We start from the raw sequence: 54,616 nt of genomic DNA on the forward strand, positions 1-54,616 counted from the left end.
TGGTGCGAGAAGAACACCAGCGCACCCAGCATGGACAAATGCTGCACCCCCAGCATCTGCGCCACCACGGCGTTGGTGGGCGGCACGGTGGACAGCCACAAGGCGCCCATCGCAGCGGCGAACAGGCCCACGCTGAGTGGACTGAGCGGGGTCAGGATGAAGGCGATCATCACCACCGAGCGCAAGGTGTAGATGCCTGACAGGATCCAGGTCTTGCGGTACTTCTGCCCCAGGGCGCCCGCCACGTAGGTGCCGACCACGTTGAAAAGGCCGATCAGGGCCAGGGCCGTGGTGGCCACGGTGGGATCGAGTTGGTGGTCTTTGAGGTAGCTGGGCAGGTGCACGCCGATGAACGCCAACTGGAAACCGCACACGAAGTAGCCGCCGGTCAGCAGCAGGTAGCTGGGGTGCGTGAGGGCTTCGCGCAGGGCTTGGCCGGCGGTTTGCTTCAGTTCGGGATTCAGGATGTTGCGGGCGGTGGCCTCGGCACGCAGGGCTTGAGGGTCGTCGCGCAGGCCCCAGGCCAGGGGAATCAACAGCAGCGCGAAGCTGGCCAGCACCCACAGGGCTTGTTGCCAGCCCAGGTGGCTGATCAACAGGCTGGACACCGGCACCATCAGGAATTGTCCGAAAGACCCGGCCGCCGCCGTGATGCCCATGGCCCACGAGCGTTTCGCCGGGTCGACATGCCGCCCCAGCACGCCATAGACCACAGCGTAGGTGGAGCAGGCCTGGCCCAGGCCGACCAGCACGCCGGTGCTGAGCATGAACAGGGTCGGGGTGTCGGCCATGGCCATGCCAAGCAGGCCACAGCCGTACAGCAGGGCGCCCGCCCACAGCACCCAGAAGGCGCCACGTCGGTCGGCCCACCAGCCCACGATGGGGCCAGCGGCACCCCACACCAGGTTTTGCACGGCCATGGCCAGCGAAAACGACTCGCGGCTCCAGCCTCGCTCCATGATGATCGGCTGCAGCCACAAGCCAAAACCGTGGCGGATGCCCATGGACAAGGTGACGACCAGGGCGCCGCACAGCAGCAGCTGCTGCAAAGGCAGGCGGGAATCGTTGCGCATGAGGAGGGCGCCCGGCCAGGCGCGGTGGATTGAACAGGGGCGGGTCGGTCAGACCTGCATGTTCATGATATCCGTGTACGCCTGAACCAGCTTGTTGCGCACCTGAACCGCCGACTGAAAGCCCAATTGAGCCTTCTGCATGGAGATCATGGTTTGTTCCAGACTGACGGTGGGGTTGTCGAATTGCACTTCGCGCTGCATGGCGCTGGCCTGGTTCTGAGCTTGGCTGACCGAACCCAGGGCGCTGGAAAAAGCCGCCTGGAAACTGGATTTTTCAACGTTGCCGGCGCCGCCCAGGGCGTCCAGCCGTGTTTTGGCCTGAACGCGCTCGGCGATGTCGGACATGCCCGCTTTGGCAGCGGCCTGTGCGAAATCAAAAGGCTTAAGTTTCAGGTCCATGGTGCCGTTATCTCAGACAAGGCGTGATGCAGTTCACCACGATGCCAATACTAGGCGTCCATGCTTGATCCGAAGTTGGGAAGTGCCCGGTAAATCTGCGGCTGTTCCCGGCACTTTTGCCCGCTCTTCCTCCGAATAATGGACGTGTTCCGGCGGGTTTGCGGCATCGTATGGTTTCGATGCGCGACCCAACGCTTCGACCACACATGGAAGTCACAGTCGCACCAACTCAAGCTGTCATCGCATCGCCGAATCAGGTGATCGAACCCACGCCGCCGCTCAATTTTGTTCAGCGCGTGGGCGCTTTGCCCATGCAGCGCAAGTTGATGCTGGGGGGCGGCCTGGCGGCCATCGTTGCCATCTTCATTGCCATGGTGATGTGGGGCAAGCAGGGCGATTTCCGGGTGCTGTATGCCAATTTGTCCGACAAGGACGGCGGCGCGATCGTGGCCTCGCTGCAGCAGATGAACATTCCCTACAAGTACGCCGACGGCGGTGGTGCTATCCTGGTGCCAGCCGACAAGGTGCACGATGTGCGCCTGAAGCTGGCCTCTGCCGGTTTGCCCAAGGGCTCGGTGGTGGGTTTTGAATTGATGGAAACCCAGAAATTCGGCGTGACCCAGTTCCAGGAGCGCCTGAACTTCCAGCGCGGCCTGGAGGGCGAGCTGACCCGCTCGATCCAGACCTTGAACGGCGTGCAGAGTGCCCGTGTGCACCTGGCGCTGCCCAACCAGAACGGTTTCTTCCGCGAACAGCAAAAGCCCTCGGCCTCCGTGGTGCTGACCTTGTACCCTGGCCGCACCCTGGACCGTGGCCAGGTGGCAGGCATCGTGCACCTGGTGTCGTCCAGCGTGCCTGAGATGCCCACCAAGGCCGTGAGCGTGCTGGACCAGTCGGGCGGCCTGCTGTCAGGCCCCAATGATGGTGTGGATCAGGCAGGCCTGGACGCCCAGCAATTGCAGTACGTGCATCAGATCGAGGCCAACTACACGCAGCGCATCAAGGACATCCTGGAGCCAGTGCTGGGGCAGAACAACCTGCGCGCCCAGGTCACGGCCGATGTCGATTTCTCGCAGGTGGAATCGACCGCTGAAGAATACAAGCCCAACCAGGGCCAGGCGCCCGCTTCGGTGCGCAGCCAGCAAAGCACGGAGCAATCAGGTGGTGGCGCGGCCACGCCTTCGGGCGTGCCAGGCGCGGCCAGCAACCAGCCGCCGACCCCCGCCACGGCGCCGGTGAATGGCACGGCGCAAGCGTTGCAAGCAGGCCAGGGCGCCGGTGGCACCAACGGCACCAGCCGCCGCGAGGCCGTCACCAATTACGAAGTGGACAAGACCGTGCGTGTGACGCGCAATGCCACTGGCACGATCAAGCGCCTGAACGCCGCCGTGGTGCTGAACAGCCGCTCGGTCACCGATGCCAAGGGCAAGACCACGGTGCAGCCCATCAGCCAGGAAGAGCTCGACAAGTTGACGGCGCTGGTGCGCGAGACCATCGGCTTCAACGAGCAGCGTGGCGATTCGGTCAAGCTGATCAACACGCCTTTCCAGGTGGTGAAAGACGAGCCCGACAACACCCCGTTCTGGAAGAGCCCCGAGACGGTGGACCTGTTGCGCACGCTGGCCGTGCCGGGCGCCTTGACGCTGGCAGCGCTGATCGTGGTGTTTGGCGCGATCCGCCCGGCGATCAAGGCTGCCCAGCCTGTCGTGTCTGAAGAAGACAAACAACCCAAATTGAACGCGGTGGTCGATGACCTGCAAGAGCTGCCTGGCTTGCAGACGATCCCGCCCGGCATGGTGATGGGCCCGAACGGCCAGCTGTTGCCGGCCCTGGGCGCACCCACGGGTGATGCACGCCTGGAAGCGGCACGTCAGTTGGCGCGGGAGAACCCCGCGGCCATGGCCGGTGTGATGCGCGATTGGATGGCTGGTTAGCCAAGGACGGATGAACATGGATGACAAGGGACTCGAAGACGCCGCAATCTTGCTCATGTCACTGGGCGAGGAAGAGGCTGCCGAGGTCTTCAAACACCTGGAGCCCAAGGAAGTGCAGGGCCTGGGTGAAACGATCGCCAAACTCAAGTCGGTGCCGCGCGAGCGTGTCGAAAAGGTGCTGACGCGCTTTGCCGACGATTCGAACGACCTTGGTGTGCTGGTGCCCGACACCGACGAGTACATCAAGGCCGTGCTGCGCAAGGCCTTGGGCGACGAGAAAGCCAATCTGCTGATCGACCGGATCATCCAGGGCAGCGATGTCACGGGCATCGAAAGCCTGAAGTGGATGGACGCCCAGTCGGTGGCCGAACTGCTGCGCAACGAGCACCCGCAGATCGTGGCCGCCATCCTGGTTCACCTGGATCCGGACCAGTGTTCATCGGTGCTGAAGTCGTTCTCCGACCGCCACCGCAATGAGGTGATGGTGCGCATTGCCACGCTGGACGGCATCCAGCCGCAAGCCTTGAAGGACCTGAACGAAGTGCTGTCGCGCGTGCTGGCGGGTGGCACGCAGGTGCGCAAGTCCTCGTTGGGGGGCGTCAAGCCTGCGGCGGAAATCATCAACCTGATGGGCTCCAGCCTGGAGACCTCGGTGCTGGATTACATCCGCGAAAGCGACGCGGACCTGGCGCAGAAGATCATGGACAACATGTTCGTTTTCGACGACCTGGAGAAGCTGGACGACAAAGGCTTCCAGGCCCTGCTCAAGGAAGTGCAGACCGAGTCGCTCATCATCGCCCTCAAGGGTGCTTCGCCAGAGATCCGCGAGAAGGTGTTCAAGAACATGTCCAGCCGTGCCGCCGAAACGCTGCGCGAAGACCTGGAATCACGCGGCCCGGTCAAGTTGTCCGAGGTGGAAGGCGAGCAAAAGGAAATGCTCAAGATCGTGCGGCGCCTGGCCGACGAAGGCCAGATAGCCCTGGCCAGCGGAGGCGACGATGAGTACGTCTAAACCGGTGCCGCCGGGTGGTGGCAACAACAACGGTGGCAACGGCAATGGCGGCAATGTGCCGAACTCGTACACGCGCTTCATCCCGCGCGAAGAGCTGGGCTCCTTTGCCGCCTGGAACCCCCAAACATTTGAACAGCCCACGGCCGACAAAGGCGACCCTGCGGGCGAATCGGGTGTGCGCAAGCAGACATTTTCGGAGCGTGCCGCTGCCAGCGTGCCGCTGACGGTCAAGCCGACGGCCGGTGCCGGGACTGCGGCCAAACCCGCGCCTGCCAGCGCGAAACCTGCGGCCGCCACCGCCCGGCCTGCGCCCAAGCCCGCGCCCAAGGCCACGGTGACCAGCATCAAGCGCCAACCCCTGGTGGGCGGCATGCCCGGTGAAGAAGCCCCACCGCCCCCAGAGCCTCCTGCGCCACCAGAACCCACCCCGAATGTGGAAGAGCTGATCGACAAGGCCCACAAGTCGGGCTACCAGGACGGCTACCGCAATGGCCTGATCGCGCTGGAAAGCTACAAGCAGACCCAGGCGGCGCAACTGGCCGCTTACATGAATGACCAGATCGGCGCGCTGGCGTCTGATTTCCACCATCGCCTGGAATCGCTGGAGCAGCAACTGGCGGGCCGGATTGCCGGCGTGGCGCTGGAGCTGGCCCGCCAGGTGGTGCGCAGCGAACTGGACCAACGCCCCGAAGCCGTGCTGACCGTGGCCGAAGAAGCCCTGAGCGTGTTGCTGTCGTCCGCCAAACAGATCGTGGTGCGCTTGAACCCCGACGACAACGCGCTGGCACAAGGGTCTTTGACCGAAGTGTTGCAGGCGCGCGGCGCCCGTTTGTTGCCTGATTCAGCGGTGACGCGTGGCGGTTGCGTGGTCGAGTCCGACATTGCCGTGGTGGACGCCAGCGTGGAAGCGCGCTGGTTCCGCGCCGCCGCCGCGATGGGCAGCCAGACCGAATGGCATGGCGGGCACGAAGTGCCTTACACGCCCGTGGACAACGGTGACAGCACCGACATGGACGACGAACTGCCTTCCCCCGGAGATGCTGCATGAACATGCCCATTCGCGCCGCCGGCCAAGGTGTGGCCATGGACCGCTGGAACCGCTTCCTGGGTGACCTGGACGACTGCGCCAGCACCGCGATCCCGCTGGAGAATCAGGGCAAGCTGGTCCGCGTGGCCGGCCTGGTGCTGGAGGCCGCTGGCCTGCGTTTGCCGGTGGGGGCCGTTTGTGAAATCCATTCAGAAACCCGCCTGGAAGCCCAGCCCGTGCTGGCCGAAGTGGTGGGTTTCGCGGGCGACCGCGCCTACCTGATGCCAACCGCCGAAGCGCACGGTTTGTCCAGCGGCGCCCGCGTGGTGCCGCGCGCCATCCCCATCAACCCGCCATTGCTGGGCCGCCCCAATCACCCCTGGCGCCGCAGCGAAGACCGCACCCGCCACCTGCCCATCGGCAGTGGCCTGTTGGGCCGCGTGGTCAATGCCCATGGCGAACCCCTGGACCGCCACGGCCCCTTGAACCACGTCCGCAGCGAGCCCCTGGTGCGCCGCCCCATGAACGCCATGGAGCGCGACCCCGTTCGCTTGCCCCTGGACACCGGCGTGCGCGCCATCAACACCATGCTCACCGTGGGCCGTGGCCAGCGCATCGGCCTGTTCGCCGGCTCCGGTGTTGGTAAATCGGTGCTGCTGGGCATGATGGCCCGTTACACCCAGGCCGACGTCATCGTGGTGGGCCTGATCGGTGAACGCGGCCGTGAAGTCAAGGAATTCATCGAAGACATCCTGGGCGAAGACGGCCTGGCCCGCTCGGTGGTGGTGGCCGCACCTGCGGATGCACCCCCATTGACGCGCATGCAGGGCGCGAACTACGCTACCGCCGTGGCTGAACACTTTCGTGACCAGGGCCTGCATGTGCTGCTGCTGATGGATTCGCTCACCCGGTATGCCATGGCTCAGCGCGAAATCGCCCTGGCCATTGGCGAACCACCTGCCACGAAGGGCTATCCGCCCTCGTGCTTTGCCAAGCTGCCCCAACTGGTGGAGCGCAGCGGCAATGGCCTGAACGGCCACGGCTCGATCACCGCCTTCTACACCGTGCTGTCCGAAGGCGATGACCAGCAAGATCCCATCGCCGACGCGGCCCGCGCCATCCTGGACGGGCACATCGTGCTGTCGCGCGACCTGGCCGAGGCGGGGCACTTCCCGGCCATCGACATCGAAAAATCGGCTTCGCGCGTGATGAACAACGTGGCCAGCAGCGAGCACATCGATTCGTCGCGCCGCTTCCGGCAGCTGTGGTCCAAGTACAGCAAGGCGAAGGATCTGATCCAGCTGGGCGCCTACGTGCCCGGACACGACCGCGACCTGGACCAGGCCGTGAAACTGCATCCGGCCATGGTGGCCATGCTCCAACAAGACATGCACTTGCCCGCGCGCCTGGACGACAGCGTCGAGCAACTGCGTCACATCGTGAGCGACTGACATGAGCACCATCCAACCCCTGTTGATTTTGCTGGACTCGGCCGAGAAGGCCCGGGACGATGCCGTCTCGCAGATGGAAAACGCGCGCCGAGCCCACGAGGCCGCGCGCCAGCAAGCCCAGTCCCTGGCGGATTGGCGCAAGGAATACCAGCAGCGTTGGAGCAGCCAGTTCGCCAAGTCGGGTGGCATGGAAATCATGCGTTGCTACCAGGACTTCACCGCGCGCCTGGGCGATGCGGTGTCCGAGCAGGACAAGCGGGTTGATCAAGCGGCCCTGTTCATGGAGCAATGCCGCCTGCAGTTGATCGAACGTGAACGCAAGGTGGCCGCCGTCGGCCAGCTGATTGATCGGCGCCAGCTTGAATCGGCCCAGCGCGAACAGCGCCGTGACCAGAAAGCCACCGACGAACAGGCCGCGCGTGCTGGCCGAGGTGGTTCTTCGCCAATGGCTTCGTCCATGGGCTCGGCCACCAGCTTCGTGCCGACGTCTTACTGAATTGATGAATGATTTTGAAAGGTTGTGACATGAACGGTCCCCTCAATACCACCAACTCTGGCAAATCCGGCACCACCAACAGCGCGGCGACCGATTGGGCGGCGAAGTTGTCGTCCTCTTCCAACCAGGCGAGTGGCACCGATCAGGCCGCGATGCAGTCCGATTTCTCGCGCTGGATGGCGAAGGCTGCTGCGACCACACAGCAACCTGCGGCCACCGCTGCTCAGTTGTCGGCGAATGCCGCTGCGCCCGGCAAAGCCAGCGCAGGGCAGGGCAGCTCGTCCACCTCGGTGGAGGCACGCAATGCCCTGGCACGCGCCCAGGCCAATGCCGCGCAGGCCAAGCGCCAGGCCCCTGTCAACCATTCCGAAACGGCCCATGCGCCCAAGGCTGAAAAGCCCAAAACTGCATCGGCCGATGCCAACAAATCCGCCAAGACCGATGCCGCCAAGGCCAAGCCCAAAGAAGGCGCTGACCAGGCCGATCGCAGCAATGAGGCGGGCCGGGACCAAGCGTCTGTGGACGAAGGCAAAGGTGCGGCCACGCAGCGCGAAGTCGCCGCCAAGGACCAGCAACCGGCCGAAAGCGCCACGTCCAGCGATCCCTCGTCGATGTTGGCCTGGTTGGCCAGTCTGACGCACGGTGCGGCCAAAACGGCGACGCTGGGCGGTGATGCCCAGAAAGCCGGTGCCGATGCCAACGAAGCGCAATTGCAAGCCAAGGATGGCGCCATGCCGGTCGCCACCACGGGGCACGATGCCCTGGCGGCGATGAACACCGCCAACGACCCAGGCGCCATTGACGTCTCGACCCTGCAAGCCGCCGAAGGCCGCCTGGCCGTGGTGGATGGTGCGGCCGATTCATCGGCCAAGGGGGCGGACTTTGCCAGCACCTTGTCCACCGAAATGATGCGCGGCCTGGCTGGCAAAACCAGCGAAGCCAGCGCCACGGCTCAGACCAGCGCCACCCTGGCCCCAGCCGTCAACAGCCCCGAGTTTCCGCAAGCCCTGGCCGACCGTGTGGGCATGTGGGTGAACGCCATGGGTGAAGACGGCACGATGTCGGCCGAGCTGCACCTCAATCCCGCCGAAATGGGCCCCATCAGCGTGAAAATTTCACTGGATGGCCAGTCGGCGCAAGTTGATTTTGCGGCAGCCAACCTGGAGACCAGGCGTGCCATCGAGGCCAGCCTGCAAATGCTGTCTGCATCGTTGGACGAGGCGGGTCTCAAGCTCGGCGGATCGGGCGTGTCCGATCAATCGCCCCAGCAACAGTTCAACCAGGCCTCGGGTCAGCCTGGTGGCGCCCCGGCCTGGGGTGGTGGTGCGGCGGGTCTGGAGTCGTCCGGTGGTGAACCCCACGAAGGTCGCATGGCCACTGCGGCCGCCCGGGCAGGGCGACGGGGTGGCCTTGACCTGTATGCATAGGCCTGGGCCTGCCCTGTCCAGAATCGCGCGGATTTCACATCGCTTATCGGTTCTTCAGTTTTGGCCCTGACTTCCAATAATCCCATCATGCCCCTTTCGACTTTTTCAGGGTCGAAGGGCTTGAATTTCAGGAGATTTGCGAATGTCAGCTGCTTCCGCTGCGGCGCCTGCCGAAGGCGATGCCCCCAAGAAGGGGCCTAAAAAGCTCATCATCATCATCGTGGCCGTGCTGCTGCTGGTGGTGATTGGTGGCGGTGCGGCGGTCTTCGTGATGAAGAAGAACGCGGCTGCGGCTGCGGCCGCTGCCGAGGGTGAAGACGGCGAAGCCGCTGACACCTCGCACGCCAAAGCGGCGACCAAGCCCAAGAGCAAGGACGAGCACGCCGCCCCACCGGCCTTTGTGCCGCTGGATCCGTTCATCGTCAACCTGGCCGACAAGGAAACCGAACGCTTTGCGCAGATCGGCTTGACCTTGCAGGTGGACGATCCGAAGATGGCCGAGGAAATCAAGACCTACATGCCGGCCATCCGCAATGCGGTGCTGATGATCTTGTCGCACAAGACGTCTGATCAGTTGCTGACCCAGGAAGGCAAGGAAAAGCTGGCCGAGCAGATCCGCCGTGACGCCGCGCGCGCCATGGGCTACGAGATCGACGAGCCGGAAGACGAGGAAGCGGCCGCCGCCCAGGAAGACGAAGACGTGGCGCCCAAGAAGAAAAAGAAGAAGAAAAAGAAGGTTGAGCAGTACAACCCGATCGTCAAAGTCAACTACGCCAATTTCATCGTTCAGTGAGCCAACCGCAGTAGCCAGGCCATGAATCAGCAAATCCTCTCGCAAGACGAAGTTGACGCCCTCCTGCAAGGCATCACTGGTGAAAGCCAGAAGCTGGAGCAGGAAGACGTGCCCAAAGAGGGCATCCGCGACTACAACCTCGCGAATCAGGAACGCATTGTTCGCGGGCGCATGCCCACGATGGAAATCGTCAACGAGCGCTTTGCCCGCAACATCCGCATTGGCCTGTTCAACCTGATCCGCAAGTCCCCTGAGGTGTCGGTGGGTGGCATCAAGGTGCAGAAGTACAGCGCCTTCCTGCGCGAGATCGTGGTGCCCACCAACTTCAACATCATGGCCATCCGGCCCCTGCGTGGTTCGGGCCTGGTGGTGTGCGACCCCACGCTGGTCTTCGCGGTGATCGACTCCCTGTTTGGCGGCGCTGGCAAGTACCACACCCGCATCGAAGGGCGTGATTTCTCGCCCACCGAACAGCGCATCATTCTGCGGTTGATCGAGGTGGTTTCCGAAGAGTACAAAAAGGCCTGGCGCGGCATCTATCCCTTGGAGCTGGAATACCAGCGCTCGGAGATGCAGCCCCAGTTCGCCACCATTGCCACGCCCGCCGAGATCGTGGTGTGTTGCTCGTTCACGCTGGAAATCGGCGATGCCAGCGGCACCATCCACATCTGCATCCCTTACTCCACGCTGGAGCCGATCCGCGACATCCTGTTCTCGTCGATCCAGGGTGATTCGGCCGAACCCGACCGCCGCTGGGTGAAGTTGCTGACGCAGCAGATCCAGTCGGCCGAGGTGGAGCTGGTGGCCGAGATGGCCCATGCCCCCGCCACGGTGGAGCAACTGCTGGCACTCAAGCCCGGTGATTTCATCGAGCTGGACCTTGAAAAACTCATTGAAGCCAAGGTGGACGGTGTGCCCATCCTGGAGTGCTACTACGGCACTTCCAACGGCAAATACGCCTTGCGCATTGACAAGCTACTGACCTCGGCCAGCCATGGCTGGCTAGGAGACCAACATGTCTGACACTGAACCCGAAACGACTTCTCCCGACGCCGCCCCGAACGAAGAACAGGACGCGATGGCCGCGGAGTGGGAAGCTGCGCTGGCGCAGCAAAGCACTTCGGCCGCGTCCACCGATGACATCTTTGGATCGGCCAGCGAAGTGGCCAGCCCCGCCGCCCAAGGCACGCCAGCCGCCTTTGCCAATTTCGCTGCTGCCTCGTCCACCAACCCGGCGGGCAACGACATCAACATGATCCTGGACATCCCCGTGCAGTTGACGGTGGAGCTGGGGCGCACGCGCATTCCCATCAAGAACATCCTGCAATTGGCGCAGGGTTCGGTGGTGGAACTGGATGCGATGGCCGGTGAGCCCATGGACGTGCTGGTCAATGGCTTCCTGATCGCTCAGGGCGAAGTGGTGGTGGTGAACGACAAGTTCGGTATCCGCCTGACCGACATCGTGACCCCGTCCGAACGCATGCGCCGTCTGAGCCGCGGCAACTGACCAGATTAGAACAAGGAGACACACATGCAATCCACAGGAATGCTGATTTTCTGGTTCGTGTTCATCGTGGCCATGATCCCCTTGAGCTTGTACATGCTCAAAAAATCCGGCCTGGCCAAGAACCGCATTGGCGCGGGCGATGCCGTGCTCAAGACGGTGAGCCAGCTGTCACTGGGCCCCGGCCAGCGCCTCGTCACCGTCGAGCTGGGCGCGGGCGATCAAAAGACCTGGTTGGTGCTGGGCGTCACGGCACAAAGCATCACCGCCCTGCACAGCCTGCAACCCACGCAGGACAGCCAGGAGCAGGCAGAACGCGAGGGGACCGCGTCGACGTTCCCGATCTTGCTCAGGCGTGCATCCGACGTCGGTGAGCCCCCCAAGGTTTGACGAGCGACCGACCAGGACACCTCATGCATTTCTCGAAGCGATTGAAGGCCACGGCGGTGGCCCTGGGGCTGGCTGCGTGCTCCGTGGCCGCGATGGCCCAGACCATCCCCACACCCGGTGGCGGTTTGCCCTTGCTGATCGGGCAGGGCGCCGGTGGCACCAACTACTCGGTGCCCATCCAGACCTTGCTGTTCTTCACGGCGCTGAGTTTCTTGCCCGCGCTGCTGCTGATGATGACGGGCTTCACCCGCATCGTCATTGTGCTCAGCCTGATGCGCCAGGCCATTGGTGCGCAAGCCGCACCGCCCAACCAGGTTATCGTCGGCCTGTCGCTGTTCTTGACGCTTTTCGTCATGGGCCCCACGCTGGACAAGGTTTACAAGGACGCCTACGAGCCCTTCGCCGCCAACCAGATCAGCTTCAGCGATGCGCTGGACCGTGGTCAAGGCCCCATGCGCCAGTTCATGCTCAAGCAAACGCGTCAGTCCGACCTGGGCTTGTTCGTGCGCCTGGCCAAGATCGAAGGCGAGGTCAAGCCCGAGACCGTGCCCTTGCGCGTGCTGGTGCCGGCCTTCGTCACCAGTGAACTCAAGTCGGCCTTCCAGATCGGTTTCCTGATCTTCATCCCATTCCTGGTGATCGACATGATCGTGGCCAGTGTGCTGATGAGCTTGGGGATGATGATGTTGTCCCCGGTGATGGTGGCCTTGCCTTTCAAGCTCATGTTGTTCGTGTTGGCCGACGGCTGGAACCTGCTGCTGGGTTCGCTGGCCGCCAGCTTCGCGCAGTAGGGACCCAGGCCATGGATCCGCAACAAGTCCTGACCATAGGCCGTGATGGCCTGTTGACCTTGCTCACCGTGTGCGCCCCGATCCTGATGGTGGTGCTGGCCGTGGGCCTGATCGTCAGCATCTTTCAAGCCGCCACGCAGATCCATGAAGCGACCTTGTCCTTTGTGCCCAAGCTGCTGGCCGCTTTCGCCACACTGGGCATTGCTGGCCCGTGGATGCTCAGCACCCTGGTGGACTACATCCAGCAAGTCCTGCAGTCGATCCCGAACGTGGTGGGCTGAGCGTTGATCACCTTCAGCGAAGCCCAGGTGATGGCGTGGATCACGCCGTGGCTGTGGCCTTTCTTTCGCGTGATGGGCTTGTTCACCGCCGCTCCGATCTTGTCGATGCGCGCCATTCCCCGGCGCGTGCGCATGGGCCTGGGCGTGTTGATCGTGCTGGCCGCCCAGCCCAGCCTGCCCCCCATGCCCGTGGTGGCCTTGAACTCACCTGAAGCACTGATGGTATTGGCGCAGCAGGTGCTGATCGGCCTGACCATGGGCTTTGCCGCGCGCGTGGTGTTTGCCGCCATCGAGTTCGCCGGTGAAATCGTGGGCCTGCAGATGGGCTTGAACTTCGCCAGTTTCTTCGACCCCATGAGCGGTGGTCAGGCCACGGCCGTGAGTCGCTTTTACGGCACCTGCGCCGCCTGGTTGTTCGTCGTCATGAACGGCCACTTGCTGCTCACCGCTGCGGTGGTGCACAGCTTCAACACCTTCCCCGTGGCGCCCGAGCCACTGGCCTTTCTGAGCGTGATCCAGCCCCAGGTCTGGGGGGCAGAGATCTTCAAGATCGGGCTGTGGGTGTCACTGCCCGTGGTGGCCATGCTGTCCCTGGTCAACCTGGTGATGGGCTTGATCTCGCGCGTGGCACCGCAGATGAACATCTTCTCGATCGGCTTCCCGGTGACCCTGGGCGTGGGCCTGACCGGCTTGTGGCTGACCCTGCCGATGATGCAGATGCCGCTGACCATGGCGATCGAGCGCATGCTGGGCTACTTCCAGTAGCCCACCGTTGGCGCCTGCTCAAACCGGCCGGTTCTCGTTGGGGTTGCGCACGGGGCCCATCAAGCCCAGACCTTCCGCATAGGTGATGGTGTCGAAGGTGATGTCGTACTTGAGGGCAGCATTGACGATGGCGTCCAGCTTGCCGGCGGTGTCCAGCTTCTTGAGGTCGTTCTTCTCAAGGTAGAGCAATTCCAGCAACTCGTTGTAGACCGTGCCTTCGTCCAGCGGCAGCACGTAGAACATGGCGCCTTTGTAGGGCACCTGGTACTTCTTGCTCAGGTCCATGTTGTTGCAGAACAGGAAGTACTTGCCGCCTGCGGTGAGCGCGCTGCCGAGCACTTCGGCCACGTCCTTCAAATGCTCGAACGACAACAAGTAGCCCGCGAAGAACGGGATGGTGGTTTCGCCCGTCAAGGCCATCGCCATCACCTGGTCGCAGGTCAGCTCCGGTGGGCGGGCCTCGTCGGCCAGTTGCGCTGAAAAACGCAGGGCCAGCTCACCGCGAAAGCCAAATCGGCCCGGCTTGTGCGTGAGGCCCTTGAACACGGGGTTCTGCAGGTGTCGGCCCTTGTCCAGGCGGCCCAGGGCCGTTTGTTCGATGGGGGGCTGGTCGATGGTCACGCTCATGATGAGATCCTTCAGGGTCAACTCGGTCGGTCTTGGCGGATGAAATCCGCCGTCTTGAAAAATGCCTGCATGAGCTGCTCGCGCAACACCGCGTCAGGCACGACTTCCTGCAATGCGCCGCTCATGCAGAGCAGCCACGCATCTCGCTCGGGCACACCGATGTGAAAGGGCATGTGCCGCTGCCTCAGTCGGGGGTGGCCTCGCTGGGCTGAATACTCGCGGGGGCCCCCCAGCCATTCACTCAGGAACAGCTTGAAGATCCGTTTGGTCATGGCCAGATCGGGCTCGTGCATGGCGCGGATGCCCGCTGCCTGAGGCAACGTGTCCATCAATCGGTAGAAGGCATCGACCAGTTGACCAATGCCTTGCTCGCCACCGATTTGCTGGTAGTGCGGGTTGGCCGGGGGGGCGATGGTCGTGGGGTTCATGTGCCCCACCAATGCAATCGGCATACCAGTGTTCACGTGCGCCCACCGCTCCTATGAGGCGGGGTGGAAAGGGGGCTGGCGGCCCTCGTCGCACATGTGAAGTTCACGACGCGAATGATCTGTTTTGTCGGGTTCCGAACAAACAAATCAAAGGGCGTTGCGCAGCCTGTGAAAGCCATATTCATCAATGAAATCAATGGCTTGAGTGATTCGCCTCATGGTGGCACGGCAGTTGCGATACAGACCCTGCGCAGACCATGTCTGGCCAGAACGTGGCGATACGAAGACCTACAACGGCACCAAAGGCACATCAGGGTCGCGGCTTCGCAACCTGCTTTTAAACCTCAGCTTTTCTGGAGAACTGAAATGGCTTCATTGAGACAGATCGCCTTTTATGGCAAGGGTGGCATTGGCAAGTCCACCACCTCGCAAAACACCTTGGCTGCGCTGGCCCAGATGGGTCAGAAGATCCTCATCGTCGGCTGCGATCCCAAGGCCGACTCGACCCGCCTGATCTTGCACGCCAAGGCCCAGGACACCATCCTGTCGCTGGCCGCTGAAGCCGGTTCGGTGGAGGATCTGGAGTTGGAAGACGTCATGAAGGTGGGGTACCGCGACATCCGCTGCGTGGAATCCGGTGGTCCAGAGCCAGGTGTTGGTTGCGCTGGTCGCGGTGTGATCACCTCGATCAACTTCCTGGAAGAAAACGGCGCCTATGACGGCGTGGACTATGTCTCCTACGACGTGTTGGGCGACGTGGTGTGCGGCGGTTTCGCCATGCCCATCCGCGAAAACAAGGCCCAGGAAATCTACATCGTCATGTCCGGCGAAATGATGGCCATGTACGCCGCCAACAACATCTCTAAGGGCATCTTGAAGTATGCCAACTCGGGTGGTGTGCGCTTGGGTGGCCTGGTCTGCAACGAGCGCCAGACCGACAAGGAACTGGAGCTGGCCGAGTCCCTGGCCAAGATGCTGGGCTCACGCCTGATCCACTTCGTGCCGCGCGACAACATCGTGCAGCACGCCGAGTTGCGCCGCATGACCGTGCTGGAGTACGCGCCTGAATCCAAGCAGGCCGAAGAGTACCGCACGCTGGCCCAGAAGATTCATGCCAACGCCGGCAACGGCACCATCCCCACCCCCATCACGATGGATCAGCTGGAAGACCTGCTGATGGAGCACGGGATCATGAAGACGGTCGACGAAACACAAGTCGGCAAAGCCGCTGCCGAGCTGGCAGCGTAAGTAGGGAGGGGGGGCCGAGGGGGCCTCTCCCTCGGTCCATCCTGAAAGCACATAACGGAGTCCACCATGAGCATGACCGTTGAAGAACGCAAGGCCACCAACAAAGCCTTGATTGATGAAGTCCTGAAGGCCTATCCCGAAAAGATGGCCAAACGGCGCGCCAAGCACCTGGGTACCTTTGAAGAAGGCAAGCCCGATTGCGGCGTCAAGTCCAACATCAAGTCATTGCCAGGTGTGATGACGATCCGCGGTTGCGCTTATGCAGGCTCCAAAGGCGTGGTGTGGGGCCCGATCAAGGACATGATCCACATCTCGCACGGCCCGGTGGGCTGCGGCCAGTACAGCTGGGCGGCGCGCCGCAACTACTACATCGGTGTGACCGGTGTGGACACCTTCGTGACGATGCAGTTCACGTCCGACTTCCAGGAAAAAGACATCGTGTTCGGCGGTGACAAGAAGCTGGAAAAGATCGTTGACGAAATTCAAGAGCTGTTCCCGCTGAACAAAGGCATCTCGGTTCAATCGGAGTGCCCCATCGGCCTGATCGGTGACGACATCGAAGCCGTGTCCAAGAAGAAGTCCAAAGAGCACAACAACCACACCATCGTGCCGGTGCGTTGCGAAGGCTTCCGTGGCGTGTCCCAATCGTTGGGCCACCACATCGCCAACGACGCCATCCGCGACTGGGTGTTCGAGGGCAAGACCAAGAAGGAACACGAGTTCGAGGCCACCCCGTACGACGTGGCCATCATCGGTGACTACAACATCGGCGGCGACGCCTGGTCCAGCCGCATCCTGCTGGAAGAGATTGGCCTGCGCGTGATCGCACAGTGGTCGGGCGACGGCACCATCGCCGAGCTGGAAAACACCCCCAAGGCCAAGCTCAACGTGCTGCACTGCTACCGCTCGATGAACTACATCAGCCGGTACATGGAAGAAAAGTACGCCATTCCCTGGGTGGAATACAACTTCTTCGGCCCCACCATGATCGAGAAGTCCCTGCGTGAAATCGCCAGCCACTTCGACGACACCATCAAGGCCAAGGCCGAAGAAGTCATTGCGCGCTACAAGCCTTTGATGCAGGCCGTGATCGACAAGTACAAGCCCCGCCTGGAAGGCAAGACCGTGATGCTGTTCGTGGGTGGCCTGCGCCCCCGTCACGTGATCGGCGCGTATGAAGACCTGGGCATGAACGTGGTCGGCACCGGCTACGAGTTCGGCCACAACGACGACTACCAGCGCACCACGCACTACGTCAAAGACGGCACCCTGATCTATGACGACGTGACCGGCTACGAGTTCGAGCAGTTCGTCGAGAAGATCAAGCCTGACCTGATCGGCTCGGGCATCAAGGAAAAGTACGTGTTCCAGAAGATGGGCGTGCCCTTCCGCCAGATGCACAGCTGGGATTACTCCGGCCCGTACCACGGCTATGACGGCTTCGCGATCTTCGCGCGTGACATGGACATGGCCATCAGCAGCCCGATCTGGGGCCTGACCCGTGCGCCCTGGAAGGCACTCGCTGCCGCCTGACACCTGTAGACACTGACTGGAGAATCACCATGCCACAAAGCGCAGACAAGATCCTGGACCACGAGTTCCTGTTCCGCGAACCGGAATACGTGGACATGCTCGAGGGCAAGAAGGCCTTCGAGTTCAACCACCCAGACGACAAGATCAAGCAGATCGTCGAATGGACCAAGACCGAGGACTACAAGGAAAAGAACTTCGCCCGCGAAGCCTTGACCGTCAACCCCGCCAAGGCCTGCCAACCGCTTGGGGCGGTGTACGCCGCCAACGGCTTTGCCAAGACCCTGTCGTTTGTTCACGGCTCGCAAGGCTGCGTGGCGTACTACCGCTCGCACTTTTCGCGCCACTTCAAGGAGCCAACCTCCTGTGTTTCTTCGTCGATGACGGAAGACGCAGCCGTGTTCGGCGGCCTGAACAACATGGTCGATGGCCTGGCCAACACCTACAACCTCTACAAGCCAGAGATGATCGCCGTGTCGACCACCTGCATGGCCGAGGTGATTGGTGATGACCTGAACGCCTTCATCAAGACCTCGAAGGAAAAGGGCAGCGTGCCGGCGGAGTTCGACGTGCCCTTTGCACACACTCCGGCCTTTGTGGGCAGTCATGTCACGGGTTATGACAACGCCGTGCTGGGCATCTTGCAACACTTCTGGGATGGCAAGGCTGGCACCGTGCCTGCCCTGGAGCGCGTGCCCAACGACACGGTCAACTTCATCGGCGGCTTCGATGGCTTCGTGGTCGGCAACATGAAGGAGATCAAGCGCATCTTCGGCCTGTTCGGCATCGACTACAACATCATCTGTGACCCGTCCGAAGTGTGGAACACCCCCACCGACGGCGAGTTCCGCATGTACGAAGGCGGCACCACCAAGGAAGACGTCGTCCGCGGCCTGCACGCCAAGGCCACCATCGTCTTCCAGGAGTTCTGCAGCGAAAAGACCATCAAGTACCTCAAGACCAAGGGTCACGAGGTGGTGGTGCTGAACAGCCCCATCGGCGTGGCGGGCACCGACCAGTTCCTGATGGCCTTGTCCAAGGTCACCGGCAAGCCGATCCCGGCCGAGCTGGAGCTGGAGCGTGGTCAACTGGTCGACGCCATGGCCGACAGCCAGGCTCACCTGCACGGCAAGCGCTATGCCATGTATGGCGACCCTGACCAGATGCTGGGCATGACCCAGTTCCTGCTGGAGCTGGGCGCCGAGCCGGCCCACGTGCTGGCCACCAATGGCACGGACGAGTGGGCGAAGAAGGTGCAGGCCTTGTTTGACTCGTCGCCTTATGGCAAGGGTTGCAAGGTCTACCCCAAGCGCGACCTGTGGCACCTGCGCTCATTGCTGCACACCGAGCCGGTGGACTTCCTGATTGGCAACACCTACGGCAAGTACCTGGAGCGCGACACCAACGTGCCCCTGATCCGCATGGTGTTCCCGATCTTTGACCGCCACCACTACCACCGCTACCCCATCTGGGGTTACGACGGCGCGATGCGCGTGCTGATCACGCTGCTGGACGAGTACTTCGAAGCGCTCGATGCCAACACCATCGTGCCCGGCAAGACCGACTACTCGTACGACATCATCCGCTGATGTGAGGCCTCCGGTGGTGGGGCCTGGCCCGACCACCGGAGGATTGTCCAAACTGCAATTTGCGAGATCACCATGGCCAACGTGACCTTCACTTCCCCGAGCATGAAGAAGGACCTGACGGTGTATGCCATCGCTGGCGACACCAGCACCTTGCTGGCCCTGGCCAAGGCGAACAAGGTGCCTGTCGAGTTCGAGTGCGAGAACGGCGAATGCGGCTCCTGCCAGGTGCAGGTCAGCGTGCTGTCGGGCAATGCGCCTTACGGCGTCGCCTTGACCCAGAAAGAGAAGACGGTGCTCAAGCTGGCCGGCAAGATCACCGCTCAGCAGATTGAGGACGCCGAGACCAAGGACATGCCGCCACCTTGGCGCCTGGCCTGTCAGTTCATCGTCCGCAATGAAGACATCGTGGTGAGTTTCTGATCATGGCCGCCACCACCTATGTCAAAACCACCCAGGACGGCCGCCTGGTTGAGGTGATCGACGGCCAGCTTTGCCTGGGCGGACAGCCCGAAGCCGACACCCTGGTGCCCTTGATCGAGCACCCCAACCGCCAAGCCATTCAGAAAGCCGTGCCGGGCGCGACCCACATGGCTGGCCGTGTGCCTTTGCGCCATGACGAAGCCGCGATCGCACAGGGGGCCATGGACATCACGAAGCGCGCCTTCGTCAACGACCCGGTCGCCATTGCCGAGCGCTTTCGCAAAGTGATCTGGGCCAAGGCGCAGGCCGAAGGCGTGGAGTGAAGGGGCGGCCATGATCTACGTGCTTGAGATCCACGGACCCCAGGAAGCCCAAGCCTGGTTTGCCTTCGATGGGCACGACCTGCTGCGCAAGGTGCAGGCCCAGGATCCTTTGCAGCCGTGGGAAGTGTTTGACGAGATCTCACCGCGCGAGCTGATGGATCTCGTGCGAGACGGCCCCCTGGACGAAGCCGCCAGGCAGGCCTTTCCCGCCATTGCCGCGCTGGGCGATCAACACGGCTGGGACACCACCTTGTTCCGCGCCGACCACCTGCTGGGCGCGGGCATGTACCAGCCCGATCCGATCAAGGTGGAGCAGGCCTGCCTGGCCGCCCTGGACCAGCGCACGGGCATCCGCCGCGTGTACTGGACCGACCAACAGGCCATTGCCGCCATCGAAGGGCAAGAGCCCTTGTTCGAAGCCTTGGGCGGCTGGCGTGCGCGCCACGCCCTGAGAGAACAGTTGTTGTCCCTGGAAGTGCTGGCCGAAGACGTGTGAAGCGTCGCATCTGGAGTTGACCATGTCTGCATCGCTCAAGCAAAAGATCGCCGAAGTTTTTGACGAGCCTGGCTGCGACAAGAACGTTGGCAAAAGCGAGAAAGAGCGCAAGAAGGGCTGCACCAAGCAACTCTCGCCCGGCGCGGCCGCAGGCGGTTGCGCTTTTGACGGCGCCAAGATTGCCCTGCAGCCCATCGTGGACGTGGCCCACCTGGTGCACGGCCCCATCGCCTGCGAAGGCAACTCCTGGGACAACCGGCACAGCGCCTCGTCCGGATCGCAGCTCTACCGCACCGGCTTCACCACCGACATCAGTGAGCTGGACGTGATCTATGGCGGTGAAAAGCGCCTGTTCAAGTCCGTCCGCGAGATCATCGAGAAGTACGACCCACCGGCCGTTTTCGTCTACCAGACCTGCGTGACCGCGCTGATCGGCGATGACATCGAGGCTGTGTGCAAACGTGCCAGCGAGAAGTTCGGCAAGCCGGTGATCCCTGTCAACAGCCCCGGTTTTGCGGGCCCCAAGAACCTGGGCAACAAGCTGGGCGGCGAGTCCATCCTGGACTACGTCATCGGCACCGAAGAGCCCGCCTTCACCACGCCTTACGACATCAACATCATTGGCGAGTACAACCTCTCGGGCGAGTTGTGGCAGGTCAAACCTTTGCTCGATGCCCTGGGCGTGCGCATCCTGTCGTGCATCTCGGGCGATGGCCGCTATCACGAGGTGGCCAGCAGCCACCGCGCCAAGGTCAACATGATGGTGTGCTCCAAGTCGATGATCAACATCGCCACGCGCATGCAGCAAAAGTGGGACATCCCCTACTTTGAAGGTTCCTTCTACGGCATTGGCGACACCAGCGACACCCTGCGCCAAATCGCGCGCCTGCTGGTGCAGCGCGGCGCAGGGGCCGATTTGATTGACCGCACCGAGCGCCTCATCGAGGTCGAAGAAGCCCGTGCCTGGAAGCGGCTGGAGTACTACAAGGCGCGCCTGAAGGGTAAGCGCGTGCTGCTGATCACCGGTGGCGTCAAGAGCTGGTCGGTGGTGTCGGCCCTGCAAGAGGTGGGCATGGAGATCGTGGGCACCTCGGTCAAGAAGTCCACCAAGGAAGACAAGGAAAAGATCAAGGAGATCATGGGCGACGATGCCCACATGATCGACGACATGACCCCGCGTGAGATGTACAACATGCTGCGCGATGCCCGCGCCGACATCATGCTGTCAGGGGGGCGCTCGCAGTTCATCGCCCTGAAGGCGCGCATGCCCTGGCTGGACATCAACCAGGAACGCCACCACGCCTACGCAGGCTATGAAGGCATGGTCGGGTTGGTTGAAGAGATCGACAAGGCGCTCTACAACCCCGTGTGGCAGCAGGTTCGCATCCCCGCCCCGTGGGACGAAGCCGACGCCGGCCTGCTGGCCGTCTGAAGGAGCCCGCCATGGCCAAAACCCTCGAATCCAAAAAGGCCTGCACGGTCAACCCCTTGAAGATGAGCCAGCCCCTGGGCGCCAGCTACGCCTTCATGGGCCTGGACAACTGCATGCCCGTGATGCATGGCTCGCAAGGCTGCACCTCGTTTGGCCTGGTGCTGCTGGTGCGCCACTTCAAAGAGGCGATTCCCTTGCAGACCACGGCCATGAACGAAGTCACCACCATCATGGGTGGCTACGAGAACATCGAGGCTGCGCTGCTCAACATCCGCAAGCGCGCCGCGCCCGCCATCATCGCCATCTGCTCCACCGGCCTGACCGAGACCAAGGGCGACGATGTGGACGGCTACCTGGCCACGGCTCTGCAACGCAAGCCTGAGTTGCAGGACACCGCCCTGGTCTACGTGTCCACGCCCGACTACGTGGGCGCCTTTGAAGACGGCTGGCGCCACGCCGTGACCGGCATCATCAAAAGCGTGGTGGCCCCGGTCACGGGCGAGCAGGCCTTCATCGGGCAAGAGCGCGTGGCCAAACAGGTCAACCTGCTGCCCGGCAGCCACCTCACGCCAGGCGATTTGGACGAGTTGAAAGAGATCATCCAAGCCTTTGGCCTGAGCGTGATCACCTTGCCCGATGTGTCCGGCTCACTGGACGGGCACATCCCCGGCGACTGGCGCGGCACCACCCTGGGCGGCACCACGCTGGACGAAATCCGCAGCCTGGCCACGTCGGTCGCCACGCTGGCCATCGGCGAGCAGATGCGCGATGCGGCCTCGGCGCTGGAGGCGCTCACCGGCACGCCCTACCACCTGTTCGATCGGCTCACCGGCCTGGAGTGCAATGACCGCCTGCTGATGCTGCTGTCGGAGTTGAGCGGTCTGCCCGTGCCCGCCAAGTACCGCCGCCAGCGCAGCCAGTTGCTCGATGCCATGCTGGACGGCCACTTTTACCTGGGCGGCGTCAAGGTGGCCATTGGGGCCGAGCCCGACCTGATGTTCGCCGCCGGGTCGCTGCTGAATGAGATGGGCGCGCAGCTGAAGTGCTGCGTCACCACCACGCACTCGGCCGTGCTGGCGCAACTGCCCGCCGACACCGCCTTGCTGGGCGACCTGGAAGACCTGGAAAAAGGCGCCGCCGAGTGCGACCTGCTGATCACGCATTCGCATGGGCGTCAGGCCGCCGAGCGGCTGAACAAGCCCTTCTTGCGGCTGGGCTTTCCGATCTTTGACCGCATCGGCAACGCCCACCGCGTGATGGTGGGCTACCGCGGCACGCGCCAGTTCATCTTCGAAGTGGCCAATCTGATGATGGCCCACATCCCGCACGCAGACGAGGGCAGCTGGCCCTTGCCCGACATCGCCCAGCGCGTGGCCCGGCCCTTGGTGGCCGAGCCCGAGCTGACCTCGCCCCTGACCCTTGACGGAGTCGAACCATGAAAATTGCCTTCAGCACCCAGGATAAGCAGCGCGTGGACGCGCACTTCGGCTGGGCCAAAAACATCCTGGTCTACGACGTGACCCCGGCGGGCTACACCTTTGTCGAAAACTTCGAGTTCGGCGGCAAGCTGGAAGAAGACGGCGACGAGGACAAGCTGGCCCCCAAGCTGGAAGCCATCAAGGACTGCGCCATCTTGTACGTGGCGGCCATTGGCGGTTCGGCTGCGGCCCGCGTGGTCGCCACGAAGATCCACCCGATCAAGGTGCCCCAGCCCGAGCCCATCCTGGACATCCTTGAAAAGCTGCAAGACGTGCTCAAGGGCACGCCACCCCCCTGGTTGCGCAAGGCCCTGCAAAAGGGCACTGAGGCAGCTGCCCCCAACTTTGAAGACGAAGACGAGGTCAACCATGGCTGAAGCCACACTGGACGCGCCCACCACGCCATCGGACGAGGCCCTCATGGCCACGCCCTTCGTGAGCGAACTCATCAAGGTGCTGCGCGCGCAAGACACCCACGGCGCCTGGGAGGGCAAGTCGGACCTGGCCTTGCTGGGCCCCTACATCCTGACCGCCGAGCAGCGCCGCGAGTTGCCCATCATTGGCGACCCCGACCCCGAGATCCTGTGGCGCATGGAGCTGTTCTACAACGCCGTGGGCGTGGCCATTGAGCGCGAGACCGGCAATATGGTCAGCCCCATGATGAAGATGAGCCACGAAGGCTTTGGCCGCCTGGTGCTGTTGGCCGGCCGCCTGGTCGTCTTCAACAAGCAGTTGCGCGATGTGCACCGCTTCGGCTTTGCCTCGCTGGCCAAGCTGGCCGAGCAGGGCGGCAAGTTCCTGTCGGAGGGGATCGCCATGGTGCGCCAATACCCCGACGTGGCCAACTACGGCGCTTGATCGCAAGGAGACCCGCATGGATGCCGATGAACTCAAGCTCAGGATCAAGAAGCTGAACGCCCAGGCCACGCAGGCCAAGATGGACCTGCACGACCTGTCGGAAGACCTGCCCACCAACTGGGAAAACATCCTGAGCGTGGCCCAGCGTTGCCACGATGCCCACGCTGCCTTGACCGAGGCCCGCAAGGCCGCTGCCGCCGCGAGTACGCCATGAGCACTTTTTCCATCACCATGCCCAGCGGTGAAACCTGGGAGCCCCAATTTGTTCAGACGATCAACGAGGCCACCTGCATTGGCTGCGGCCGTTGCTTCAAGGTGTGCCCGCGTGGCGTGCTGGAGCTGGTGGGCCTGGACGACCAGGGCCAGCGCGTTGCCATAGCGTCAAGCGACGATGACGACGAAGAAGAATACGAAAAGAAGGTCATGACCATTGCGCACCAGGAGCTGTGCATTGGCTGCACGGCCTGCTCCAAGATCTGTCCGAAGAAGTGCTACACGCACGCCGCGGCCAGCGTTTGACCCCATTCATGGGTCATCATGGAGGCCCAGGTTTCAGGAGCGGGTGATGAACAGGCTGGTTTTGGCGGGCGTGCTGTCCCTCACGGTCTGGTCGGCGCAGGCCGATCAGGTGCAGGTGGCCGTGGCCGCCAACTTCGCCGGGCCCTTTCAAAAAATCACCGCCGACTTTGCGGCCGACACCGGCCACACCGCCGTGGCCATCGCCGGGTCCACGGGCAAGTTCTACACGCAGATCAAGTCGGGCGCGCCGTTCGAAGTGCTGCTGGCCGCCGACGACGAAACCCCCAAGAAGCTGGAAGACGAAGGCTTGGCCGTCAAGGGCCAGCGCTTCACCTACGCCAAGGGCACGCTGGTGCTGTGGAGTGCCAAGCCGGGCTTCGTAGATAACCAGGGCCAGGTCTTGAGCAAAGGCGCCTTCAACCACCTGGCGCTGGCCAACCCCAAGCTGGCCCCCTACGGTGCCGCGGCCGAGCAGGCCTTGAAGGCCTTGGGCCTGCACGACAGCCTGCTGCCCAAGTTTGTGCAGGGCGACAACATTGCCCAGACACAGCAGTTCATCGCCACCGGCAATGCCGAGCTGGGCTTTCTGGCGCTGTCCCAAGTGGCCCCGCCCGACAAGCCCGCCGTGGGCTCCTGGTGGGTGGTGCCAGCCAAGCTGTACGCCCCCATCCTGCAAGATGCCACCGTGCTCAAAAGAGGCGAGGGCAACCCGGCCGCCGCCGCCCTGATGAAGTACCTGCGCGGTGACAAGGCCCTGGCCGTGATCAAGGCCTACGGCTACGGGCTGTGATGCTGGACGCCGATGACCTGCAAGCCCTGAGGCTGACCGCCGAACTGGCCAGCGTCACCACCGCGCTGCTGCTGGTGCTGGGCACGCCCATCGCGTGGTGGCTGGCCCGCACGCGGTCGCGGCTCAAGGGCGCGGTGGCGGCGGTGGTGGCCTTGCCCCTGGTCCTGCCGCCCACGGTCATCGGCTTTTACCTTTTGATGCTGATGGGGCCCGAAGGGCCGGTGGGCCGCTTCACCAGCATGATGGGCTGGGGCCTGTTGCCCTTCACCTTCTGGGGGCTGGTGGTGGCCTCCATCCTGCATTCGCTGCCCTTCGTGGTCCAGCCACTGCACCAGGCGTTTGAAGCTTTGGGCAGGCGCCCGCTGGAGGTGGCCGCCACCTTGCGCGCCGGCCCCTGGGACCGCTTCATGACCGTGGCCCTGCCTCTGGCTCGGCCCGGCTTCCTGACGGCGGCGGTGCTGGGCTTTGCGCACACCGTGGGCGAGTTCGGGGTGGTGTTGATGATCGGCGGCAACATTCCCGGCGCCACGCGCGTGCTGTCGGTGGCCTTGTACGGGCACGTCGAGGCCATGGACTACGGCAAGGCGCATTTGCTGGCGGCGGGCCTGGCGGGCTTTGGCTTCGCGGTCATGTTCCTGCTGTACTTCTTGAACGGACGGTCCTTGCGCAGCCAGGGGGCGTCGCATGTCTGACATCCTGGTCGACCTCAAACTGGCCTACCCCGGCGGCTTTGCGCTAGACGTGTCGCTTCATTTGCCAGGGCAGGGCGTGAGCGTTCTGCTGGGCCCCTCGGGCTGCGGCAAAACCACCGTGCTGCGCGCCCTGGCCGGCCTCGAGCGGGCCCAAGGCGCGGTGCAAGTGAATGGCCAGGTCTGGCAAAACGGCCAGCAGTTCTTGCCCACCCACCAGCGGCCCATTGGCTACGTCTTTCAAGAGGCCAGCCTGTTTGCGCACCTCACGGTCCAGGGCAACCTTCTTTATGGCCTCCAGCGCACTCCCAAGACCGAGCGCCGGGTCACGATGGACGAGGCCGTGGACTTGCTGGGCATTGCCCACCTGCTGGACCGCCGGCCTGATCGCCTGTCGGGTGGCGAGCGCCAGCGTGTGGCCATTGCGCGGGCCCTGTTGACCAGCCCACGCATCCTGTTGATGGACGAGCCCTTGTCGGCGCTCGATGCGCAACGCAAGGCCGAGGTGCTGCCCTTTCTGGAGCGCCTGAACCAACAGTCCGGCGTGCCCCTGATCTACGTGACCCATGCCCTGGATGAGGCCGTGCGGTTGGCCGATCACCTGGTGCTGATGTCGGCCGGGCGGGTGGTGGCCAGTGGCGCTTCCTGCGACATGCTGGCCCGGCTGGACTTGCCTTTGAGCCAACTGGACGAAGCCAGCGTGATGCTGCCTGGCACGGTGGCCGAGCACGATGCCCGCTACGGGCAAAGCCGCATCGACGTGAGCGGTCTGCCGCTGTGGGTGGGCCTGCACCAGGCGCCTGTGGGGCAAGCCGTGCGTGTGCGCGTGCTGGCCCGCGACGTGAGCGTGGCCCTGAGCCACCGCGCTGACAGCAGCATCGTCAACATCCTGCCCGCCCACATTGAGGCCTTGCGCGACGACGGCCCCGACACGGTGACCTTGCAGCTTCGCCTTCAGTCGCCCGATGGTGTGGATGCCCGGCAGGCGCCCGTTCTGCTGGCCCGCATCACGCGCCGCTCTCGCGATGCCTTGAACCTGGTGTCAGGTCAGGCGGTGTTCGCGCAGATCAAGGGCGCGGCGCTGATTCGCTGACAGACAACTGCGCCGCTATCTGGCGCAAGGCGTTCTCGAACACGGCGACCGGTTGTCCACCGGAGATCAAGTGCTGGTCATTGATGATCACCGCAGGCACCGAGTGGACGCCGCTGTTGGTGTAAAGCGCTTCTTGCGCCCGCACCTCGTCGGTGAACTCGCCGCTGTTGAGGATGGCCTGTGCGCGTTGCTCGTCCAGCCCCGCCTCGCGGACCGAGGCCAGCAGCACCTCGGGCGATTCCATGCTTTGGCGGTCGCGGTGGCAGGCTTGCAGCAGCGATTTCTTCAGGGCCAGTTGCTGATCGGGATGCTCCTCACCCGCCCAGTGCAGCAGGCGGTGCGCGTTGAAGGTGTTGTAGATGCGGCCACGCCCGGCAGGGCTGAACTCGAAACCCACCTCGGCACCGCGCTGGCGAATCGTCTCGCGGATCTGGGCCTGCTGCTCGGGCGACGAACCGTACTTTTGCGTCAGGTGCTCGCCGATGTCCTGGCCGCCGGGCGGCATCTGCGGGTTCAACTCGAAGGGCTGAAACCGCAGGGTGGCCGAGACCTCGCCTTGAAGGTGCTGCAGGGCCTGTTCCAGGGCCGACAGCCCGATGGCGCACCAGGGGCAGGAGATGTCGGAGACAAAATCGATTTTGAGCGTGGTCATGTGCAGATCGTACCCACAGACCAATGACCCCATGCGGGCTGCGTCAATCCCGATCAGGCGCGCCGGGCGGGAAGAAGCTGCGGAAGGGCCGGGCCTCGTCCACCGCGCGGGCGAACGATGGGCGGGCCAACAAGAGCTGGCGGTAGGCCCGCGCATGACCCAACCTGCTGTCGATGGGGTGCACCCAGTCGGCGTAGAACATGGCGGGGGCCGCTGCGCAGTCGGCCAGGCTGAAGCCCGTGGTGCAGGCCCATTCGCGGTCGGCCATGCGCTGGTCCAGCCAGCGGTAGGCGTTGTCCAAAAGTGCCTTGGCATCGGCCACGGTCCGCGCATCGCGCTGCTCGGCGGGCCGCAGGTAGTCGCCCACGATGCGCTGCATGGGCGTCATCACGTAGTTGTCAAAAAAGCGGTCCATGAAGCGCACGTCCAGTGCGGCGTCCGGGTCGGTCGGGATCAGGCGCACGGGGCCCGGGTGGTGCAGGCTCAGGTGCTCGATGATGATGGTGGCTTCCATCAAGGTGCGCGGGTCATCGACCAGCACGGGCATGCGCTTGAGCGGCCACCGTTGTGCGAAATCGAGGGTGACCTCGTCGCTGCCATCCAGCAGGCGAACCGTGTGCGGCGTGGCGTTCTCGTACAGCGCGGTCAACACCTTCTGGCAGTAAGACGAGAAGGGGTGGGCGTACAGGGTCAGGCTCATGCGAATGGCTCCTTCATGTGGGGCAATCTGGTCACGGGGATTCTGGCATTGAACGCGGCGGACCTTCGTCGGGCACCTGCTCACGCTCATGCAGGCCGTAGTCGCGCATGACGCTGGCCACGCGCAGCCGGTAGTCGGCAAAGACGTGCTCTCGCCCCGCCTGTTGGGCGCCACGGTGCGATTCCGCCGTGCGCCAGCGCTGAATGGCAGCCTCGTCCTGCCAGAACGACAGCGACAACAACTTGCCCGGCTGGCTCAGGCTTTCAAAGCGCTCGATGCCAATGAAGCCTTCGATGTGGGCCAACTGAACGGCCAGGGCTGCCGCCATGTTGAGGTAGGTGGCGCGCTTATCGGGGTGGGGCTCCACCTCGAAGATCACGGCCATCATGATGATGCCTCGACGGCTTCCAGAAAGCTGCGCTCTTCTTTCAGGATGAAGCGGCGCTCTTGTGCGAAGGCGAAGTTGGCGCGGCCCTGTTCGTCGGATTTCAAGCGGGCGCGGTAGGTCTCGTAGGCCGCCAGCGAGTCAAAGCCAATCAGGCCCCAGGCCACGTGGTTGCTGCCTTCGTGCGGCAAGAAGTAGCCCAGCAGCTTGCCGCCGCAACGGGGAATGATGTGCCCCCATTGCTGGGCGTAGTGCTTGAACTGCTCGCGCTGAAACGGATCGATCTCGTAGCGGATGAAACAGGTGATCATGGTCGGCCCTGCCTGAGTTTGGGTGGATGAACACCCTCACGATAGGCGCTTGATGCCACCCAATGGTTCGACTAAGCTCGAACCATGAAAGACGGCCCCAACATTGCCCGCATTGCCGCCCTGATCGGCGACCACGCCCGCGCCGAGGTGCTGACCGCGCTGATGGCGGACCGGGCCTTGACGGCCACCGAACTGGCCGCCGTGGCCGGTGTCACCAAGCAGACCATCAGCACGCACCTGGCCAAGCTGGTGGACGCGGGCCTGATCGCGGTTGATGCTCAGGGCCGCCATCGCTACTTCCGTCTGGCGGACCACGACGTGGCGCAGTTATTGGAATCGCTGATGGGCGTGGCCTTCAGAACCGGCGCGGTGCGCGTGCGCTCCAGCCCCCGCGAGCCCGCGCTGCGCAAGGCCCGCGTTTGCTATGACCACCTGGCGGGCGAGTTGGCCGTGGCGGCGTATGAGGGCCTGGTGCTGCGGGGCGTTCTGTCGGGGGGCGAGGGTGGCCTGCAACTGACAGAGCAGGGCGCCGCGTGGTTTGAATCGTTTGGGGTGGATGTGGCGTCGGCGAGCTCGCAGCGCCGCGCCCTGTGTCGACCCTGCATGGACTGGGGCGAACGCCGCCATCACCTGGGCGGGGCGCTGGGTGCAGCGCTGTTGCAGCGGCTGTTTGAGCTGGGGTGGGCGCGGCGGGCGAAGGACTCCCGGGTGGTGAGCTTCACGCCAAAGGGGGAGCAGGGTTTAGGGGCTTGGTCAGAGGTTCTCAGATGAGCAGTCGTGCCGGTGCCCCAGAAAGCTCGGTGGTCGGCGAGCATCTGAACCCGGGCCGCAAGGCAAAAAGCCTTGCGGCCAAGGATGCTGAACCCCAAACGCAAGGCACTTCACCCTTGCACTTTGCCCATCTGAGGCCGAAACGCCGAGCTTTTAGCCTTGCGCGCAAGGGGCTGCATCCCCAACGGCGACTCTTTGAGCCTTGCTGCGCAAGCCTTTGAACCCCAAGTGCCGGGCGCCAGAGCCTTGGCTGCAAGAAGAAAAGGCTTGCGAGCAAAGCCCGCCCACCCGACGGCCCATGAAAAAAGCCTCGCGAACGGGGCTTAGGTGCCTTGCGAGCCGGGCTTCAAGCAGCTTGCACCGGGCTTTCCGTGGCGCGCGCCTTGCGCGTGAAGCGAACGGACAGGGTCAAAGCTCATACCTTGATCTCCAAGGATGCGATCAGACCGCGTTCAAGCCGGAAGTCGTACCTGAGATCGACCGGACTGCCGGGGAAGTTTCCTGCAACTCGGCTGGTGACGAGGTGGCGCCCGTCCTTCTGCTCTAGCGCGAACGGTTCACTCGTGTAGGTGTACTTGCTTGATGCATCAACCTTCCACGCCCTGATGGCGTCATGGCCGACGTGGGAGCGGCCCTCATCTTTCACGACAGCTTGTGCCGTGAAGCATCGGACGACGGCCTCTTGGTTCTGTTGGTCGGCCGCGAAGTAGGCGGCGATGGGTTCGGGGAGGATCAGGGCGGTCATGGTGACTAACTCTGTGGTGATGAAGTCATCAGGATGCGACCGCTGGAGAATTTAGTGAATAGCCTAGAATTTGAATGATCTATGTAGAGTTGGATACAGAATGCGCGGGTCCGAGTTTGCCAAACTGAAAGCCTTTGCTGCCGTGGTCGAGAGGGCAAGCTTTGCGCGCGCGGCCGAGCATTTGGGCCTTTCACCCTCGGCGCTGAGCCAGACCATCCGTCAGCTCGAAGCCCGGCTTGACGCCAAGTTGCTGAACCGCACCACGCGAAGCGTGGCACCAACGGCTGCCGGGGATCAGTTGTATGGCCGCATCGCTCCGTTGTTCCGCGAGATGGCAGACGCCGTTGCCGAGGTGAGTGCGGCTGCCGGCCAGACGAGCGGAATGTTGCGCATCAATACCCTGGGAATGGCTGCACGACAGATCATCGCGCCTCGGCTTGGCCGATTCCACCGTGCACATCCCGACGTGGCGCTGGACATCGTGGTTGACGACGGACTGAGCGACATTGTTGCGGGTCGCTTCGACGCCGGTATCCGCGTGGGCGGGCGGCTAGAGAAGGACATGATCGCCGTGCGCCTGACGCCGGACGTGAAAATGATCGTGGTGGCATCGCCCGACTACCTGTCGCATCGCGGCACGCCGCGTTCACCTGCCGACCTGCACAGCCATGCCTGTATCAACTGGCGCCTTCAGGTTGATGGTCGATCCCATCGCTGGGCGTTCGAGAAGAAGGGCAAGCGGATCGAGATGGCAGTGGAAGGCCCATTGGTCACCAACAACTCGGACGTCGGCGTTGAAGCGGCACTGCAGGGACTGGGCATTGCCTACGCCTTTGACCGCGAGCGCGTCGATGAGCATCTTGCCCAAGGGCGGCTGGTGCAGGTTCTGACAGATTGGTCGATCACGCGGCCAGGGCTGTTCCTTTACTACGCGAATCGGCGTCATTTGCAGCCAGCGCTGAGCGCTTTCATCGACTGCCTGTTGGATCGTGACTTGTCAGCCTCGGAGTCAGGTTACGCCCCGAGATGACTCCATATGCCGGCCATAGAGTGGGGTCATGCCCACTGCGCAAGTGGCACGAGGGATACCGTGACGTCCGCAAAGCAGCTCAAACAGGAAGTCATTCGGTTTCGAGTGATTGTCAGCAAGCGCTGTACAGCCGCCAGATGTTGTGGCCGCTCCAGGCTGTACTCTGTCATTGAGGTTGAGGAGCCGAGTGACCGCAAATTGTCGACTTCAGCCCGACTGGGTGGGGCACCGTACCTCGCTCCGCGTGGGCCCCCATCAGGCTAAAGCCAAACGCCCCGCCAGGTCGCGCCCACTTAACCAGGCGCCTTCTACCTTGCCACCATTCAACCAGTCACCACACATGCCTAACCGCGAACCGGCATCCCACCAGCACCCCAGCGTTAAGGCCGGCTCCGTGTCGGCATAGCGCCATCGGTGCGCTGTGGCCTGAACCTGCGCGGGCTGCGGCCCACCTAGGTCCGCAAAGGCCTGCAGCAACACAGGCATCACCTCGTCCGCCTCGCACTCGATGTGCGCCTCGCTCCATTGCGGGCTGGCGTGCAGCAACCAGGTCTCGGGGCCGGTGCGGCCCGGCTTGCTGCTGTCGCGCGCCACCCAGCGCAAAGGGCCGGTGTTGACGAAGGCGCCATCGAAGTCCAAGGCAACCGGGGCCTCGCACCGCACCATCACCGCCCAGCTGCCCCGCATGCGTTCACTGGCGGCCACTGCCGCACCTTCAGGCGCCACCAGGCTCATCAGCGGCACGGCTTGGGGCGCGGGAACAGCCAGCAGCACCGCACCATAGCGTTCGGCGTGCGTGCCATGCTCGGTTGAAGTCAGCGCCCAGCCATCGGCCTGGCGTTCCAGCCGCTGCACCGTGGTCTGCCAGCGCGTCAGGGCAGCAACTCCAGGCCCGTCCACCAACCGCTGCGCCAACCACCCGCAAGGCGAGGTCATGCGTGGCGTGCCCACAAAGCGCTCCAGCGGCGTGTCGGGCGTGGTCCAGTCCCGGCCATCAAAGCTGCGCAAGCGCGCATCCCATAAGGCGGCCACACCGGCTTGCTGCCAGCGCGCCACCTCGGCCCTGAAGGCCAGATCGCGTGCGGTGAAGTACTGCGCGCCGTGGTCGCACTGCCAGTGGCCCTGCGCGTCTTCGGCCTGCCGCGTGCTCATGCGGCCCGAGGGGCCTCGGCTTTTGTCGAACACGTGCACGGTGTGCCCGGCCTGGCGCAGCGCCTTGCCGCAAGACAGGCCAGCCATGCCGGCACCGATGATGGCGATGGGGGAAGACGTTGAATGGCTCATGACGGGGGCTATCTGTGGACTACCTTAGCCGCTGTGGATCCTTTGGAGCGACAAGCCGCCATTCTGGGAGGCAAACCGATGGGCCGCAACCGCTGCAGAGTTGCCGTCTGCCGTGCAAGGTCAGCTATAGGCTGACCGCGGACGTTGGCGCTTTGCTTTGCCAGGGACCGCTGTCACCAGAAACAGTCGTTGCCGGCCTATATCGTTCGGATGTGGCTGCCAGCCTGCAGCAAGTGCGCCGCGAATAGCGGATCAACAGCACGGTTCGTGGGCTAACATATCGTTTGGCCGTGGCGGAGGGGAGGAGCGTCCGACTCATTGAGGCCTACATCTCGGAGGTTAGATGCGTACAGCACTAATAGCAATTGGCGTGGACAAAACGGCAAGCGCCTTTCCGAAGCTCAACGCGGCCGCGCTAGGTGCGCAGCAGATGGCCAATTGGGCGAGTCAGCGAAACATCCCGTTCACCTTGTTGACCGATCAGGGTGGCAACAAGGTACGGCACGCTGACGTCTACGAAGCAGTAGACAAGTTCGTGAAGGATGGGGTCTACGACCAACTCATCCTCTACTTTTCTGGTCACGGTGTGCTGATGGCGCCTGACTGCGAGGCTTGGTTACTTTCGGGGGCGCCAGACAACCCGAACGAGGCCATCAACGTGGCTGGGTCGATTGCGAACGCGAGGACGTGTGGCATCGAACACATCGTTGTTTATTCGGATGCCTGCCGCTCCATTCCGACGCAATGGCGCAGCGCCATGCTGACACCGGGAACGGTGTTTCCAGTGCTGCAGCCGCGTGACCCATCACCTGAGGTCGATGCGTTCTATGCCACGCTGCCAGGGAATCCGGCGTTCGAAGTACCGCCGGATCAGGCATCAAAGGCGCATCGGGGTCTGCTCACCGATTGCCTTATCAAAGCCCTGGATGGGCAGATCGCTGACGTGATCGTCGATCAGAAAACTCATCGCGTGGTGCCAGCAAGACCTCTGAAGCTATACCTGACGAAGGCTATTCCGGCTGAGGCTGCCAAGGTTTCAATCAAGCTTTTGCAAAACCCGGACGCACGCGTTGAATCAGCGTTGCCGAAATACCTATCGGAGCTCGGGCGTAGACTTGGCGAGCCAGCGGCGCCCCCGTCCAAAAATTTGGCGGTTACCGATCTTCCACTAGGCTTGAAGCGGACCATCTACGAGATGCAGGAGCGGCTCTTAGCCCCTGGATGGCGGTCCCGAACAGTATCGCTGACTCAGATCGCGGACCCCGAGAACGTCGCAGCTTCAATAATTCGCATCCTTGACGCCAAGGGCCGGATAAGCTTCGAGACGAGAACCGGGTTTACGATTCGAGGAGCAGACGTCAAGAGCGCGCTGATCACTGGGACCACCTGCGATGTCTTCCTGGAAGACGGCACGGCACAGGTGCGCGTCCATGAGAAGTACGAGGATATGAACCACGCCAGCCGCACTGCGTTCATTCGCTTCTCTGACGGGTCGGGCGTAGTGCTGGCGGTTCTGCCTGGATACGTCGGGACGGTGGTGGTTGAGGAGGACCAGGTCGTGACGGTCAACTACACCCCGGCTCGCGGTACGAAAAACTACTTTGAATACGAGCACGTCGCTGATCAACTGGAACAACGACGGGCCTTCGTCGCTGTGGCTGCACGCAACGGGACCTTCCGTCTGGATAGGGCGAAGCAAGCCGCAGACTATCTAAGGGTGCTCAAGAAGGTTGATCCGACGCTGGGCATCTATGCGGCCTACGCGTATGCTCAGGTCGGGAATCTTGCGGGTATCCGCTCAGTGTTTCGCTACATGAGTTACGAGCCTGAGCCTGTGCCGTTTGACGTCGCGATGCTCGCCCTTCAATACGACGAGCAACCTGACCTGAACTACACCCCCGGGTTGCCAATGCTGACGCAGGGCTGGATGTCCCTCGGCCGTCTCGAACCTCTCATGCCCAAGCCTCTGAAAGCGGCTCGCCGGTACCTGAAACCATCGCTTTGGACGACCTTTACCAAAGAAGGCATGAACATCCTCGAAGGTGAACTTACGGGAGGTGAGTGATGAGACTGGTCCTGGTTCACGGGCGCGATCAACAGGGCAAAGATCGAGCGGAGTTGAAGCGCGCATGGCTAGCGGCGCTGGATATTGGCCTGAGCAACGCCGAGCTGCCTGCACTGAAGACCATGGACGTCGAGTTTCCGTACTACGGAGACGAACTGGAGCGGTTGGTCCAAGAAATTGATACTCCCCTTGTGAGCGACGTCCTAGCGAGGGGCGGGCTTACAGACGATCGCGCATCAGACTTCCGTGGCCGACTGCTTGAAGAGTTGGCCGCGTCTGCCGGCGTGACGCCCGCGCAAATCAATGCCAAGTACAGCGGAGCCGCGACCGAGAAAGGTCCGCTGAACTGGGAATGGGTGCAGGCCATCCTTCGTGCCTTGGACAACACGCCGATTGGCAGGTCGACCATCGACCGATTCACACGTGACGTGTATGTGTACCTGACCTATCCTGCCGTCCAGGCTGCGGTGAACAAGCTCGTGGAGAGCACGCTGACTGAAGAGCCGTGCGTTGTGGTCGCCCACTCCTTGGGCACCGTCGTCACGTACCGCTTGCTGCGAGACCCTGCATGCAGGGCCAAGGTGAAGCGGCTCATTACTTTGGGATCCCCGCTCGGCGTTAATGCAATCCGAGACCTTATCAAGCCGCCGGCCCTGGCCAATCCGGACGGGCTGACGGAATGGTTCAACGCTTACGACCCACGGGACGTCGTCGCATTGCGGCCACTGGATGAACAGACGTGGAAAATCCGTCCCCTGATCAAGAACAAGAGTGATGTCGACAACCATACGAAGAACCGACACGGGATCGGCGGCTATCTGGACGACGCGACCGTGGCACGTTGGATCTACGAGGCCACTGCCGCCTGACAGGCTTCACTGAACATCAACAGTATCGCGACAGCGTGAAACTCACAAAGTGGGGTGGCTGCGAAGTTGCTGCCGGTAGCACCTAAAGGTTGAGGTAGGCTATCAAGGCGCTCAGGACGGGACAACGGCAGCTGTGTTGGGCTTCTAGCGCGTTCTGGCTCGAGTCCTTCCGGCTACCGGTTGCGCGCAGTGCCGGGAGGAGCTCGGCATGCGTCAGACCTCGGCCAGAAACCTCATCGCAGCAGGCTTGGGCTGCTCGGCAGAAGTCGGCACCACCTACGGCTGCTTAAAACACGGGTTGCCGCCATTCACAGAACACCTGACGACCGGCAGCAATCGCTGCAGAGCTGCCGTCTGCCATGCAAGGATGTTGCCGCCAGCGATTATTTGACCACCCCTGCCAACTTTTGCTGACCATGAGGCTTCCTTCTGCAGCCCGCAGCAACCTTCAAGACGTCTGCTGTGTTGGCTGGTCACTGATTTCCGGTCAACCTGGTCAAACTGGCATCGGCATCAACAAACCGTGGACACCTTGAACAAGATTGCCGCCATCTTTGAACTCAAGGTCGGATTCACGCCAGCAACCACAAATCCGCGTTGATCAGCGCCGCATGCGGCCTGCAAGCAGCTACCAGCACCTCTATTCGGTAAATCTGGCGTATTTTTTGCTATGCACCAATTGATCGAGTTTGGGCTGCCCGGCTCATTTTGTTGGGCGCGTCACCAATCAAGTCTGGGACGAACATGCACCTCCATCATCGTCGAATCACCGTGCTGGCTGGCTTGCTTTTCGGCATCTCACCAAGTTACGCCGACTCGTACCTGATTAGTTCGGCCATCAACGACACGCCAGGCACCGTGCTTTTGGCGGGTGCGGTCATTTCCAGAGATGGGTGCTCCGCGCTTTCTGGCTGCGTGGCCTACAGCAGCGATACTTTCCAACTCGGTTCTGCCGGTGCCATCTCGCGGATGTCGCTCATGGCAATCGGCGTGCAGCGTGCCGGATCGGTGGTCGTGAACCAATACAGCGCGCTGAATTTCGTTCCCGCTTATGGCCAGGCAAGCGTGGGCTACACCGCTACGGGCAACCTGACTATCACCGGCTCCAGTGCAGTCAATGGCTTGGCCGGCATCACGGCTGGCGAAGGCCTGGTGCATGGCAACATCTTCATCGACGACGACAGCATCATCCGCTTCTCCGGCGTTCGCGGCGCCACCATCGGAGACCGAGGATCGGGGCGACTGGTGGTCTCCAGGCGCTCGGCCATTGAGAACATCAACGGTCTGACGGTTGGTGAGCAGGCCGGATCCTCTGGTGAAGTGGTAGTGACGTCCGGCAGCCTGGTAGCGTTCAAGTCCGGCAGCGGCGTGACGATCGGATACCAGGGCGCAGGCTCGCTCACCGTATCAGGCCGATCCCGGATCGATGGGGCAGGCACGGTGGTGGTAGGCACTCGCGCAACCGGCGCGCTGACACTATCGAGCGATAGCTCCATCGAGAATATGGGCAGTTTGATCCTTGGTGAGGAAATCCACGGTTCCGGCAGCGCATACCTGACTAGCGGCCGAATCACGATGCGGCCCTCATCCGCTCTCACGGTAGGACTCGCCGGCAGCGGCATGCTCCAATTGTCTTCCGGCAGCGAGCTGGACGCATCGGACGCGGTGATCCAGGCCGGCGTTCATCCCGGCGCCTTGGGTGACATCGTCAATCGATCAAGTGCTATCCGTGCGGCACGGCTGGAGCTCGGGAGCATGTCTGGTGGCACAGGAGGCTACGAACAAACCGATGGCAGGTTAATACTTGATGGAGGAAGCGGGCCGACCGTACTCGTTACACAAGGCATTTTTTCCGTCAACGGCAGCTTTGCCCTGACCGCTCGTAGCGGCACGCCCGGCGTCACGGCGGCCCTGGCCGCCATGGTTGGGCCGACGACGCGAGTGAGCCAGGCCAAGCTCCAGGGACTGGCCGATCTGACTGTGGATTCAAGCTGGGGCGCCACGGACCTTGGGCCGTCGCCGGCATGGGTGGTGGCGCGCCAGGTGGATGTCGGCGCGCGTCAAGTCACCCAGTTGGCCGATGGTCGTGTGGGCCTTGGCAACCTGTCCGTGAAACTCGATGCGCCGCAAGACGGCCGGCACTGGTCTCCCGAGATCTTGCGAACGGGATGCGGCGACTTCTCCTCCGGTCTTGGTGATTGCAGCGTTGAAATACTGAGCGCCCGTTCGGTTGCTTATGCGTCAAAGGTCTTGGCTGGCGCAGGGCCACTTCCAGATTTGCACAAGTCGGATGCGATGACTTCGGCCGCCATCCTTGATCGTAGTCAGACCTTCATCAAGGACAAGCGGACCCTGGTGGGCGTTGATCTGTCAGCACGCGTCTACCAACAAGGAGGCCCAAGGACCTTGCAGCGGGAGATTGCCAGCCTTGACCTGGATGGACTGCGAGCTTATGCCTACGAGACTTCATACGGCGTTGGTAGCGGCGACATCACGGTCGTCATACGGGGCACCGAGTTTTCCGACGGGAGAAATTGGGCTGCGAACGCCGGATTCTCCGGGATCCGCACTGGGACGCAGTTGGCGTACCTTCAAAACCTGGGGATGCTGACGGCATCCATTGCCACGGCCAATCCGAATGCGCAAATTCGGTTCGTTGGGCACTCCTTGGGAGGCGGCTTGGCCATGATCCTCGGGGCTTACTACGGAAAGGATGCCTACTCTTACAATGGGCCAGTGGTTTCCCCAGTGCTCGGGGACCTTGCCTACTATGAGAACTACCTACCCGGCATCGATGGGTGGAGCCGTAAGCAAGAAGGCGACTGGAGCAATCTGTTCAACATTCGATCCGCCCATGATCCGGTGAGCGCTGGCACGAGCCTACTTGGCGCCTTTGGCTACACCGTCACCGTCGCACCCAATGCCATCGAATACTTCCTCAGTACCCCCGACAATCCTGGCATCCTCTCCAGGCTTGGCGACGAGACAAAGGACGCATTGATTGTCCTGCATCGTAACTTCGCGCTGTCGGCAGCAAAGGCGCTGGTCGTCATCGGCGGCAATGAGATTCTCACTCAGATCAATGTCGCGCACTCGATCTCGAACTTGAGAGGACAGCTTTACGATCCGAAGAACATGGTGATCGATGTGTCCTACAACGGTGTCAGCCAGGCCAGCCAGGATTGGAGTTTGGACCCTGAACTGCTTGAGCAGGCTGTGCGGGACCGGGTGTTCATGCCAGACAGCACAGTGCAAGGCGACTTCTTCAGCAATGTGTTTGATCGCAGGAACGTCCAGTCTGGCGTCAAGTATTTTCTGGACCCTGCATACGAAGATGCCTATGTCTTCACCGCATCCGAAGAGTCACCCAACTTTGCAATGGTCCAGGTTCCTTTCCTGAATGTCGAGAAACTGGTCTACCTGGTTCAGGTGCTGCAGGGAGACGATTGGGTCACCGTGGCCAGCTTGTTACCTGAAGACGATTTCTATTTTGATGAGGGCGGCGTGAAGACCTTCCGACTGGTGCTGCAAGGCGATAGCCAGCCCAAAACGGAGCTACAAGGCTCTTTCTTTGGAGTGGCCTTCTCCTCGGACGGCGTCTTCAGTGGAAGCATCGCCTCAGTCACCAGCAACGTCCCAGAACCCACTTGCATCGCCATGACGTGCGCCGCGCTTGTGGTGGTCTGGTTAGTTCCACGGAAAAATCGGCGCAAAATTCCTAAATGCGCAGCGTGACGGTGTTCGACGTACTTAACGGCCCGGAATTCTGAACATCGTCGACGCGAGCCCTCGTTGGCGACTTGCTCGCGCCCACGGCGGCTTGGGTGTCGCACCCGTCTGCTCAAACAGGCTCGCACCGAGATCGCCGGCTGGCGGATCGACTACCACTTGGCGACTCCAGGTCTGGCCGCGCTGGCCAGGCAAGAGCACATCTATCTAGACCAGCGCTTTTCGGACCACGCGCCGTGGACGATCGACTACGACTTCAAGCTTTGAATTCGCGGCCCGGGCCGCTTTCAGGGGCTGCAGAGGGGTGTTAGACGACGCGCGAAGCGGCTTGCGGCTTCGCGCCATCAATGGCCACCATCTGCGGAACATGCCTCGGGGCAAGCGGGGGCAGCGAGCTGTCTGTTGTCACATTGCGTCGGTGCATCGACGACTGCCGTGATGCTAAACCTTGCCCCGTCGATGAGGCCAAGTCGATCTAGTTCACCACGGATTGCCGACATCATCGATCTGTTCTCCAGGTAGGTGATCCATCGCATCGACACCGAGCTGGTTCTGAATACCCTGCTGATGGCCTTGTGGCGCAGGCAAGCCGGGGCAGTTCATGTCGTTTGCCTTGTCACTTCTTGTCGAGAATCAAACGGGCACTTGAGAGAAGCGCAACGGTCTCTTTCGACACCATCTCCTCTTCTCCGAAATACTTCACATAGATTTTTGCAGCGTGAGAAAGATAGCGCTCAACGTCTTTCATCTTTCGCAAGCTCCATGCAAGGTTTGCGCACGCCTTGGCAATTTGCGCCGTCTGAGGATTGCCCGATACATAACTTGCCAATGTGCCTACGAAGGCGGTTTCACACTGTTCCGTGACGAAGGCATAGCGCGCCGCATCGTCTTGATCGGTTGCTGCCGATGAAGAAAACCCTCCAATGCGGACGACCATGTAGGTTCGCAATACAGCAAGAGCCGGATGCTGCTCGCCCCAGACTCGAGACAAGGACGTCAACGATTCCAGTATTTCCGCCTTGCAGTGCCCAGAAGAAAAACCGGTGCAGGTATCCGAAGGATCATCGCTCATGCGCCGCACATCGGTGCTCAGCTTGACTAATGGTGCTTCTGCGTAAGTCCTGCGGCGCAACTCCAGCTCGGACTTCAGGATGCGATGACCCTTTTCGTTCATGCTTTCCGAGTCTTCTCGGGAGGCGAGGAAGGTGCCTTGCATGTTCAGTACGTCCAACACCTGGGGGTGTGCCTCCCCCCAGGTATCTGTGGCGATTTTCAGCGCCCGTTCGTACATCTTCGAAGCGTTGGAGTTGCCAAGCTCGTCTTCGCAATATGCAGCGGCCTCGATAAGAGGCGTGACGAGCAAAGGGCTACTTCTTCCTCGCGTGCTCTCCAGCGCGTCGATCAGTTGGGAACGAAGTACGCAATGATCCCAACCAGGACGGTCCAGGCGATAGGCTGAGAACGCCCAATTGCTCATGGCCTGGATTGCCGCCGCTCGATCCTTCTCATAGTGACGGTATGCAGATTCCAGAAGCGGTTTGGCTTGTGTGAACCGCCTGTTGCTCTCCTCCATCCGTTCCATGGACAGATTCACTTCACCCAGTTCCGTCAAGACTTCTCCGCTTGCCAGTTGGTTACCTGGCTCAAAGCGCTTCAACCAATTCAGCCGCTCTTCGAGAACGAGGCTTGCCTCCCACCAACGTTCCTGCCTGCGCAAGGAGTCGGCTTGTGCTGCCAACAGTGCGTTGAAAGACGGCCCGTCGTCGAGTTTGTGCTTGGCAGCTTTGCTGCGAGCCGTGGCATAGGCGGCATCAGCAAGCGAATAGCTGTCCATCTCAGAGAACAATTCGATCTGTTGGGTGTGCAAGTCCAGCCAGATTGAATTCGATCCAGGGGTTTCGACTTTGTGCAGCCCGCGCTCAAGCGTTGCAAGCAGATGTTCAGCTTCATGCCAGCGAGCCCACTTCTGCGCGGTGTTGATAGCTTGAAGATAGCGTGTCGTCACGTCGCTTGACTTGAAGTCAGGTTTGTCAATCACCTCCTGTAGTCGACGCCTGGCCAACCTGTCGGCATCGAGATATCGCCCTTCTGAAACGGCCTGAAATATGGCGCTATCTGTTCGATCGGCCGCATGGCATGGCTGGACTGAATGGCCGATGGCGAAAACAGCGAGCACGGTGCAGAGTCGTTTCATCAGGGATTCCAATGCGATGCAGTCTAGAAGTCTGTGTGCAAACATTTGCGGCCAGGGTGGGCGCAGTATCTCTCGGCAAGCGCATTGCCGAGAGATACGAGCGCCACATACTTGATCTTCGCATCTGCGTCCGTTGCGGGCCTTTGCCAACGTCATGCGACAGCCCATGCCGGGCATTGCTGGCATGCGGCCGCCGAGGGCTCGGTGAGTGACCGATCCGGCTGCACTCACGACTTTCGGGATCTGATTGCAGCTTTAGGCTGGCAACAGCCGTTCACCCATCGGCAAAGCAGTGACAAATCTGCTCAGCAGCAGACGTTCAAGGGGGAAGTTTTCTAAGCCAAGGAGACTGCTCCTGACTATCCTGCATATCTAGCAATGCAGCCACTACACATCCATTCACCGTCGTCGTAGATGCCACCCGTCATGTCAGCTCGCTGGTGGCACCAGCCGCATTCGGAGTAGATAGCGTTGTCCTCGTATCTGCTTAGTTCAGGCTCCCTGTAGCCCTTCTGGTTTGACGGCAGAAGGTTAGGATCTGGCGCCGTGGCAAACCTTCCGCAGTTGCTGCACCAGTAACCACCGTGGTGCTCAATCGTGCTGGCCCTCTTGCAGAACGGGCACGCCATTTGGTCATGAGCCACGAGCGGCACGACGGTGGCAGGCACAAGCTCTGCAATGTTCTCTACACGTCGGCAGCTCATACCGTTGGCGTTCAGGTGATTGAGCAGCGGATCAAAGCCTTTGTCGCCACTGAGCACAAAGCATTCAGTGTCTGGTGCCGTCTCAAAGGTCCGGCCCAGCTCAAATGCAATGTGAAAGTCCAAGGCGTTCTTGCCTGTCCCTGAGATCTTCAAAAAGTCCACACGACTGAACCTATGCGCCGTCGTGGGCTTCTTCGCAGCCTTGGGCGGGTTCTGGTTCGCACCCACAAAAATGATGGCCCTGAAGCTCTCGTTCAGTGGCGACAGGTCAACCTTGTGCTTGTTCTCCAGATCAACCAGCAAGAGCTTCTTGGTCATGTCGTTACCTTGCCGGCAGGTGCCGCTGCTCGCCAATTATGGTCAGGGTCTTGGCGCCACGGGTCATTGCGACATACAGATCTTTCGCGTCCAGAGTGTCTGCATCGAGGATGACCGCATGGTCGTACTCCAGCCCCTTCACCAGCAGCGTTGTGCCGATGAGCTTGCGGTGGCTGATCGGCCTTCCCGTGTGCCTCATGTCGAGTTGGTACAAGCTTGCCGCATCCGTCAGCGTCGCCCCTCCACCGTCAATGTGAATCTTTAGCACGTTGAGGAAGCGATACAGCAGATCGCGACGGTAGGCAGACGTCTTAGGGTTGTCCTTCAACGCCAAGAAGAAGTCTTTGAGGTGCGCACTGGTCGGCTCCTCTAGGTAAGCATTCGCGGCATGCAGGACCAAAGGATGTTTGGTCCTCTTGCTCTGCTTCGCGACCTCGCCTATCTTCGTGCCAGCGGTCAAGATGTCGCCTAAACCAGTGAAGCACTTCTTGGCGAAATCCAGCGAGAGCAGGAAGCCCTGTTGGGTTGTCTTGGCTGCAACCAGCTTCTTGATGAACGAATGGAGGTCTTTGCCTTCAACCTCTTCAATGGAAGAGAACCGCCCACCCATGGTTCTTGCCAAGAGATGGGTCTTGTTCTTGGACTGCTGATCGCCGCCATGAAGAGCGATCACACTTTCGTTGTGCCCGAGCAAACCAATGAGCGAGGAATACTGCTTTGACGCCAAGAACTCAGGGGTTGTGTGGGCACGTTTCACACATGCAGGCAAGCCATTCAGAAGATCGATCTTTTGGCCCTGTTCCAGGGTCTCCCTTGCTTTCTTGAGCCAAGCTCCGAGGTTCGGATCGCCGGCAGTTTTCCAGCGCCATGGCGTCTCTAGCTGGCCGAGGCATACGAAGGTCGGGTAGACACTCACGGCCCAATCGACAGGCTTGCCTTCGTCACCACCAAAGTCAAAGATGGCCTGCATAGGATCGCCAAGAATTCGGCACGGCATGAACTCAGCGAAGGCACAGACTAGGGAGTGCTGCAGATCGGAGCAGTCCTGGTACTCGTCTACATAGACGCCGGCATAGGTGGCAGCGACAACGCGGCGAACGAACTGCTTCCCCAGTAACCCAGAACAGCACTCGTAGAGCTTGTTCCACTGCTTGCTGGTTGGGTGCTCTGCCTTCCACCCTGAAGTCCGCGGGTAGGCTAGACAAAGCCGAAGTGACCAGCTCGCAATCGTGTCGATCTGGTACTTGGAAGCAGGCACACCAAGAGCATTCATCTTGGTCTTGATGGAGTTCACACCCGCGAAAGTGTGGGTCAAGATTAGCTGCCGTTTGGTAGCAGCTTTCACTGCCATGGCGATGAGATGCGTCTTGCCGTAGCCGGCCGGCGCAATCACATACCCTTTGGCAGTGAAGTCGTTGAGTTTGAGTGCAAGTTCCTCAGACACGCTCTGCCCAAGCCCAAAGCTGGACAAGCTTCGTGGCTATTTCCTTCTTCAGAAAACCTGCATCGTCGAACGCGGGGCTGATAGCCTGCACCCACAAGTCTCCACGGGTGATGTCCTTGAACCAGTCGCTGCCTTTCGCAGCGCTTCCAATAGCAAGCCTCAGTTCTGGACTGTCTTCCCAATTGGAAACGTCGTTATCAAGTGGCTTCTGATACCAAGAACGCACGTTGTCGTAGACATTCAGACTAGGAAAGGTTTGGGCGAGTTTCACACTTGCGATCACGCTGATCCACGGCAAGTCCTGAAACGCTCTTTGCTCCAAGGAGAGCTTGTCGGTCCACACGTGGACCGAAATGCCCTTTCCTTTCAACTCCGCTTCATGAACAGGAGAAAACTGCTTCTCTGCGTCTCCGTCAGCGACAACGCAGACGTCATAGCCGAGCAGCTTGAAGGCTTCTGCCAGAGCTTTGATCTTGCTCGCCCCACCTGCATTCAGTAAGGACACGCCGTGATAGGAGAACGGATCTTTGCCCTTGCCAACCTGAAGGTCGTCAAAGCCCCTCATGAACCCTACTTCGGTCGCGCCCTCGCAGACGACGACTTTCTTCGACAAGAACGCCTCCGCACTAGAGCGAATTCTTCCTTGTGCCTCGTGAACAGCCAGCCCTTCGCAGCAAGCGGGAATGACCCGCACGACACCTGCCTTGCTGTGAACGATGTACAGGTCATTGACGGTAAGCTCCCGCAGGACCGTGGGCGAGTGCGTGGTGAGAAAGTATTGGCCTCTCTTGTCCTCACGGACGTGCTTGATCAGGCGGGTGATTCGATGCGGCTCCAAGCCGAACTCCACCTCGTCAAACAATGTGATGTGCCCTTCTTCCAAACCCATCTTCTGAATGCCACACAGCAGCATTCGCCGTGATCCAAGACCTAGCTGACGAAGAGGAATGTCACCGTCATGGAGGGCCAACCCACCCACCTTCAGGTTGATGGAAGCCAGGTCAAGGTGAGCCTTGTAAGCGTCCGACACCGGCACACCCAACAGCTTGGCAATGTCTTGAGACTTCTCAGCCGCCGCATCGAAATTCTTGAGGGTGACAGGCCGGTTCGCATCCAAAGAGGCTCGGGCCGTGCGAGAGGCCGTTGCCAGCAACTCGTTCAGGCTCTGGGTTTCAGTGAGCTTCGCCAAGGCTGTGCCTGTAGCCCATGAAAGCTGCTTCTCGCTGTAGGCGCCGATGAGGCCGACACTGACCTTGTTCCTATCGCCCTGTTTGAACGGAACACCGTCAGGGTGGCGATCACAGACAGCCATCCACTTGGGCTCAAGATCTTTGTCGACCGTCAGCCGTACCGTCAGGACACTCTCAAGGTGATCTTCAGGTTCGTCAGTGAGCTTGAGGGCATCAGAATCCCAGCCACGGAGGTACTGGCCATACTTGTCCAAGGCGCAGAAGGCTTCGGTCAATGCTCCAATGGTGATTTCAATGAAGATGGAGTCGGCTACCTTGCACTGGTAGAAATCGGCGTCGCTTAGAGTCAGATTCCACTGAGGATAGAAGGCATACCTGATGGCCTCAAGGATGGTGGATTTCGAAGAGTCCCCTTTTCCAATCAGGCAGAAGATGTCTGCGTTGGGGAGGCTCCAGCTAAGCTCTTTCACGCCTCGAAAGTTCTTGATTTCTATTTTTCTGATCTTCACCGAGCAAGGCCCTCCAGAACATTACTAATGAACTGGGCTACTGCCGATCAATGCTCTCCCAAGCACAGCATGGAACGTCTCTTCGCCCTTTCACCTCATCATAGATACATCTCTTCACGTTGCCGTCGAAAGGCGGCACAAGGCGTCAGAAATGTTGTTGCTCCGCTGCCGTGGAGGAGCAGTCGGCCGATAGAGTTTGTGGCCATCTGAACGCTCGAAGTGCGGCTGAGAATGTGCACTGACGCAGGGCTATCGGCTGGCTGCACCGCTGCACATTGGACCTCCAACAGCGTGCATCCACGAGGTGCCGTCCAGCAACTGCGCTTCATCAGGCGCGACTGGAGTGAGCGTTATGGAAGCGGTCATCGGCCAATCCCTGTTTTTGAGCGCCGTTCGCTTTTCCACAAGCGTGGCTGCAGGCAGCGCGGTCACCGTCACTTGGCGCCGGAGGCCAGTTGCCCAAGCTTAATCTGCGATAGTCTGTTTCTATCTCGCCTTCAAAAGCTCAGCCGCCAATGACGACACCAATCACGTTGACTGTAGGTGCCATCACCCTCACTTTCAACAAGTGGGAAATCGGCGTCGACCACGGCATGCTGTTTCAGGAATCTGATCGCCAGCGTCGCCGCCACCCCGACATCGACAACAGCTACTACGACGAGCACCCTGAAGAGGATCCGGCGCATAGCGAGACTTGCTTTTGCCGTTCGCTGGGCTCGATGTTGCCGCGGCTCGAGCTGCTCGGGTACACGCTGGCCACGGTCAAGGCCGAGTACGAAATGCAGGTGACGCAGGATGCGGAGCGGTACGACGACGACGATGGCGCGCCGTCACTAACTCGGCCCGCTCGACTGGAATTCGCGAAGTTCGTCGAGTTCATCCGCAGGTATCCCGTATACGACCTTGACGACGAATACCGGCCGGATACTGAGTCGGGGCCTGAGCAATGGCGCGCCCGATTGGCGGCCGATCCCGCCGTGGCTTTGTTGCCTCAAGGTGATCAAGACCGCGACATCGACGGCTACTCTGAACGCAGCCACTTCGGTGGCCTCATCGGCTTCTTATCTCCTTATTCGGTGCTGCGCGTCCTCGCCGAGAACCCGGCAAACCTGACGCTGGACATTGTTTGGGATTACGGGAACTTCGTTGCTGCCGGCTGGGCAAAGAACGAAGAGTTCGTCACTGGTGCTCGCCGTGCACAGACCTATTTGCTGGCCACCGAGGGGACGTCCGACACACACATCCTGAAGCGAGGTCTTTCGCTGCTCCGGCCAGACGTCGAGGACTTCTTCAGGTTCATCGACATCGAGGAGCGGCACCCCTTCTCTGGTACCGGCAATCTAGCCAAGTTCGCCGAAGGCCTCGTCAAGATCGACGTCCAAAACCGCGTGGTGTTCGTCTTTGACAACGACGCCGAGGGCGTCGATGCGTATCGCAGCCTGCAGCGGTTCAGCTTCCCGGTCAACATGCGGTCGATGCTGCTGCCCGACCTCGATCAACTGCGCGACTTCCCTGCACGCGGTCCAAGCGGTGTTGTGCGCACCGACATCAACGGTCGGGCCGCAGCCATTGAGTGCTACCTGGATCTACGCCTAGCCGGTCGACCCGAAGCCCAGGTAACGTGGACCAACTTCAAGGAGTCAATAGGCATCTATCAAGGAGCGCTGGACTTCAAGGAAAGCTACGCCAAAGCCTTCTACGAAGCGAGCGTCGAGGCCATCACAACCGGCACGTACGACGTCAGCAAGCTTAGAACCGTGCTGGACGCCCTGTTTGCGACCTGCTGCGCCATGTCCACGGACATCCTGCGGCGCGAGTCACGTTGAACTCCCGGTAACTCGATTGCTCCCACGTTCGCTGGAGGCTCCACCAGCCAGCGGCTATCGCGCATCCTGCTGTTGGTACACCTTCTACGTCTGACACTAATGCAGGTCGGAGTCGTCGAGCCGAATGACTGCTTGTTTTCGTTTAGCGTGCGTACAGCGCGAAGCACCGAAGGTCGGAAGACGCTGCTAAGCCGTCATTCGGCTAAATGCCGCGACCATCCCCTCTGGGTCGCATTCAGCCCTTGCATTGCCTCCCCACGTGGTCAACTTTGACTCACCCCTCGGTGCGCATGCACCTGGCCCCTCACCCCCGCGCCCCCTTGATCAAGGCCTCAATCACCAGCGCCCCCGTCCCCCCCAACGGATCCAACTGCAGCACCTTGTCCAAATACAACTGCGCCGACACCAGATCCTGCCGACGCAACCTGATGAAGGCCAGCGCCTTCAAGGTGAACAACCAGAACCGCGCCGGCCCCGGTGCCATGAAGTCCGCCATCTCACCCGTCACCTTGCGCCAATCGTCCGGCAAATGTGCCTGCTCCGCCGCCACCTCCAGCCCCTTCAAAGCAGCCAGCTCAGCCTGCTCAAAATCGGCCCCCTGCGCATGCAGCTTGTACAGCAGGTAATACAGCGAAGGGCACTCCGGTGCGCACACCTGGGCCGTCCACAGCAAGGCCAGCGCACGCTCGGGCGTGGTCGCCTTGCGGGCCTTTTCCACCAGGTGCTTGACCTGCGGCGGCACCTCGCCGCCGAACAACTCGGCCGAGGTTTCGCCCGTGAAAATGTTCACCATGATCCGGCCGAGGCGGCCAGTCGTTTGACCACTTCGCCACCCAGCAGGTGCTTCTCAAAGATCTCGGGCACGTCTTCCGGCTTCACGCGGCTGTACAGCACGCTCTCCGGAAACACCACCACGTTCACCCCGCCATCGCAAGGCCCCAGGCACCCTGAATAGGTCACGCCGACCTGCTCATGGGCATTGCGGGTCTGCACCTCTTTCCAGAAAGCCTGCAACACCGCCTGGCCACCTTGCGCGGCGCAACTGCCACGTGGGTGGCCGGGCGGGCGCTGCTGTGAGCACACGAAAACACTGCGGTCGGGGCGGGACATGATGGGTCAACTCCAGATGGGTAAAAAGTGACAGAAGCTCAGGCCGCCAAACGGGCCATGATCCGCTCCAGCTCGGCCACGTGTTCGCTCTCTTCCTTGGCGAACTCGCGGGCCATGCGGCGCACTTCATGGTCTTGCGTGGACGCTGCGATGGCGGCGTAGAACAACTGGCTGCGCTCTTCGCCATCCAGCGCCAGTCGGTAGGCTGTGGCCACGTCGATGAAGCCATCCACGCCCGCCCAGGCGGCTTGCTCGGGGCTCACGCCTTCGGGCCACTGGCATTCTTCGGGCGCCAGCTTGGGCAGGTCCCGAAAGCCGCCGCGACGCATGGCGTCTTTCAAATGCAGGCGCGAGAACTCGGCCATCTTGCCGAAGAAGGCCTCGGCCTCTTTATTGCCCGCCGTGCCCATCGTGGCCTTCAGGTCCTCATAGCGGCGAGCCGCTTCGAACTCCAGCAGGATGGCGTGCGCCAGGAAAACGTGGATGTCGTCCATGGTGGGTGCGCCCGCTCAGCCAAACTTGAACAAGATGCCGTGGCCGCCGCGCGGGTACTCCCAGTCCACGTTGCTGAAGTCGGAGCAGATGATGCGGCAGCTGCCGCACTCCAGGCAGCCGTCGGTGATCAGGGTGACGGCGCCATTGCCTTCTTCTTTGTAGCAAGAGGCCGGGCACACATAGGTGCACGAACGCTCCTTGCAGTCGGTGCGGCACACCTCGGCATCTTTGATCTTGATGTGGGGGCGGCCCGCATCGACTTTGTAGCGGTTCTGGAAGAGCTTCTCTTCCACGTTGACTTGGATGGGTTGCATGGCGTGGCTCCTGGTGTGGTGCGTGCGGGTGATCAGTGCGGTTCAGCGGATGGCCCGCCACAGCTTGTAGGCATCGCCCACCAGCCCGGTGATGGAGCGGGTCTGGCGGAAGCTGGAAAAGATCTGGCGCTCTTTGGTTTTCTTGTCCACGTTGTCCACCGTCACCATGGTGCGGGCCGCCTGGTTGATCAGCTCGGGGTAGGTGGTGAAGAACTGCGGGTTCTCGTGGAAGACCTTGGGCATGTCGCGGTACTTCTTCATGTCCTTCATCACGAAGCTGTCGTCCAGCGCGCGTTGGTAGGCCTTCAAGGTGGCCTGGTTGAACGGCTTCTTGGTGGCCTTGGCGTTGATCACCGTTTCAGCGGCCAGGCGGCCCGTGGTCATGGCCAGGTTGGAGCCTTCGCGGTGCACGGCGTTGACGAAGCCGCCCGAGTCACCCACGATCATCCAGCCGTTGCCGTACACCTTGGGGATGGCGAAGAAGCCGCCTTCGGGGATCAGGTGGGCGCAGTACTCCTTCATCTCACCGCCTTGAATCATCGGGGCGATCGAGGGGTGGCGCTTCATGTGCTCCAGCAACTGGTAGGGCGAGGTCTTTTGCTCGTTCTTCTTGAAGTCCGACAGCATGCAGCCCACGCCAATGGTGAGCGAATCCTTGTTGGTGTACAAAAAGCCCGTGCCCATCATGCCGTCGGTGATCTTGCCGACCATCTCGATGACCACGCCTTCATCACCCTTGATGTTGAAGCGCTGCTGGATCAGCTCTTCGGGCATGAACAGGATCTCCTTGACGGCCAGGGCCACGTTGCCCGCCTTGATCTCGGGGTGGAAGCCCGCCTTGCGCGCCAGCGTGCTGTTCACGCCATCGGCCAGGATGACCACATCGGCGAACACATCGCCGGCTTCGCGGTCGCAGCGCACGCCCACCACCTGGTCGCCATCCATGATCAGGTTCTGCACGGTGGTTTCGCAGATCAGCAGGGCGCCGGCTTCGCGCACCTTGGATGAGAACCACTTGTCGAATTGCGCGCGGATGATGGTGTAGCGGTTGTAGGGTGGCTTGTTGTAGTTCTCGCTGCGGAAATGGCTGCCCACGAAGGAGTCGTCGTCCAGCACCCACATGCGCTGCTCGATGATGTGGCGCTCCAGCGGGGCATCGTCGCGGAAGTCCGGGATGATGCGTTCCAGCGCGTCGGCGTACAGGATGGCGCCTTGCACGTTCTTGGAGCCGGGGTATTCGCCGCGCTCGATCTGCAGGACCTTGAGGCCCGCCTTGGCCATGGTGTAGGCCGCGGCGTTGCCCGAGGGGCCCGCGCCCACGACGATGGCGTCAAAGGTTTTGTTCACGTTCATGGTGAGGCTCCGGGGCGGTTGGGTGGGCGTGGCTTGTTCAGGCCACTTTGCGGATGCGTTGGCCCAGGTGCGTCTGGAAGGCCTGGGTCAGCGCGGGCAGCACCTGCAAGGCGTTGCCCACGATGCCGTAGTGCGCAAAGTCGAAGATGGGGGCGTTGGGGTCGGTGTTGATGGCCACGATGACGTCCGAGGCCTCCATGCCCACGCGGTGCTGGATGGCGCCCGAGATGCCCGCGGCGATGTAGAGCTTGGGCCGCACGGTTTTGCCGGTCTGGCCCACCTGGCGGTCGGCCTCGACCCAGCCGGCCTGCACGCAGGGCCGGGTGGCGCCCACTTCGCCGCCCAGCACCCGCGCCAGGTCGAACACGAGCTTGAAGTTCTCGGGGTTCTTCAAGCCCTTGCCGCCGCTGACGATCACGTCGGCATAGGGCAGGTTGATCTTGTTGGAGTTGGTGTCCAGGATGAAGTCCAGCAGCTTGGTGACGATGTTGGTCTCGATCAGGCCCAGCGTGTCTTCGCTGGTGGTGCCCGTGCGCGTGGTGTCGGCGTTGGGCATGGCCATCACGCGGGGGCGCACGGTGGCCATCTGCGGGCGGTAGGCCAGTGTCATGATCGTGCACAGCAGCGAGCCACCAAAGGTGGGGCGCGTGGCGGCCAGGGCGCGGGTCACGGGGTCGATGTTCAGCTCGGTGCAGTCGGCGGTCAGGCCGGTGAGCAAGGTGGTGGCCACGGAGCCCGCCAGGTCACGGCCCTGGCTGGTGGCGCCCAGCAGCACGATCTCGGGCTGGTATTTGTTGACCAGGTCGGTGAGGCCCTTGGTGAAGGGCTCGTTGCGGTAGCCCTTGAGGACGGGGTCGCGGGTGATGTAGACGTGGTCGGCGCCAAAGCTGAAGGCCTCTTTGGCGAACTGGTCCAGGGGCTCATCGTGGCCGCCCAGCAGCACGCCGCTCAGCGTGACGCCCAGTTGGTCGGCCAGCTTGCGGCCTTCGCCCAGCAACTCCCATGACACGCTGTGCACCTGTCCGCGCTCGTGTTCGATGAACACCCACACGCCCTTGTAAGCCTTGAGCGCATCAGACAGCTCCAAGTTGCGGCCGCGTCCTGCGGGTTTGAGGGGGGCTTTGGCGGCGTCGCTCATGGTGTGACTCCCTTGTTGATCAGGTCTTGTTCGAGCGTGGGGTGGCGCGTGAAGATGGACTGCAGCAGGTTGAGCGTCATGTCGCGCAACGTGGTGGTGTCCAGGTTCACCATCTCGGCTTTCTCTGACCGGGGTGTGGGCCCGAAGACTTTGCTCACCACAGTGGGCGAGCCCTTCAGGCCGATCTTGGTGAGGTCTTCGATGCCGGCGTCTTCCTTGTTCCACTTGCGCACGGGGTGGCCGGCGGCGTGGATCATGGCGGGCAGGCTGGCAAAGCGCATCTCGTTGGTGTTCTCGAGCATGGTGATCAGCGCGGGCAACTGGGTCTTGAGCACCTGCACGCCACCTTCGCCACGGCGCTCAACGGTGATGGTGCCTTCGTCCAGTTGCGTCTCTTTGATGCTGGACACATAGGTCAGCAGTTGCAGGCCCATGCGCTTGGCGATGCCAGGGCCGACCTGGGCGGTGTCGCCATCGATGGTCTGCTTGCCGGTGAAGACCAGGTCCACCGCTTGTTCGCTGGACAACTTGCGGATGGCGGCGGCCAGCGCGTACGAGGTGGCCAAGGTGTCGGCCCCTGCAAAGGCCCGGTCGGTGACCAGCACGGCATCGTCGGCCCCGAAGGACACGCATTTGCGCAAGGCCTCTTCAGCTTGAGGTGGGCCCATGCACAGCACCGTGACGCGGCCGCCAAACTGGTCCTTCAGGCGCAGGGCTTCTTCCAGCGAGAACAGGTCGTACGGGTTCACGATGGCCGGCACACCCTGCCGCATGATGGTGTTGGTGACCGGGTGGACGCGGATCTGGGCCGAGTCAGGCACTTGCTTGATGCAGACGACGATGTGCATGGTGAGGCTCCTGTGAGGGGGCTGCGGTCAGGCCGTGGTGGTCTGGGGCCGGGCGGGCAGCGAGGCCTTCAGGCTTTGCAGGCTCACGTGCTGGTGGCCGTCCACGTCCTGGAACACCTTGAAGACTTTTTCTTGCGCGGGGGTGGACTTGACAAAGTCCTCATAGGCCTTGACCAGCAGCGCGCGGTAGCACTGGTAGAGCGCTTGCTCGTTGTTCTCGGGCAGCTTGGGCTCTTGCCGGATGTACTGGTAAAAGCGCTTGAGGATGTGCAGGCGGCTGACGTTGAGCACCGACAGGTCGTGCGGCACGCCAAAGAATTGCAGGAAGTCTTCAGCCGATGAAAGCTGGCGCAGTTGGAGAGCGAGGGTGTCGGTCATGATCGGGCTCCGGTGGGGGTGTCTTCGGTGTGTTGAAGGCGCTTGACTTCCTGTTCCAGGTTGCCAATGCGGTCGAGCAGAGAGCCGATGGCTTTGCCCACCGGGTCAGGGATGAGGTGATGGTCCAGGTCCAGCAGCAGGGCGTCGGGCAGGCTGTTCACGGTGCGGCGGCGGCGCACGACCACACGGCCTGGGATGCCGACCACCGTGGCGCCCTCGGGCACGTTGTCGATGACGACGGAGTTGGCCGCCACCCGCACCCGCGCGCCCAGCATGACCGGGCCCAGGATCTTGGCGCCCGCCCCCACCACCACGCCGTCGCCCAGCGTGGGGTGGCGCTTGCCGGGGCTCCAGGTGGTGCCGCCCAGGGTGACGCCGTGGTACAGCGTGACGTCGTCGCCGACCTCGGCGGTTTCGCCGATCACAACGCCTGCGCCATGGTCGATGAAGAAGCGCCGGCCGATGCGCGCGCCGGGGTGGATGTCGACGTTGGTGAACCAGCGGGCCACGAAGGACATCCAGCGCGGCAGGTAGCGCCAACCTTGGCGCCACAGCGCGTGGGCCATGCGGTGCAGCGCCACGGCCTGCACGCCGGGGTAAATGGTCCACACCTCGAAGCGCGAACGGGCGGCCGGGTCGCGGGCCAGCACGCAGCTGACGTCTTCGCGCAGGAGCGACCACCAGGCGGGTGTGCTCTCGGTGTGCATCATGGCCATGGCGTGCAGAACGGGGTCATCGCGCTTCATGAGGGCTGCCCCTCGGAGGCTGTGGCCTCCAGGAAAAAGCGTTGCAGGTCATCCGGCGTGGGCGCGCGTTTGGTCCGCACGGCGTGAGCCCGGATGCGCTCCAGCAACGGTTGCACTTGCGGATCAACCACGGGCAGGCCCAGGGCGTGATAGGCCACGCGCACGGCCCGCGAGCCGGAGTGCTTGCCCAGCACGGTGCGGCGTTCACGGCCCAGCTCGGCCGGGTCGAAGCCTTCGTAGTTGCTGGGGTTCTTGAGCAGACCGTCCACATGGATGCCCGACTCGTGCGTGAACACGGCTTCGCCCACGATGCTCTTGTTGGCCGCGACGGGCCGTCCAGAGGCACTGGCCACGAGTTTCGAGATGCCGTACAGGTCGGTGGTGCGCACGCCGCAGTCCAGGCCGTGCAGGTGGCGCAGGCTCATGACCACTTCTTCCAGCGCGGCATTGCCGGCCCGCTCGCCCAGGCCGTTGACTGTGGTGCTGGCGTGCGTGGCGCCAGCGCGCAAGGCAGCCAGGGTGTTGGCCGTGGCCAGCCCCAGGTCGTTGTGGGCATGGATCTCGATCTCGATGTCTACCGCGTGGCGCAGCAGGGCAATCGAATCGAAGGTGGAGAAGGGATCGAGCACGCCCAGGGTGTCGGCA

The 54,616-nt window shown here is 62.1% G+C and carries 59 protein-coding genes and 1 pseudogene (2 of these 60 only partly in view); 35 read left to right on the forward strand and 25 right to left on the reverse strand.

Annotated features, from left to right (window positions below):
* On the reverse strand, positions 1–1,073 hold the 5' portion of the coding sequence (locus tag Q7V20_RS14270; protein WP_304792327.1) for an MFS transporter. Its footprint begins 169 nt before the window's first position; only the first 1,073 of its 1,242 coding nucleotides appear in the window; the start codon lies at positions 1,071–1,073; its stop codon lies off the left edge, out of view.
* Between the two features lie 48 nt (positions 1,074–1,121).
* Positions 1,122–1,472, reverse strand: coding sequence for a flagellar hook-basal body complex protein FliE (gene fliE, locus Q7V20_RS14275; protein ID WP_304792329.1), 351 nt, complete (start codon positions 1,470–1,472; stop codon positions 1,122–1,124).
* Positions 1,473–1,678: 206 nt separating this feature from the next.
* Between fliE and fliF the strand changes: the two genes are divergently transcribed.
* The 13 genes from fliF to fliR all read left to right on the forward strand — a co-directional run bounded on the left by fliF (position 1,679) and on the right by fliR (position 13,343).
* Positions 1,679–3,406 (forward strand): flagellar basal-body MS-ring/collar protein FliF, encoded by a 1,728-nt coding sequence (gene fliF, locus Q7V20_RS14280; RefSeq protein WP_304792332.1) that lies wholly within the window; start codon positions 1,679–1,681, stop codon positions 3,404–3,406.
* A gap of 16 nt (positions 3,407–3,422) precedes the next feature.
* Positions 3,423–4,418 carry a flagellar motor switch protein FliG gene (fliG, locus tag Q7V20_RS14285; RefSeq protein WP_304792334.1) on the forward strand — a complete coding sequence of 332 codons (996 nt, stop codon included), beginning with the start codon at positions 3,423–3,425 and terminating at the stop codon, positions 4,416–4,418.
* Positions 4,405–5,466: a flagellar assembly protein FliH gene (locus Q7V20_RS14290; protein ID WP_304792336.1), complete on the forward strand. Its 1,062-nt coding sequence runs from the start codon at positions 4,405–4,407 to the stop codon at positions 5,464–5,466. Before fliG ends, Q7V20_RS14290 begins: the two co-directional genes overlap by 14 nt.
* Positions 5,463–6,896, forward strand: coding sequence for a flagellar protein export ATPase FliI (gene fliI / locus Q7V20_RS14295; protein WP_370652476.1), 1,434 nt, complete (start codon positions 5,463–5,465; stop codon positions 6,894–6,896). Before Q7V20_RS14290 ends, fliI begins: the two co-directional genes overlap by 4 nt.
* Before the next feature lies 1 nt (position 6,897).
* A complete protein-coding gene (fliJ, locus tag Q7V20_RS14300) occupies positions 6,898–7,392 on the forward strand; it encodes a flagellar export protein FliJ (protein WP_304792340.1) in 495 nt (164 codons plus the stop codon).
* A 29-nt stretch (positions 7,393–7,421) separates the two neighbouring features.
* Entirely contained in the window at positions 7,422–8,819 is a 1,398-nt protein-coding gene (locus Q7V20_RS14305) for a flagellar hook-length control protein FliK (protein WP_304792343.1), read from the forward strand.
* A 142-nt stretch (positions 8,820–8,961) separates the two neighbouring features.
* Positions 8,962–9,612: a flagellar basal body-associated protein FliL gene (fliL, locus tag Q7V20_RS14310; RefSeq protein WP_304792346.1), complete on the forward strand. Its 651-nt coding sequence runs from the start codon at positions 8,962–8,964 to the stop codon at positions 9,610–9,612.
* 21 nt (positions 9,613–9,633) lie between these two features.
* On the forward strand, positions 9,634–10,635 hold the full coding sequence (gene fliM, locus Q7V20_RS14315; protein WP_304792349.1) for a flagellar motor switch protein FliM: 1,002 nt from the start codon (positions 9,634–9,636) through the stop codon (positions 10,633–10,635).
* Positions 10,628–11,119 (forward strand): flagellar motor switch protein FliN, encoded by a 492-nt coding sequence (gene fliN, locus Q7V20_RS14320; RefSeq protein ID WP_304792351.1) that lies wholly within the window; start codon positions 10,628–10,630, stop codon positions 11,117–11,119. Before fliM ends, fliN begins: the two co-directional genes overlap by 8 nt.
* A gap of 24 nt (positions 11,120–11,143) precedes the next feature.
* Positions 11,144–11,506 (forward strand): flagellar biosynthetic protein FliO, encoded by a 363-nt coding sequence (locus Q7V20_RS14325; protein ID WP_304792354.1) that lies wholly within the window; start codon positions 11,144–11,146, stop codon positions 11,504–11,506.
* A gap of 23 nt (positions 11,507–11,529) precedes the next feature.
* Positions 11,530–12,297, forward strand: a complete 768-nt coding sequence (gene fliP / locus Q7V20_RS14330; RefSeq protein WP_370652477.1) for a flagellar type III secretion system pore protein FliP — start codon at positions 11,530–11,532, stop codon at positions 12,295–12,297.
* 11 nt (positions 12,298–12,308) lie between these two features.
* Positions 12,309–12,578 (forward strand): flagellar biosynthesis protein FliQ, encoded by a 270-nt coding sequence (fliQ, locus tag Q7V20_RS14335; protein WP_304792357.1) that lies wholly within the window; start codon positions 12,309–12,311, stop codon positions 12,576–12,578.
* A 3-nt stretch (positions 12,579–12,581) separates the two neighbouring features.
* Complete coding sequence (fliR, locus tag Q7V20_RS14340) at positions 12,582–13,343, forward strand: flagellar biosynthetic protein FliR (RefSeq protein WP_304792360.1); 762 nt, start codon at positions 12,582–12,584, stop codon at positions 13,341–13,343.
* A gap of 18 nt (positions 13,344–13,361) precedes the next feature.
* Here fliR and Q7V20_RS14345 read toward each other — a convergent pair whose 3' ends face one another.
* Entirely contained in the window at positions 13,362–13,970 is a 609-nt protein-coding gene (locus Q7V20_RS14345) for a hypothetical protein (protein ID WP_304792363.1), read from the reverse strand.
* Between the two features lie 17 nt (positions 13,971–13,987).
* Positions 13,988–14,398, reverse strand: coding sequence for a group II truncated hemoglobin (locus Q7V20_RS14350; protein WP_304792369.1), 411 nt, complete (start codon positions 14,396–14,398; stop codon positions 13,988–13,990).
* Positions 14,399–14,764: 366 nt separating this feature from the next.
* Here Q7V20_RS14350 and nifH point away from each other — a divergent pair, with 366 nt between their 5' ends.
* The 15 genes from nifH to modC all read left to right on the forward strand — a co-directional run bounded on the left by nifH (position 14,765) and on the right by modC (position 26,863).
* The gene (gene nifH / locus Q7V20_RS14355; RefSeq protein WP_304792371.1) at positions 14,765–15,646 is read left to right on the forward strand and encodes a nitrogenase iron protein; all 882 of its coding nucleotides are present in this window, start codon (positions 14,765–14,767) and stop codon (positions 15,644–15,646) included.
* A gap of 66 nt (positions 15,647–15,712) precedes the next feature.
* Positions 15,713–17,179, forward strand: a complete 1,467-nt coding sequence (gene nifD, locus Q7V20_RS14360) for a nitrogenase molybdenum-iron protein alpha chain (RefSeq protein WP_304792375.1) — start codon at positions 15,713–15,715, stop codon at positions 17,177–17,179.
* Positions 17,180–17,208: 29 nt separating this feature from the next.
* Positions 17,209–18,765 carry a nitrogenase molybdenum-iron protein subunit beta gene (gene nifK / locus Q7V20_RS14365; protein ID WP_304792378.1) on the forward strand — a complete coding sequence of 519 codons (1,557 nt, stop codon included), beginning with the start codon at positions 17,209–17,211 and terminating at the stop codon, positions 18,763–18,765.
* 72 nt (positions 18,766–18,837) lie between these two features.
* A complete protein-coding gene (locus Q7V20_RS14370; protein WP_230179592.1) occupies positions 18,838–19,185 on the forward strand; it encodes a 2Fe-2S iron-sulfur cluster-binding protein in 348 nt (115 codons plus the stop codon).
* Between the two features lie 2 nt (positions 19,186–19,187).
* Positions 19,188–19,508, forward strand: coding sequence for a hypothetical protein (locus Q7V20_RS14375; RefSeq protein WP_304792383.1), 321 nt, complete (start codon positions 19,188–19,190; stop codon positions 19,506–19,508).
* A 10-nt stretch (positions 19,509–19,518) separates the two neighbouring features.
* Positions 19,519–20,004, forward strand: a complete 486-nt coding sequence (locus tag Q7V20_RS14380; RefSeq protein ID WP_304792385.1) for a hypothetical protein — start codon at positions 19,519–19,521, stop codon at positions 20,002–20,004.
* Between the two features lie 22 nt (positions 20,005–20,026).
* Positions 20,027–21,436, forward strand: coding sequence for a nitrogenase iron-molybdenum cofactor biosynthesis protein NifE (gene nifE, locus Q7V20_RS14385; protein ID WP_304792388.1), 1,410 nt, complete (start codon positions 20,027–20,029; stop codon positions 21,434–21,436).
* 11 nt (positions 21,437–21,447) lie between these two features.
* Positions 21,448–22,875, forward strand: coding sequence for a nitrogenase iron-molybdenum cofactor biosynthesis protein NifN (gene nifN / locus Q7V20_RS14390; RefSeq protein ID WP_304792391.1), 1,428 nt, complete (start codon positions 21,448–21,450; stop codon positions 22,873–22,875).
* Positions 22,872–23,291, forward strand: coding sequence for a nitrogen fixation protein NifX (nifX, locus tag Q7V20_RS14395; protein ID WP_304792393.1), 420 nt, complete (start codon positions 22,872–22,874; stop codon positions 23,289–23,291). The genes nifN and nifX overlap by 4 nt, the downstream gene beginning before the upstream one ends.
* The gene (locus Q7V20_RS14400) at positions 23,284–23,772 is read left to right on the forward strand and encodes a NifX-associated nitrogen fixation protein (protein WP_304792396.1); all 489 of its coding nucleotides are present in this window, start codon (positions 23,284–23,286) and stop codon (positions 23,770–23,772) included. Before nifX ends, Q7V20_RS14400 begins: the two co-directional genes overlap by 8 nt.
* A 16-nt stretch (positions 23,773–23,788) precedes the next feature.
* On the forward strand, positions 23,789–23,986 hold the full coding sequence (locus tag Q7V20_RS14405) for a CCE_0567 family metalloprotein (RefSeq protein ID WP_230179599.1): 198 nt from the start codon (positions 23,789–23,791) through the stop codon (positions 23,984–23,986).
* A complete protein-coding gene (gene fdxB / locus Q7V20_RS14410) occupies positions 23,983–24,291 on the forward strand; it encodes a ferredoxin III, nif-specific (RefSeq protein ID WP_304792401.1) in 309 nt (102 codons plus the stop codon). Before Q7V20_RS14405 ends, fdxB begins: the two co-directional genes overlap by 4 nt.
* Positions 24,292–24,337: 46 nt before the next feature.
* Positions 24,338–25,081: a molybdate ABC transporter substrate-binding protein gene (gene modA / locus Q7V20_RS14415; protein WP_304792404.1), complete on the forward strand. Its 744-nt coding sequence runs from the start codon at positions 24,338–24,340 to the stop codon at positions 25,079–25,081.
* Positions 25,078–25,773 (forward strand): molybdate ABC transporter permease subunit, encoded by a 696-nt coding sequence (modB, locus tag Q7V20_RS14420; RefSeq protein WP_370652478.1) that lies wholly within the window; start codon positions 25,078–25,080, stop codon positions 25,771–25,773. Before modA ends, modB begins: the two co-directional genes overlap by 4 nt.
* On the forward strand, positions 25,766–26,863 hold the full coding sequence (modC, locus tag Q7V20_RS14425) for a molybdenum ABC transporter ATP-binding protein (protein ID WP_304792409.1): 1,098 nt from the start codon (positions 25,766–25,768) through the stop codon (positions 26,861–26,863). Before modB ends, modC begins: the two co-directional genes overlap by 8 nt.
* Here modC and Q7V20_RS14430 read toward each other — a convergent pair.
* The 4 genes from Q7V20_RS14430 to Q7V20_RS14445 are packed head-to-tail and all read right to left on the reverse strand — an operon-like array spanning position 26,838 to position 28,911.
* A complete protein-coding gene (locus Q7V20_RS14430) occupies positions 26,838–27,515 on the reverse strand; it encodes a DsbA family oxidoreductase (protein ID WP_304792412.1) in 678 nt (225 codons plus the stop codon). The genes modC and Q7V20_RS14430 overlap by 26 nt on opposite strands.
* A gap of 43 nt (positions 27,516–27,558) precedes the next feature.
* Complete coding sequence (locus tag Q7V20_RS14435) at positions 27,559–28,215, reverse strand: glutathione S-transferase family protein (protein ID WP_304792415.1); 657 nt, start codon at positions 28,213–28,215, stop codon at positions 27,559–27,561.
* A gap of 31 nt (positions 28,216–28,246) precedes the next feature.
* Positions 28,247–28,603 (reverse strand): antibiotic biosynthesis monooxygenase, encoded by a 357-nt coding sequence (locus Q7V20_RS14440; RefSeq protein ID WP_304792416.1) that lies wholly within the window; start codon positions 28,601–28,603, stop codon positions 28,247–28,249.
* On the reverse strand, positions 28,600–28,911 hold the full coding sequence (locus Q7V20_RS14445) for an NIPSNAP family protein (protein WP_304792419.1): 312 nt from the start codon (positions 28,909–28,911) through the stop codon (positions 28,600–28,602). The genes Q7V20_RS14440 and Q7V20_RS14445 overlap by 4 nt, the downstream gene beginning before the upstream one ends.
* 84 nt (positions 28,912–28,995) lie before the next feature.
* Between Q7V20_RS14445 and Q7V20_RS14450 the strand changes: the two genes are divergently transcribed.
* Positions 28,996–29,682 carry a helix-turn-helix transcriptional regulator gene (locus Q7V20_RS14450; protein WP_304792421.1) on the forward strand — a complete coding sequence of 229 codons (687 nt, stop codon included), beginning with the start codon at positions 28,996–28,998 and terminating at the stop codon, positions 29,680–29,682.
* 415 nt (positions 29,683–30,097) lie between these two features.
* Here the strand turns inward: Q7V20_RS14450 and Q7V20_RS14455 are convergent, their stop codons facing one another.
* Positions 30,098–30,427 (reverse strand): nuclear transport factor 2 family protein, encoded by a 330-nt coding sequence (locus Q7V20_RS14455; protein ID WP_304792424.1) that lies wholly within the window; start codon positions 30,425–30,427, stop codon positions 30,098–30,100.
* Positions 30,428–30,527: 100 nt separating this feature from the next.
* Between Q7V20_RS14455 and Q7V20_RS14460 the strand changes: the two genes are divergently transcribed.
* Positions 30,528–31,457 carry a LysR family transcriptional regulator gene (locus tag Q7V20_RS14460; RefSeq protein ID WP_304792427.1) on the forward strand — a complete coding sequence of 310 codons (930 nt, stop codon included), beginning with the start codon at positions 30,528–30,530 and terminating at the stop codon, positions 31,455–31,457.
* Positions 31,458–31,712: 255 nt separating this feature from the next.
* Here the strand turns inward: Q7V20_RS14460 and Q7V20_RS14465 are convergent, their stop codons facing one another.
* The gene (locus tag Q7V20_RS14465) at positions 31,713–32,741 is read right to left on the reverse strand and encodes an NAD(P)/FAD-dependent oxidoreductase (RefSeq protein ID WP_304792430.1); all 1,029 of its coding nucleotides are present in this window, start codon (positions 32,739–32,741) and stop codon (positions 31,713–31,715) included.
* A 370-nt stretch (positions 32,742–33,111) separates the two neighbouring features.
* Here Q7V20_RS14465 and Q7V20_RS14470 point away from each other — a divergent pair, with 370 nt between their 5' ends.
* From Q7V20_RS14470 to Q7V20_RS14485, 4 genes and pseudogenes are all read left to right on the forward strand, one after another.
* Entirely contained in the window at positions 33,112–34,806 is a 1,695-nt protein-coding gene (locus Q7V20_RS14470) for a caspase family protein (RefSeq protein ID WP_304792433.1), read from the forward strand.
* Complete coding sequence (locus Q7V20_RS14475) at positions 34,806–35,675, forward strand: hypothetical protein (protein WP_304792436.1); 870 nt, start codon at positions 34,806–34,808, stop codon at positions 35,673–35,675. Before Q7V20_RS14470 ends, Q7V20_RS14475 begins: the two co-directional genes overlap by 1 nt.
* 744 nt (positions 35,676–36,419) lie before the next feature.
* Positions 36,420–39,410, forward strand: coding sequence for a hypothetical protein (locus tag Q7V20_RS14480; RefSeq protein WP_304792439.1), 2,991 nt, complete (start codon positions 36,420–36,422; stop codon positions 39,408–39,410).
* Positions 39,411–39,539: 129 nt separating this feature from the next.
* Positions 39,540–39,671: pseudogene (locus Q7V20_RS14485) on the forward strand (exodeoxyribonuclease III); the annotation flags it as partial.
* A 213-nt stretch (positions 39,672–39,884) separates the two neighbouring features.
* On the opposite strand, the gene Q7V20_RS14490 reads toward Q7V20_RS14485, so the two are convergent.
* From Q7V20_RS14490 to Q7V20_RS14510, 5 genes are all read right to left on the reverse strand, one after another.
* On the reverse strand, positions 39,885–40,007 hold the full coding sequence (locus Q7V20_RS14490) for a hypothetical protein (protein ID WP_304792442.1): 123 nt from the start codon (positions 40,005–40,007) through the stop codon (positions 39,885–39,887).
* Positions 40,008–40,020: 13 nt separating this feature from the next.
* Positions 40,021–41,598 (reverse strand): hypothetical protein, encoded by a 1,578-nt coding sequence (locus Q7V20_RS14495; RefSeq protein ID WP_304792444.1) that lies wholly within the window; start codon positions 41,596–41,598, stop codon positions 40,021–40,023.
* 359 nt (positions 41,599–41,957) lie between these two features.
* Positions 41,958–42,620, reverse strand: coding sequence for a PIN domain-containing protein (locus Q7V20_RS14500; protein WP_304792447.1), 663 nt, complete (start codon positions 42,618–42,620; stop codon positions 41,958–41,960).
* A gap of 4 nt (positions 42,621–42,624) precedes the next feature.
* Positions 42,625–44,064: a UvrD-helicase domain-containing protein gene (locus tag Q7V20_RS14505; protein ID WP_304792449.1), complete on the reverse strand. Its 1,440-nt coding sequence runs from the start codon at positions 44,062–44,064 to the stop codon at positions 42,625–42,627.
* Complete coding sequence (locus tag Q7V20_RS14510) at positions 44,057–45,763, reverse strand: ATP-dependent endonuclease (protein ID WP_304792452.1); 1,707 nt, start codon at positions 45,761–45,763, stop codon at positions 44,057–44,059. The genes Q7V20_RS14505 and Q7V20_RS14510 overlap by 8 nt, the downstream gene beginning before the upstream one ends.
* 515 nt (positions 45,764–46,278) lie before the next feature.
* On the opposite strand from Q7V20_RS14510, the gene Q7V20_RS14515 reads away from it, so the two are divergent.
* Entirely contained in the window at positions 46,279–47,589 is a 1,311-nt protein-coding gene (locus Q7V20_RS14515; RefSeq protein ID WP_304792455.1) for a HEPN/Toprim-associated domain-containing protein, read from the forward strand.
* A gap of 304 nt (positions 47,590–47,893) precedes the next feature.
* On the opposite strand, the gene Q7V20_RS14520 is transcribed toward Q7V20_RS14515, so the two are convergent.
* The 10 genes in view from Q7V20_RS14520 to nifV are tightly spaced (at most 42 nt apart) and all read right to left on the reverse strand, a layout consistent with a single transcriptional unit that may run on beyond the window.
* Positions 47,894–48,382 carry a hypothetical protein gene (locus Q7V20_RS14520; RefSeq protein WP_304792458.1) on the reverse strand — a complete coding sequence of 163 codons (489 nt, stop codon included), beginning with the start codon at positions 48,380–48,382 and terminating at the stop codon, positions 47,894–47,896.
* Positions 48,376–48,699 carry a ferredoxin gene (locus Q7V20_RS14525; protein WP_304792461.1) on the reverse strand — a complete coding sequence of 108 codons (324 nt, stop codon included), beginning with the start codon at positions 48,697–48,699 and terminating at the stop codon, positions 48,376–48,378. Before Q7V20_RS14525 ends, Q7V20_RS14520 begins: the two co-directional genes overlap by 7 nt.
* Positions 48,700–48,737: 38 nt before the next feature.
* Entirely contained in the window at positions 48,738–49,193 is a 456-nt protein-coding gene (locus Q7V20_RS14530) for a ferritin family protein (RefSeq protein ID WP_304792464.1), read from the reverse strand.
* Between the two features lie 15 nt (positions 49,194–49,208).
* Complete coding sequence (locus tag Q7V20_RS14535) at positions 49,209–49,508, reverse strand: ferredoxin family protein (protein ID WP_230179614.1); 300 nt, start codon at positions 49,506–49,508, stop codon at positions 49,209–49,211.
* 42 nt (positions 49,509–49,550) lie between these two features.
* Entirely contained in the window at positions 49,551–50,861 is a 1,311-nt protein-coding gene (locus tag Q7V20_RS14540; RefSeq protein WP_304792468.1) for an FAD-dependent monooxygenase, read from the reverse strand.
* Positions 50,862–50,898: 37 nt separating this feature from the next.
* Positions 50,899–51,999 carry an electron transfer flavoprotein subunit alpha/FixB family protein gene (locus Q7V20_RS14545; protein ID WP_304792471.1) on the reverse strand — a complete coding sequence of 367 codons (1,101 nt, stop codon included), beginning with the start codon at positions 51,997–51,999 and terminating at the stop codon, positions 50,899–50,901.
* The gene (locus tag Q7V20_RS14550) at positions 51,996–52,847 is read right to left on the reverse strand and encodes an electron transfer flavoprotein subunit beta/FixA family protein (RefSeq protein WP_304792474.1); all 852 of its coding nucleotides are present in this window, start codon (positions 52,845–52,847) and stop codon (positions 51,996–51,998) included. The genes Q7V20_RS14545 and Q7V20_RS14550 overlap by 4 nt, the downstream gene beginning before the upstream one ends.
* Positions 52,848–52,874: 27 nt before the next feature.
* Positions 52,875–53,225 carry a nitrogenase stabilizing/protective protein NifW gene (gene nifW / locus Q7V20_RS14555; protein WP_304792477.1) on the reverse strand — a complete coding sequence of 117 codons (351 nt, stop codon included), beginning with the start codon at positions 53,223–53,225 and terminating at the stop codon, positions 52,875–52,877.
* Positions 53,222–53,941, reverse strand: coding sequence for a serine O-acetyltransferase (cysE, locus tag Q7V20_RS14560; protein ID WP_304792533.1), 720 nt, complete (start codon positions 53,939–53,941; stop codon positions 53,222–53,224). Before cysE ends, nifW begins: the two co-directional genes overlap by 4 nt.
* 26 nt (positions 53,942–53,967) lie before the next feature.
* A protein-coding gene (gene nifV / locus Q7V20_RS14565; RefSeq protein WP_304792480.1) for a homocitrate synthase crosses the window boundary here: on the reverse strand, positions 53,968–54,616 show its 3' portion. Its footprint extends 488 nt past the window's final position; only the last 649 of its 1,137 coding nucleotides appear in the window; the start codon falls outside the window, past its right edge — the gene reads right to left on this strand; it ends in the stop codon at positions 53,968–53,970.

Origin of the sequence: Aquabacterium sp., assembly GCF_030652515.1 — a bacterium.
In the GTDB taxonomy this organism is placed as follows: Bacteria; Pseudomonadota; Gammaproteobacteria; order Burkholderiales; family Burkholderiaceae_C; genus Aquabacterium.

What these genes read in the sequence shown, in the direction of transcription:
- Q7V20_RS14535 (WP_230179614.1), bottom strand. Translation starts at nt 49,508, where the DNA reads ATGCAACCCATCCAAGTCAACGTGGAAGAGAAGCTCTTCCAGAACCGC.
- fliG (WP_304792334.1), top strand. Translation starts at nt 3,423, where the DNA reads ATGGATGACAAGGGACTCGAAGACGCCGCAATCTTGCTCATGTCACTG.
- Q7V20_RS14550 (WP_304792474.1), bottom strand. Translation starts at nt 52,847, where the DNA reads ATGCACATCGTCGTCTGCATCAAGCAAGTGCCTGACTCGGCCCAGATC.
- nifX (WP_304792393.1), top strand. Translation starts at nt 22,872, where the DNA reads ATGAAAATTGCCTTCAGCACCCAGGATAAGCAGCGCGTGGACGCGCAC.
- nifD (WP_304792375.1), top strand. Translation starts at nt 15,713, where the DNA reads ATGAGCATGACCGTTGAAGAACGCAAGGCCACCAACAAAGCCTTGATT.
- Q7V20_RS14495 (WP_304792444.1), bottom strand. Translation starts at nt 41,598, where the DNA reads ATGAAACGACTCTGCACCGTGCTCGCTGTTTTCGCCATCGGCCATTCA.
- nifN (WP_304792391.1), top strand. Translation starts at nt 21,448, where the DNA reads ATGGCCAAAACCCTCGAATCCAAAAAGGCCTGCACGGTCAACCCCTTG.
- Q7V20_RS14445 (WP_304792419.1), bottom strand. Translation starts at nt 28,911, where the DNA reads ATGATCACCTGTTTCATCCGCTACGAGATCGATCCGTTTCAGCGCGAG.
- nifH (WP_304792371.1), top strand. Translation starts at nt 14,765, where the DNA reads ATGGCTTCATTGAGACAGATCGCCTTTTATGGCAAGGGTGGCATTGGC.
- modA (WP_304792404.1), top strand. Translation starts at nt 24,338, where the DNA reads ATGAACAGGCTGGTTTTGGCGGGCGTGCTGTCCCTCACGGTCTGGTCG.
- Q7V20_RS14370 (WP_230179592.1), top strand. Translation starts at nt 18,838, where the DNA reads ATGGCCAACGTGACCTTCACTTCCCCGAGCATGAAGAAGGACCTGACG.
- Q7V20_RS14515 (WP_304792455.1), top strand. Translation starts at nt 46,279, where the DNA reads ATGACGACACCAATCACGTTGACTGTAGGTGCCATCACCCTCACTTTC.
- Q7V20_RS14350 (WP_304792369.1), bottom strand. Translation starts at nt 14,398, where the DNA reads ATGAACCCCACGACCATCGCCCCCCCGGCCAACCCGCACTACCAGCAA.
- fdxB (WP_304792401.1), top strand. Translation starts at nt 23,983, where the DNA reads ATGAGCACTTTTTCCATCACCATGCCCAGCGGTGAAACCTGGGAGCCC.
- modC (WP_304792409.1), top strand. Translation starts at nt 25,766, where the DNA reads ATGTCTGACATCCTGGTCGACCTCAAACTGGCCTACCCCGGCGGCTTT.
- Q7V20_RS14440 (WP_304792416.1), bottom strand. Translation starts at nt 28,603, where the DNA reads ATGATGGCCGTGATCTTCGAGGTGGAGCCCCACCCCGATAAGCGCGCC.
- Q7V20_RS14455 (WP_304792424.1), bottom strand. Translation starts at nt 30,427, where the DNA reads ATGACCGCCCTGATCCTCCCCGAACCCATCGCCGCCTACTTCGCGGCC.
- fliE (WP_304792329.1), bottom strand. Translation starts at nt 1,472, where the DNA reads ATGGACCTGAAACTTAAGCCTTTTGATTTCGCACAGGCCGCTGCCAAA.
- fliP (WP_370652477.1), top strand. Translation starts at nt 11,530, where the DNA reads ATGCATTTCTCGAAGCGATTGAAGGCCACGGCGGTGGCCCTGGGGCTG.
- Q7V20_RS14530 (WP_304792464.1), bottom strand. Translation starts at nt 49,193, where the DNA reads ATGGACGACATCCACGTTTTCCTGGCGCACGCCATCCTGCTGGAGTTC.
- Q7V20_RS14290 (WP_304792336.1), top strand. Translation starts at nt 4,405, where the DNA reads ATGAGTACGTCTAAACCGGTGCCGCCGGGTGGTGGCAACAACAACGGT.
- nifE (WP_304792388.1), top strand. Translation starts at nt 20,027, where the DNA reads ATGTCTGCATCGCTCAAGCAAAAGATCGCCGAAGTTTTTGACGAGCCT.
- fliM (WP_304792349.1), top strand. Translation starts at nt 9,634, where the DNA reads ATGAATCAGCAAATCCTCTCGCAAGACGAAGTTGACGCCCTCCTGCAA.
- Q7V20_RS14500 (WP_304792447.1), bottom strand. Translation starts at nt 42,620, where the DNA reads ATGACCAAGAAGCTCTTGCTGGTTGATCTGGAGAACAAGCACAAGGTT.
- fliN (WP_304792351.1), top strand. Translation starts at nt 10,628, where the DNA reads ATGTCTGACACTGAACCCGAAACGACTTCTCCCGACGCCGCCCCGAAC.
- Q7V20_RS14430 (WP_304792412.1), bottom strand. Translation starts at nt 27,515, where the DNA reads ATGACCACGCTCAAAATCGATTTTGTCTCCGACATCTCCTGCCCCTGG.
- Q7V20_RS14375 (WP_304792383.1), top strand. Translation starts at nt 19,188, where the DNA reads ATGGCCGCCACCACCTATGTCAAAACCACCCAGGACGGCCGCCTGGTT.
- Q7V20_RS14480 (WP_304792439.1), top strand. Translation starts at nt 36,420, where the DNA reads ATGCACCTCCATCATCGTCGAATCACCGTGCTGGCTGGCTTGCTTTTC.
- fliQ (WP_304792357.1), top strand. Translation starts at nt 12,309, where the DNA reads ATGGATCCGCAACAAGTCCTGACCATAGGCCGTGATGGCCTGTTGACC.
- nifW (WP_304792477.1), bottom strand. Translation starts at nt 53,225, where the DNA reads ATGACCGACACCCTCGCTCTCCAACTGCGCCAGCTTTCATCGGCTGAA.
- fliI (WP_370652476.1), top strand. Translation starts at nt 5,463, where the DNA reads ATGAACATGCCCATTCGCGCCGCCGGCCAAGGTGTGGCCATGGACCGC.
- Q7V20_RS14405 (WP_230179599.1), top strand. Translation starts at nt 23,789, where the DNA reads ATGGATGCCGATGAACTCAAGCTCAGGATCAAGAAGCTGAACGCCCAG.
- Q7V20_RS14435 (WP_304792415.1), bottom strand. Translation starts at nt 28,215, where the DNA reads ATGAGCCTGACCCTGTACGCCCACCCCTTCTCGTCTTACTGCCAGAAG.
- Q7V20_RS14490 (WP_304792442.1), bottom strand. Translation starts at nt 40,007, where the DNA reads ATGAACTGCCCCGGCTTGCCTGCGCCACAAGGCCATCAGCAGGGTATT.
- nifK (WP_304792378.1), top strand. Translation starts at nt 17,209, where the DNA reads ATGCCACAAAGCGCAGACAAGATCCTGGACCACGAGTTCCTGTTCCGC.
- Q7V20_RS14525 (WP_304792461.1), bottom strand. Translation starts at nt 48,699, where the DNA reads ATGTCCCGCCCCGACCGCAGTGTTTTCGTGTGCTCACAGCAGCGCCCG.
- Q7V20_RS14345 (WP_304792363.1), bottom strand. Translation starts at nt 13,970, where the DNA reads ATGAGCGTGACCATCGACCAGCCCCCCATCGAACAAACGGCCCTGGGC.
- Q7V20_RS14305 (WP_304792343.1), top strand. Translation starts at nt 7,422, where the DNA reads ATGAACGGTCCCCTCAATACCACCAACTCTGGCAAATCCGGCACCACC.
- Q7V20_RS14545 (WP_304792471.1), bottom strand. Translation starts at nt 51,999, where the DNA reads ATGAGCGACGCCGCCAAAGCCCCCCTCAAACCCGCAGGACGCGGCCGC.
- Q7V20_RS14460 (WP_304792427.1), top strand. Translation starts at nt 30,528, where the DNA reads ATGCGCGGGTCCGAGTTTGCCAAACTGAAAGCCTTTGCTGCCGTGGTC.
- Q7V20_RS14400 (WP_304792396.1), top strand. Translation starts at nt 23,284, where the DNA reads ATGGCTGAAGCCACACTGGACGCGCCCACCACGCCATCGGACGAGGCC.
- fliF (WP_304792332.1), top strand. Translation starts at nt 1,679, where the DNA reads ATGGAAGTCACAGTCGCACCAACTCAAGCTGTCATCGCATCGCCGAAT.
- Q7V20_RS14540 (WP_304792468.1), bottom strand. Translation starts at nt 50,861, where the DNA reads ATGAACGTGAACAAAACCTTTGACGCCATCGTCGTGGGCGCGGGCCCC.
- Q7V20_RS14475 (WP_304792436.1), top strand. Translation starts at nt 34,806, where the DNA reads ATGAGACTGGTCCTGGTTCACGGGCGCGATCAACAGGGCAAAGATCGA.
- fliL (WP_304792346.1), top strand. Translation starts at nt 8,962, where the DNA reads ATGTCAGCTGCTTCCGCTGCGGCGCCTGCCGAAGGCGATGCCCCCAAG.
- Q7V20_RS14465 (WP_304792430.1), bottom strand. Translation starts at nt 32,741, where the DNA reads ATGAGCCATTCAACGTCTTCCCCCATCGCCATCATCGGTGCCGGCATG.
- Q7V20_RS14325 (WP_304792354.1), top strand. Translation starts at nt 11,144, where the DNA reads ATGCAATCCACAGGAATGCTGATTTTCTGGTTCGTGTTCATCGTGGCC.
- cysE (WP_304792533.1), bottom strand. Translation starts at nt 53,941, where the DNA reads ATGGCCATGATGCACACCGAGAGCACACCCGCCTGGTGGTCGCTCCTG.
- Q7V20_RS14380 (WP_304792385.1), top strand. Translation starts at nt 19,519, where the DNA reads ATGATCTACGTGCTTGAGATCCACGGACCCCAGGAAGCCCAAGCCTGG.
- Q7V20_RS14450 (WP_304792421.1), top strand. Translation starts at nt 28,996, where the DNA reads ATGAAAGACGGCCCCAACATTGCCCGCATTGCCGCCCTGATCGGCGAC.
- fliJ (WP_304792340.1), top strand. Translation starts at nt 6,898, where the DNA reads ATGAGCACCATCCAACCCCTGTTGATTTTGCTGGACTCGGCCGAGAAG.
- Q7V20_RS14520 (WP_304792458.1), bottom strand. Translation starts at nt 48,382, where the DNA reads ATGGTGAACATTTTCACGGGCGAAACCTCGGCCGAGTTGTTCGGCGGC.